Genomic DNA, 52843 nt, shown 5'->3' on the forward strand with positions numbered 1-52843 from the left:
ATGCGCACCAGGGTCTGCAGGTGGCCCTGCGGCTGCATGTTCCCGCCCATCACGCCGAAGCTCATGACCGGCTGGCCGTCCTTGGTCAGGAAGGCGGGAATGATGGTGTGGAAGGGCCGCTTGCCCGGCTCGACCTGGTTGGCCCCGGCCTCCAGGCTGAAGCCGTGGCCGCGGTTCTGCAGGCTCACGCCGAAGCTGGGCTCCACGCAACCCGAGCCGAAGCCCATGTAGTTGCTCTGGATGAAGCTGATCATCATCCCGCTCTCGTCGGCCGCCGTCAGGTAGATCGTGCCGCCCTTGACCGGGTTGCCGGCCTTGAAGTCCTGGGCCCGCTTCATGTCGATCAGCTTCGCGCGCGAGGCCAGGTAGGCGTCGTCGAGCATCTGCTCGGTGCTCAGCTCCATGGCGGAACGCTCGGCGACGTAGCGATAGACATCTGCGAAGGCGAGCTTCATCGCCTCAATCTGCAGGTGCTGCGAATCGGCGCCGTCCACCTTGTGCGAGGCGAGGTCGAAGTTCTTCAGGATGCCCAACGCGATCAGCGCGGCGATGCCCTGCCCGTTGGGCGGGATCTCGTGCAGCGTGTAGCCGCCGTACTCCTTGGCGATGGGCTCGACCCATTCCGGCCGGTAGGCGGCGAAGTCCTGCACCGTGTGCGCGCCGCCGCTCTCGCGCGAGAAGCGGGCCAGCGCCTGGGCGATCTCGCCCTCGTAGAAGGCGGCGCCGCGCGTCTCCGCGATCGCGCGCAGCGCCCGCGCCGCGGCCGGGAAGCGGAACAGCTCGCCCACCTGGGGCGCGCGGCCCCAGGGCAGGAAGCTCTGGGCGAAGCCGGGCAGGCTGCCCAGCTCCGGCGTCGCGGCCTCCCACTTCTGCTGCACCACGATGGGCAGCAGGTAGCCCCGCTCGGCGATCTCGATGGCGGGCTGCAGCAGGTCGGCAAAGGGCAGCTTGCCGTAACGCTCGCTCAGTGCCACCCAGGTGGCGACCGCGCCGGGCACGGTGACGGAGTCGATCCCGCGCTTGGGCGGCGTCTTCGCATCGGCGCCGTACTTGCCGCGGAAGTACTCGGGCGTCCAGCCGGCGGGCGCGCGGCCGGAACCGTTGATGCCCTGGAGCTGCTTGCCGTCCCACAGGATGGCGAAGGCGTCGCTGCCCAGGCCGTTGCTCACCGGCTCCACGATGGTCATGGCGGCGGCCGCGGCGATCGCCGCATCGACGGCATTGCCGCCCTTCCACAGGATGCGCAGGCCGGCCTGCGCAGCCAGCGGATGCGAGGTGGAAACGGCATTGCGCGCGAACACCGGCACGCGCGTGGTCGGATAGGGATTGTGGAAATCGAAGGCGTGCATGGTCATTGTTCCGCCGTGATGTGGCGCTCGGTGATGATCTTCTTCCACTTCGCGCGGTCCTTCTCCAGCATGGCGGCGAACTGCTGCGGCGTGCCGCCCACCGGCTCGATGCCCAGGCGCGCGAGGCGGTCCTTGACCTCCGGATCCTGCAGCGCCTGGTTCAGGGCCGCATTGACCTTCGTCGTGATGTCGGCAGGAAGGCCCTTCGGGCCGTAGAAGCCGAACCACGTCAGCGACTCGAAGCCGGGCACGGTCTCAGCCACCGCCGGCAGGTTGGGCAGCAGCGGCGAGCGCTTCGCGCTGGTGATGCCCAGTGCGCGCAGGCGGCCCTCCTTCACGTGCGGCAGCCCGCTGGGCAGCGAGTCGAACAGGACGTCGACCTTGCCGCTCACCAGGTCGGGAATCGCCAGGGCCGTGCCCTTGTACGGGATGTGCACCAGGAACAGGTTGGCCTGCGCCTTGAAGTACTCCGCCGTCAGGTGGACGATCGTGCCGTTGCCGCTGCTGGCGAAATTGAGCTTGCCCGGGTTCTTGCGGGCGTAGTCCACCCATTCGGCGACCGTCTTGGCCGGCGCGCTGTTCGGCACCAGCATGATGTTGGGCGCATCGCCCGCGTGCCCGATCGGCGTGAAGTCGTGCACTGCGTCGTACGGAAGCTTCGGCGTGAGCAGCGGGCCGATGCTGTGCGTGCTGGTCGTGGCCAGCAGCAGCGTGTAGCCGTCCGGTGCGGCCTTGGCCGCCTGGTCGGAGCCGATGGCCCCGCCGGCGCCCGGCTTGTTGTCGACGACGAGCGGCTGGCCGAGCCGTTCGCCCATCTTCTGCGACAGCGCACGGGCGAAGATGTCGGTGGCACCGCCGGCCGGGAACGGCACGACGAGGCGGATCGGACGGTTGGGATAGCCCTGCGCATGGGCGGCGGGCATGGCCAGCGCGGTGGCGGCCAGGAGAAGGGTCGCGAGCAGCTTCATGCCCCGATGATAAGACCGCCACAGCAAAGCAAAGTCGAATAATGCTTTAGCAAAGCTAAAGCCATGCTTTAGCATGGCGGCATGAGCAGCATCCGCGTCCTGAGGACTTTCGCCGCCGTCGCGGCTGAGGGTTCGTTCGCCGCCGCGGCCGCGCGCGTGGCGCTGACGCAGGCGGCCGTCGGCCAGCAGATGCGCGCGCTGGAAGCCGACCTGCGGCGGCCCCTGTTCGAGCGCCAGGGCAAGACCGTGGTCCTCAACGAAGCGGGGCGCGAACTGGTGCCGCAGGTGCGGCGGCTGCTGGCGGCGTACGAGCAGATGCTCGCGCCGGCCGATGCGGCGGACGCCATGGCGGGCACGGTGCATCTCGGGGCCATTGTGTCGGCGGTGCGGCCGCTGATCCAGGCCACGCTGGCGCTCAAGGCGCGGCATGCGGCACTGGACCTGCACGTCTCGGCTGCCAAGTCGATCGATCTCATGGCCAGCGTGCAGGCCGGCGCGCTGGATGCCGCCGTGCTGGTGCGCGAGCCCGGCGCGCCCGGCGAGGTCGCCTGGACGCCGCTGTATGCCGAGCCCATGGTGCTGCTCGCGCCGAGGCGGCTGGAGGAAGCGGATCCGCGCGCCATCCTGCAGTCGCAGCCCTTCATCCGCTTCGATCCGGCGCAGCACACCGGGCTGCTGGTGGAGCGCACGCTGGCACGGTTGCGCGTGCAGCCGCGCGAGCTGCTGCAGCTCAATGCGCTGGAAAGCATCGTGGAACTGGTGCGGTCGGGCCTCGGCGTGAGCGTCGTGCCGCTGCTGCGCGATGCGCGCTGGCAGGCGGATGCGAAGCTGCGGGTGGTGGAGATCCCGCGGGCCGAGGAACGCAGGATCGCAGTGGCGCAGCGCAGGGATTCGGCCAAGGCGGGGGCGGTGGCGGCGCTGGTGCGGGAGTTGCGCAAGGCGGGGTGAAGCGCTCTGGGGTTGGAGCGCTGGGGTTCGGCCTTCGGCGCTCACCGCCAGCCTACACTCGGGCCATGAAAGACGAGGACGTCGAACCCTTCTTCGCGACGCTGAAGGCGGCCAACCCCATGCCGCGGAGCGAGCTCGAATACAGCACCGTGTTCGAGTTGCTGGTGGCGGTGCTGCTGTCGGCGCAGGCGACCGATGCGGGCGTGAACAAGGCCACGCGGCGCCTGTTCCATGTCGCCAACACGCCGCAGCGGATCCTGGCGCTGGGACTGGCGGGCGTGGAGGACTACATCAAGACCATCGGCCTGTACCGCACGAAGGCGAAGCACCTGATGGAGACCTGCCGCATCCTGGTGGAGCAGCACGGCGGCCAGGTCCCGCGCGACCGCGCCGCGCTGGAGGCGCTGCCGGGCGTCGGGCGCAAGACGGCCAACGTGGTCCTGAACGTGGCCTTCGGCGAAGACGCGATGGCGGTGGACACGCACATCTTCCGCGTCAGCAACCGCACCGGGCTGGCGCCCGGACGCAATCCGCTCGAAGTGGAGCAGCGCCTGATGGAGCGCGTGCCGCCGGCGTATCGCACCGATGCGCACCACTGGCTGATCCTGCACGGGCGCTATGTCTGCGTGGCGCGGCTGCCGAAGTGCTGGCAGTGCGCCGTCGCGCCGTTCTGCGACTACCAGCCGAAGACGCCGCCGCCGGCCTTGCGCGCCTGAGCAGGGCTGCGGGTGTCACAATGGGCCGAGCACGTATCGAGGCCGGCATGGAACAGGACAATCAGGACAAGGAACTCAGGGAAACCGTCGAGATCCACACGCAGAGCATCCAGGGACTGGTGGACAACCAGCTGATGCTGGCGGCGCAGGTGCAGGTGCTGCAGGCAGCGCTCGCGACGGTGCTGCTGCACCACGGCGACCGCGCCACGCTGCTGCGCACCTTCAAGGGCTACATGAAGATCTCCAAGGAATCGACGCCGCAGCTGTCGCGGCATATGGAGGCGCTGGAGGGCGGGATGCTCGCCTTGCTGGGGCAAGGGACGGAGCCCGAACGTACGTAGCGCGACAATCGCCAAACCCAACCCGTCATTCCGGCGAAGCCACCCGTCATTCCCCCGCGAAGCCACACCCGGCATTCCCCCGCGAAGCCACACCCGTCATTCCCGCGAAGGCGGGATTCCAGGGCTCCCGATGCTCGCCGCGCGCGGCGAGTTCCCTGGAAGCTCTGGGTCCCGCCTCCGCGGGGATGACGGCCTTCTCGAGTTGCGCTGCCGGATCCACACCGTCAGTCCCACGTCGACGGCCTTCTCAAGTCGCGCTGCCGGAATCCATGGTGCCGGTCCCCCGTCGACCGCCGCCTCAACGCGCTGGCGGAACCCACACATCGTCATTCCCGCGAAGGCGGGAATCCAGGGCTCCCGATGCTCGCCGCGCGCGGCGAGTTCCCTGGAAGCTCTGGTCCCCGCCTCCGCGGGGATGACGGCTGGCGCCGATCCAGCCCCGCAGGTCCTGGCCCCTCACGGCGAGGTCGCCGCCATCGACCCGAACCCACCCCAACCTCCCCCCAGCGCCTGGATCAGCGACACCGCTGCCAGCTGGTGGTCGATCTGCGCCTGCACCAGCGCGCGCCGCGCCGCGGCGGCGTTCTGCTGCGCGGTGATCACCTCCGTGTAGCCGACCTGCCCCGCCTCGTAGCGGTTCAGGACCTGCTGCTCCACCAGGCCCGACGCGCGGCTGGCCTGCGCCCGCAGGCCCTGCTGCTGGGTGAGCACGCGCAGCCCCACCAGCTGGTCCTCCACGTCCTGGAACGCGGTGAGCACCGTCTGCCGGTAGCGCGCCGCGGACTCGTCGAGCGCGAAGCGCGCCTGCTCCACCCGGGCGTTGCGCGCGCCGGCGTCGAACAGCGTCTGCGCCACCGAGGAGCCGAGCGCCCACACCAGCGTGGAGACCTTGAACAGGTCGCCGATGCTGGCGGCGCTGGAGCCGATCGAGCCGGTCAGGTTCAGGCTGGGGAACAAGGCGGCACGCTCGATGCCGATCTGCGCATTGGCGCGCGCGACGCTGCGTTCGGCCGCCGCGATGTCGGGCCGGCGCTGCAACAGCGTCGAGGGCACTTCCACCGGGATCGCCGGCACCTTCACGCTCCACTTCGGATCGACGGGGATGCTGAAGTTGGCCGGCGCCTTGCCCACCAGCACCGCGACGGCGTGCTCGAAGTTGGCGCGCTGCCGCTCCAGCGTCAACAGATCGGCCTGGCTGTTGGCCAGCTGGCTTTCGGCCTGCAGGACGTCCGTGCGCGCCACCACGCCGGCCTCGTAGCGGTTGCGCGTGATCTGCAGGCTGCGCGTGTAGCCGGCCGTCGTCTCCGACTGCAGCCGGTACAGCACGTCGGTCTCGCGCAGGCCGAAGTAGTTGGCCGCCAGTTCGCCCTGCGCCGCGAGCCGCGCCGCGGCCAGGTCGGCCTCGGCGACCTGCTCGCCGCTGCGTGCGCTGTCGACCGCCAGCCGCAGGCGGCCGAACACGTCGGGCTCCCAGCTCGCACCGATGTTCCACGAATAGGTGCTGCGCGAAGGCGTGTCCGGGCCACCGGTGCGGTTGCTGCGCACGTCCAGGTCCACGCGCGGGAACAGGCTCGCGCGCTGCTCGCGCGTCAGCGCCCGCGCCTGGGCATAGGCGGCGACGGCGGCGGCCACGTTCTGGTTGGAGACCGCCACCTGCTGGGCCAGGTCGTTCAGGTAGGGATCGTCGAACAGCTCCCACCAGGCACCGCGCTCCAGCGCGTCGGCCGGCGCCGCCCGCACCCAGGCGCCCTGGCCTTCCTTGAATTCCATGGGCGTGTCGATCGCCGGCACCTCGTAGGCGGGCGCGAGCGGCAGCGGGGCGCAGCCGGCCAGCGCCAGGCTGGAGGCGAGGAGGGCAAGGAGGGGGCGGGATGACGGTGGAAGCTGCATGCGTTGGGGTGTTCAGGCGCCCTGAGGTTCGGCGTGGCGCGCGAGCTGGTTTTCGATCGGGCTGCGGCGGCGCAGCTTGTCCAGCAGCAGGTAGACGACCGGCGTCGTCAGGAGCGTGATCACCTGGCTGGCCACCAGGCCGCCGATGATCGCGATGCCGAGCGGCCGGCGCAGCTCCGCGCCTTCGCCGAAGCCGACGGCCAGCGGCAGCGCGCCGAGGATGGCCGCGAGCGTGGTCATCAGGATCGGGCGGAAGCGCAGCAGGCAGGCCTCGCGCACCGCCTCCTCGGGCGAGAGCCCGCGCGAGCGTTCGGCATCGAGCGCGAAGTCGATGATCAGGATGGCGTTCTTCTTCACGATGCCGATCAGCAGGAACAGGCCGATCAGCGCCATGATGGAGAACTCCATCTTGAACAGCAGCAGCGCCAGCACCGCGCCGATGCCGGCCGAGGGCAGCGTGGAGAGCACGGTGAGCGGATGCACCAGGCTCTCGTACAGAACGCCCAGCACGATGTAGATCACCACCAGCGCGGCGAAGATCAGCAGCGGCTGCTGCTTGTTGGTTTCGTCCGCCGCCCGCGCCGTGCCCTGGAAGCTGCCGCGCACGTTGATCGGCAGCCGGATCTCGTCCTGCGCCCGGGCCACGGCGGCCTTCGCCTGCTCCAGCGTGAAGCCTTCGGCGGTGTTGAAGGAGATCGTGGTGGCGAGCTCCGCGTCCTGGTGGCTCACCGAGGTGGCCGTGGGGCGCTCGTAGAAGCGCGCGATGGCCGACAGCGGCACCATGCTCGTCGCCGCGGTGCTGAGCGCCTGGCCGCTGGAGGGATCGCGCAATGCCGGGTTCACGCTGCCGGCGCTCACGGTGGCCGTGGCGGTGGTCGTGGTCGACGTGGAGGCATCGGCGCCGGTCGTGGCCGGCCCGGTATTGCGTGCGGGCACATAGACGTCCTTCAGCGCCTCGGGGCTGCGGATGTAGCGCGGTGCCAGCTGCATGATCACGCGGTACTGGTTCACCTCCTCGTAGATCGTGGCGACCTGGCGCTGGCCGAAGGCGTTGTACAGCGCGTTGTCGATGTCGCGCGAACTGATGCCCATGCGGGCCGCGGTTTCCTTGTCGACTTCGACGTACGTTTCGACGCCGTTCTCCTGCTGGTCGGTGTCGACGTCGGTCAGCGCCTCCTGCCGCTTCATGGCTTCGGCCAGGCGCGTGGCCCACAGCCGCAGGTCCGCCACGTTGTCGCTCTTGAGCGTGAACTGGTAGGTGCTGTTGCTCTGGCGCCCGCCCATGCGCAGGTCCTGCACCGGGTTGAGGAACAGGCTCACGCCGGTGACGCGCGCCAGCTGCGGCCGCAGGCGGGCGATCACCGCCTGGCCGCGTTCGGCGTTGCCGCCGCGCTTGAGGTTCACGAACATGAAGCCGCCGCCGGCGCGCGAGCCGCCGGTGAAGGCGACCACCGTGTCCACGGCCGGATCGTTGCGCACGATGTCGACCAGCTGGCGCAGCTTGTCCTGCATCTGCTGGAAGGAGATGCTCTGGTCGGCCCGGATGCCGCCGTTGATCTGGCCGGTGTCCTGCTGCGGGAAGAAGCCCTTGGGGATGCGCGTGAACAGGAAGCCGTTCAGGCCGATCACGAGCACCAGGATCAGCAGCACCAGCCAGCGCGCGGCCAGCGCCCACTCGAGGCTCACCGCGTAGGTGTGCTGCACCCAGCCGAAGCCGCGCTCGGCCCAGCGCCCCAGCCGGCCCTGCTTGCGCTCGTGGGCCTCGGGGTGCAGCAGCCAAGCGCACATCATCGGCGTGGTGGTCAGCGAGATCACGAGCGAGATCATCACGGCCGCCGACAGCGTCACCGCGAATTCGCGGAACAGCCGGCCGGCCTGGCCGCCCATGAACAGCAGCGGGATGAACACGGCGATGAGCGAGACGCTGATCGACAGCACGGTGAAGCCGACCTCGCGCGCGCCGCGCAGCGCCGCCTGGAAGCGGTCCATGCCGGCCTCGATGTGGCGCGAGGTGTTTTCCAGCACCACGATCGCATCGTCCACCACGAAGCCGGTGGCCACCGTCAGCGCCATCAGCGACAGGTTGTTGAGCGAGAACCCGAGCAGGTGCATCACGCCGAAGGTCCCGAGCAGCGAGACGATGGTCGCCACGGCGGGAATGAAGGTCGCGCGCGCACTGCGCAGGAACAGGCTCACCACCAGCACCACGAGGATGATGGAGATGCCCAGCGTGAGCTCCACCTCGTGCAGCGAGGCGCGGATGGAGTGGGTGCGGTCGGAGGCCACCTCCAGCGAGATGTCCTTGGGGAGCGCCGACTGCAGAGTCGGCAGCAGTCCCCGCACCGCGTCGACCGTCTGGATGACGTTGGCGCCGGCCTGCAGCGTGATCAGCACGATCACCGCGGGCCGGCCGTTGAACAGGCCCATCGTGTTGATGTTCTCGACCCCGTCGCTCACCTCGGCGACGTCGGCCAGCCGCACGGCGGCACCATTGCGCCAGGCCACCACCATGCCGCGGTAGTCGGAGGCCGACTTGCCGTTGTTGGCCATGCCGGTGCCGGTGTAGATCTGCAGCCGCTCGCCTTCGACGACCAGGTCGCCCTTGGGACGGTTGGCCGTCGTGGCCTGCAGCGCGGCGCGGACATCCTCCATCGCGATGCCGTAGCGGTTCAGGGCGAACGGGATCAGCTCCACGCGGATCGCCGGCTGCGAGCCGCCACCGAGCTCGACGTCGCCCACGCCCGGGATCTGCGCGATCTTCTGCTGCACGATGTTGGACACCGCGTCGTAGATCTGGCCCGGCGAGCGCGAGGGCGAGGTCAGGGCAAGGATCAGCACCGGCGCCGCGGAGGGGTTCGCCTTGCGGTAGGTCGGGTTGCTGCGCAGCGTGGACGGCAGGTCGCTGCGCGATGCGTTGATCGCGGCCTGCACCTCGCGCGCCGCCGCGTCGATGTTGCGGTTCAGGTCGAACTGCAGGGTGACGCGCGCACTGCCCGTGTTGCTGCTGGAGGTGACCTCGTTGACGCCGGCAATCGTCGCCAGCCGCCGCTCCAGCGGCGTGGCGACGCTGGTGGCCATCGTCTGCGGGCTGGCGCCGGGCAGGCTGGCCGAGACTGAGATCACCGGGAAGTCGACCTGCGGCAGCGAAGCCACCGGCAGCCGGAAGAAGGCCGCGATGCCGGCCAGCGCGATCCAGACCGTGAGCAGCACGGTGCCGACCGGGCGGCGGACGAAGGGGGAGGAGAGGTTCATCGTGCCCCTTCGGGAGCGCCCCCACCCCTACCCTCCCCCAGAGGGGGAGGGAGTTGTCTTGCTCCTTCCCCCTCTGGGGGAAGGTTGGGATGGGGGCGCTTCCGCCACCGCCGCCCCAGCCGATCGAACCCCAGATAGATCACCGGCGTCGTGAACAGCGTCAGCAGCTGGCTCACGATCAGCCCGCCGAAGATCGCCAGGCCGAGCGGCCGGCGCAGCTCCGCGCCGGCGCCGAAACCGAGCATCAGCGGCACGGCGGCGAACAGGGCTGCCAGCGTCGTCATGAGGATCGGCCGGAAGCGCAGCAGCGCCGCCTGGTGGATCGCCTCGCGCGGCGGCCGGCCCTCCTCGCGCTCCGCATCGAGCGCGAAGTCGATCATCATGATCGCGTTCTTCTTCACGATGCCGATCAGCAGGATGATGCCGATGATGCCGATCACGCCGAGGTCGTTGCCGGTGAGCATCAGCGCCAGCAGCGCGCCGACGCCGGCCGAAGGCAGCGTGGACAGGATCGTCAGCGGGTGCACGTAGCTTTCGTACAGCACGCCCAGCACGATGTAGACGCAGACCACCGCCGCGAGGATCAGCCACAGCTGGTTGCTCAGGGACGACTCGTACGCTCCCGCGGCGCCCAGGAAGGTCATGGTCACGGTGGGCGGCAGGTCGACGTCCTTCATCGCGGTGCGGATCACGTCGACGGCGGTGCCCAGCGCCACGCCGGGTGCGGCGTCGAAACCGACCGTCGCCGCCGGGTACTGCGCCACGTGCGTGATCTGCAGCGGCGCGCGGCGCTCGCTGATCCGGGCGACGGCGCTCAGCGGCGTCGGCTCGCCCGAGCTGCTGCGCAGCTGGATCGCGTTGAGCGTGTTCGCCTGCGCCTCGGTGTCGGCACGCGCCTCCAGCACCACCCGGTACTGGTTGGTCTCGGTGAAGATGGTCGAGACGATGCGCTGGCCGAACGCGCTGTACAGGGCCTCGTTGATGGTCGACGCGTTGATGCCGATGCGGGCCGCGGTGTCGCGGTCCACGTCGACGAACATGGCCGCGCCGCTGGCGTTGGCGTCGGTCGTGACGTTGGCCAGCCGCCGCTCCCGGCCCAGCCGCTCCACGACGCGACGGGCCGCTTCGCTCACCGTGGTGGCGTCGGCGCCCTCCAGCGAGAGCCGATACTGCGTCGGGCCGCCTTCCGATTCGATCGTCAGGTCCTGCACCGGCTGCAGGAACAGGCGGGTGCCCGCCACCTTCTGGCCGCGATCGCGCAAGCGCTCCATCACCGTCTGCAGACCGCTGCGAGATTCCTTCAGGTTCACCAGCATGCGGCCGGTGTGCACCATGGTGTTGTTGGCCGCGTCCACGCCGACGAAGCTGGCGATCGACTCCACCGCCGGGTCTTCCAGCAGGGCGCGGGCCACGTCCTGCTGCAGCGTGGCCATGGCGGGATACGAGATCGACTGCGCCGCCTCCACCCGCACCTGCAGCTGGCCCGTGTCCTGCACCGGGAACAGGCCCTTGGGGATCGCGATGTAGAGGATCACCGTGAACACCAGCGTGGCCAGCGCCACCAGCAGCGTCGCCTTCTCGCGGTTCAACACCCAGACCAGCGCCGTGTCGTAGCGCGCGATCACGCGGTCGAAGCCGCGCTGGATCCGGCCGCCGAGACCCTTCTCCGGTTCGTGGTGCGGCTTGAGCCAGCGGCCCGACATCATGGGCACCAGCGTCAGCGAGACCACCGCGGAGATCAGGATCGTGATGGCCAGCGTGACCGCGAATTCGCGGAACAGCCGGCCGATCACGTCGCCCATGAACAGCAGCGGGATCAGCACCGCGATGAGCGAAACGGTCAGCGAAATGATGGTGAAGCCGATCTCGGTCGCGCCCTGCAGCGCCGCCTCCATCGGGCCCATGCCGTCCTCGATGTGGCGCGAGATGTTCTCGATCATCACGATCGCGTCGTCCACCACGAAGCCGGTCGCGATGGTCAATGCCATCAGCGACAGGTTGTTGAGGCTGTATCCCAGCAGGTACATCACGCCGCAGGTGCCGATCAGGGAGATCGGCACCGACAGGCTCGCGATCAGCGTCGCCCGCGGGCTGTGCAGGAAGAAGAAGATCACCAGCACCACCAGCACCACCGCCAGCACCAGCTCGAACTGCACGTGGTGCACCGAGGAACGGATGCCGGTGGTGCGGTCGGACAGCACGTCGACGCGGACCGATTCCGGCATGCCGGCGGTGAGTTCGGGCAGGCGTTCCTTGATGGCGTCGACCGTCGCGATCACGTTCGCGCCCGGCTGCCGCTGCACGTTGAGGATGATCGCCGGCTGCAGGTTGGCCCAGGCGCCGAGCTTGACGTTCTCGGCGCTCTCCACCACCTGCGCCACGTCCGTCAGGCGCACCGGAGCGCCGTTGCGGAAGGCCACCACCAGGTTGCCGTAGTCCTTGGCGGTGAGCAGCTGGTCGTTCGAGTTGATCGTGTAGGAGCGGGTCGGACCGTCGATGCTGCCCTTGGCCGCATTGGCGTTGGCCTGCGAGATCGTGGTGCGCACGTTGTCCAGCGTGAGGCCCACCGCCGCCAGCGCGCGGTTGTCGGCCTGGATCCGCACGGCCGGCCGCTGGCCGCCCGAGAGCGTGACCAGGCCGACGCCGCTGACCTGGCTGATCTTCAGCGCCAGCCGCGTGTCGGCGATGTTGCGCACGTCCGTCAGCGGCAGCGTGCTGGAGGTGAGGGCCAGCGTGAGCACCGGCGCATCGGCCGGATTGACCTTGGCGTAGACCGGGGGCGCCGGCAGGTCGGCGGGCAGCAGCGACGCGCCGGCGTTGATCGCCGCCTGCACCTGCTGCTCGGCGACGTCGAGCGCCAGGCCCAGGCCGAACTGCAGGGTGACGATGGACACGCCGGCCGCACTCGTGGAACTCATGCGCGAAAGCCCCGGCATCTGCCCGAACTGCCGTTCCAGCGGCGCGCTGACGGTCTGCGCCATCACTTCGGGGCTGGCGCCGGGATAGAGCGTCTGCACCTGGATGGTCGGGTAGTCCACCTGCGGCAGCGCCGACAGCGGCAGGAACCTGAGCCCGACCAGGCCGGCCAGCACGATGGCCAGCATCAGCAGCGAGGTCGCGACCGGCCGCAGGATGAACGGACGGGAGGGACTCATTGGGGAGTCTGCGCCCCTGCCCCGGTGCCGCCGCGCGCTTCACGCCGCTGCCGGCGCCGCTCCTCGCGTTCTTCCGGCGTGAGCTTCTCGAACTCCGCCAAGCGGGCGGCGCGTTCCTCGGGGCTCAGGTTCTGGAAGCGTCGGCCCCCCGGACCCGAAGCAGCCGCGGTGGCGGAGGACGCTGCCGGCGCCGGCGCGGCACCGGCGCTGCGCGCGCTCTCCGGCGCCGACGCGCCGGCGAACGGGTCGGTCGCTTCGCGCCGCGCACTGGCGCCGGGGCGCGCCGCCGGGGGTGCGGCCTGCGCCGCGGAGGCGCCGGTGAAAGGCTGCGATGCGCCCTGCTGCGCGGCTGGCGCCGCGCCGTCCGGCGGCACGGCGCCATCGCGCCGGCGCCGGCCACCCGGCCCGGCCGCGCCGCCCTGCCCCGGCGTATCGCCGGGCAGCAGCACGCGCGAGCCGTCGCGCAGGCGGTCCGCGCCCTCGGTGATCACCTTCTCGCCGATCTGCAGACCGCTGACGATCTGCACGCGGTCGCCGAGCGGCTGGCCGCGCACCACCGGGCGCTGCTTGACCGTGCGGTCCTGCTGCAGCACGAACACGAACTCGCCGCTGCCGCCCTGCCGCACCGCGGTCACGGGCACGACCACCGCGTTCTGGATCGTGCGCACCTGCAGCTGCACGTTCACGAACTGGCTCGGGAACAGCTGCTGCCGCGCGTTGTTGAAGCGCGCCTTGGCGCGCACGGTGCCGGTCTGCGTGTCGATCTGGTTGTCCAGCGAGGCGAACACGCCGGAATCGAGCAGGGTCGTGCGGGTGCGGTCGAAGGCGCGCACTTCCATGAACGCGCCGCCGTTGTGCTGCAGCCAGGAAGCGTGGTCCTGCGGCACCGCGAATTCGACGTCGATCGGCGTGAGCTTGGTGATCGTCGCGATGCCGTTCGCATCGCCGGTGCTGACCTGGTTGCCGACGTCGACGCTGCGCAGGCCGACGCGGCCCTCGATCGGCGCCGTGATGCGGGCGTAGGAAAGATTGAGCCGTGCAGTGCCCTCGGCGGCCTTGTCCGACACCACCGAAGCCTCGAGCTGGTGGACGGTGGCGCGCTGCGTGTCGACTTCCTGGCGGGCGATGGAGTCCTGCTTCAGCAGGGTTTCGAATCGCGCCAGCGTGACGCGCGCGGCGGCGAGCAGCGCCTCGTCGCGCATGCGCTGGCCGACCGCCTGCTGCAGCGCCATCTCGAACGGGCGCGGATCGATGGTGGCCAGCAACTGCCCCTTGCGCACGGCCTGGCCTTCCTTGAACAGCACCTGCGTGAGCACCCCGTTGACCTGCGGCCGCACGCGCACGGTGGCCTGCGAGACCACGGTGCCGAGCGCTTCGAGGTTGACCGGAATGTCGGCGGCTTCGGCCGTGGCCACCCCCACCGTCGTGGCGCTGCGGCCGCTGCCACCACCGCCACCGCCACCGCCGCGACCGCCGCCGCCTCCACCGCCGGGGCCGCGCTGCATGGCCGCGGTCTGTTCGGGCCGGGTCAGGTCCCAGGCCAGCCAGGCGAGTCCGGCGGCGATCACCAGCGCGAGGACGGTGCCGATCACCGAGGCCCGCCGGCTCAGCTTGCGGCGCGGCGCAGGAGAGGTCTGCGGCGGCAGGGCGCTGTCTTCCGGGGAGCTCGCCGGTGAGGGAGGCGGTGTAGGCATCGGCATCCTTGTAGTTATGTCGCGGCGCGGGCAAGTTCAGCAGGCGCTGAGGGTGCCTCCAGCTGACTCAACCGGCCGACAGCCCCCGTCGCCAGCCTGTGTAGGCGCGCTTCTGCTGTGCTTCGCCGCTTCGCGCAGCGACCAGCATGGGTGCGCCGCGTAACGCCGGCGTGTGATTCCTGTTGCGGGTGCGTGAAGTATGCCGCGTCCGCGGCCGAGCACGCCGGGACGCCGCCGAACGAAGACTAGACGCGGCCGCAGGCGATGTAGTAGCCGCCGACCGGCGGCGTGTGCACCTGGGCATCGCGCAGCCTCGCCGTCAGCAGCCGCCAGGGCCGCTCGAGGCCCGCCAGGCAGGTCACCGAATAGAGCGCGGCCCCCAGCACGAACAGGTTCACCGGCAGGCTCCACGCCGGCCCCCACTGCAGGCCGGCGGCGGCGACCCGGGCACCGGACTTCAGGTGGGCCAGCACGTTGTCCAGCGCCGCTTCGTCCTGCAGCACGTCGTGCGTGAAGTGGAACAGGGCAGCGTCCGCGCGGCCGTGCAGCACGGCGGACTGCGCGGTGGCTTCGACCAGTTCGATCCCGCTCCACCGGTGACGCTGCATGCGCCGGCGCGCCTGCGCCAGCATCTCCGGCGAGGGGTCGATGCCGACGATGCGGCCGGCCGGGCCGATGCGCTCCTTCAGCGGCGCGAAGCTCAGGCCCGTGCCGCAGCCGACATCGATCACTGCGGCACCCTGCCGCAGCTCCAGGCGCGCAATGGCGGCCCGCCGCACGGGCTCGAACGCGATCAGTTCCAGGTCGTAGTGCTCGGCGCGGCGCCGGTACTGCGCCACGGCGAGCCCCGCGTCCGGACGCCGGCCCCGGCCTGGAGGCACCTGCATGACGGCCGCCACGGCGCCTAGCGCACGATCACGACGAACACGCTGCAGGGCGCGTGCTCGATCAGCGCACCGGAGATCGAGCCGCGCCACCAGCGCGCCGCCCAGCTGTCCAGGTGCTTGTGGCCGACGACGATCAGGTCCGCGCCGATCTTGCGCGCGTACTTGCAGATCTCGTCGATGGCCTCGCCGGTCACCACTTCGCCGCGCGCCGTGAAGCCGCATTCGGCCAGGCGCCGCAGGCCGTCCTCGAGCACGGCGCGGTACTTCTTCTTCTCGCGCTCCTCGAGCTCGACGTCGTAGACACCGCCTTCCAGGCCCACGAAGCTCATGGCCGACGGCATCACCGCCACCAGGTGCAGTTCCGAATTCGACCACTGCGCGAGTTCGCGGCATTCCAGCAGCGCCTTCTGCCCCGCGTCGGAGCCGTCGTAAGCGAGCAGGATCTTCTTGTACATGTAGCAACGCCCCCAAGACGTGCCCCGGCCCCATGCCCGGGCTGAGCTAGTATGGACCGGGACGTAGGGGTTGGATACCCCGCGGCATTCCGGCGTTTCCCTTAGAAAGCTGCCGCAGGTCAATCAGCATGCGATCAGGCCCGGCAGCACGCCGGCGTCGAAATGCGCGTCGACGACATCGGCGAGCCGGTCGAACACGGCGTCCAGCGTGGGGGCGCCGGCGCCGAACAGCGCCTGCAGCACGCCGGCGTCCTCGAACAGGCCATGCAGGACGACGCCCAGCACGTTGCCCTGCGCGTTGGCCCAGCCCAGTCCCTGCGGCAGCGCGACACGCCCGGCGGCCATGCCCGCGTGCTGCGCGGTGTGGCCGGTGTGGATCTCGTAGCCCTGCACGCACAGGCCCGACAGCGCAGCCCACGCACCCTCCAGCGGCTCGAAGCGCACGCTGGTGCGGCGCACGGTCTTGGTCGCGGCGAACTGGGTGACGAGCGGCAGCAGGCCGAGCCCGGGCCCATTGCCGGCAAGGTCGTCGAGGTCGACCAGCGCCTCGCCGAGCACCTGCAAGCCGCCGCAGATGCCCAGCACGGGACGGCCCGCATTGGCGTGGTCCACCACGGCGCGCGCGAGTCCCTGGGCCCGCAGCCACTGCAGGTCGGCGGCGGTGTTCTTGGAGCCGGGCAGGATGATCCAGTCGGCGTCGGCCAGTTCGGCCGCGGTGCGCGCCCAGCGCAGGCGCAGCCCGGGGATGTTTTTCAGCGGCTGGAACTCGTCGAGGTTGCTGATGCGCGGCCACGCCACGACGGCGACGCGCAGGCGCACGGCACCCGGTGCCGTGGCGCGATCATCGAACACCCCGTCTTCTTCCGGCAGGCCGTGCTGCCACACCATCGGCAGGGTGGCGACCGTGGGCACGCCCGTCAGGCCCTGCAGCTGCGCCGGGCCGGGCTGCAACAGCGCGGGGTCGCCGCGAAAACGGTTCAGGACGAAGCCGCGCAGCAGCGAGCGCTGCTCCTGCGGCAGCAGCGCCCAGGTCCCGTACAGGTGGGCGAAGGCGCCGCCGCGGTCGATGTCGGCCACCAGCAGGCAGGCCGCCTGCGCGTGCGCGGCGACGCGCAGGTTCGCGATGTCGCTGTCCTGCAGGTTGATCTCGGCCGGGGAGCCTGCGCCCTCGATCACCACCACGTCGTTCTCGGCCCGCAGCGCATCGAGGGCGTCGCGCACCACCGGCCACACCAGCGCGCCGCGTTCCCGCCAGGGCATCGCCGTGAGTTGCGCATGCACCTGCCCGAGCAGGACCAGCTGGCTGTGGTCGTCGCGTTCCGGCTTGAGCAGCACCGGATTCATTCGTACTTCCGGCACCGCGCGCGCGGCGAGCGCCTGGAAGTACTGCGCGCTGCCGATCTCGCCGAAGCCGCCCTCGGGCGTGGCGACCACGCGGGCGTTGTTGCTCATGTTCTGCGCCTTGAACGGTGCCACGCGCAGGCCCTGGCGCGCGTACCAGCGGCACAGCGCCGTCGCCAGCCAGCTCTTGCCGGCGCCGCTGCTGGTGCCCAGCACCATCACGCAGCGCGCGGTCATTGAACTTCCTCCACCGGCAGCGCCACCCAGCGCCCCGCCACCGCATGCACCTGCAGGCGGTGCGCGAACACCGCTTCCAGGGCGCGGTGCGTGGCCGGGTCCGCCGCGGCGCCATGGTGCGCGATGCGCCCGGCCTGCAGCAGCACGATGTCGTCGGCCTGCAGGGCCAGACCGATCTCGTGCAGCACGCTCACCGCGGTGCCGCCGCGGGCGACGTGCCGCCGCACGATCGCCAGCCAGTCGGCCTGGTGCGGCGGATCCAGGTGCGACAGCGGTTCGTCCATCAGCAGGATGGGCGCCTGCACGGCGAGCGCGCGCGCCAGCAGCACCCGCTGGCGCTCGCCCCCGGACAGGCTGCCGAGCGCGCGCGTGCGCCATTCCCAGCATTGCGTCTCCTGCATCGCCGCCTCCACCGCCGCGTGGTCGGCGGGGCTGGCGCCGCCCAGCCAGTCCTGGTGCGGCAGGCGACCCAGCATCACGACGTCGCGCGCCAGCAGGTCCTCGGCGCCGGCATCACCCTGCCCCAGCCAGGCGATGGCACGGGCGCGCTCGCGCACCGGCCAGCGCGCCGCCGGCCGGCCCAGGATGTCGATGCGGCCGTGGGCCGGCAACAGCTGCGCCAGCGCCTTGAGCAAGGTGGTCTTGCCGGCGCCGTTCGGCCCCGCCATGGCGGTCCAGCGCCCGGCGGGAAGGGCCAGGTCGATGTCGTGCAGCACCTCGCGCTCGCCCAGGCGCACGCGCAGGCCGCTGCACTGGAGGGCCGGCGCGCTCACCACGTCCTCCGCTGCATCAGCGCGAGCAGGTACGCGCCACCGAGCACCGCGGTCACCACGCCCACCGGCAGTTCGCGGGGCGCGAGCAGCCAGCGCGCCAGCACATCGGCCCCGAGCAGGAGCACGCCGCCCGCCAACCCCGACAAGGGCAACAGCCAGCGGTGCGTCGGCTTGGCCAGCGCCCGCACCAGGTGGGGTGCCATCAGGCCGATGAAGGCGACGAGGCCGACGTGGGCCACCGCGGCACCCGTGCCGAGCGCCACCACGCCCACCAGCGCGAGCCGCACCTGCGTGAGCGGCACGCCGAGGCTGGCCGCCGTCGTCTCGCCCAGCGCCAGTGCGTCGAGGGCGCGGCTGCTCGCCAGGGCAACGGCCGCACACGCGGCGAGCACCAGCGCCAGCACGCCCGCGCTGGCCCAGCCCAGGAATCCCGTGCTTCCGAGCAGGAAGGACTGCATGCTGCGCAGCAGCTCGGGCGCGAGGAAGATGACCAGCGAAGCGAGGGCGCCGAACACCATGCCGACGATCACGCCCGCCAGCAGCAGGCGCAGCGTGTGCTGCACCCCGCGCGCCAGCACCAGCGTGAGCAGGACCGCGGCCAGCGCGCCAGCGAAGGCCGCGCCCGTCAGTCCCAGCGAGGTGGCCCAGGCGGCGGAGGCCGCCGGCGCCGCGCCCAGCAGCATCAGCAGCAGCGCCACGCCCAGCGCCGCCCCGGTGGAGCTTCCGAGCAGGTAGGGATCGGCCAGCGGATTGCGGAACAGCCCCTGCGCCACCGCGCCCGCCAGCCCCAGCAGCGCGCCCGCCGTCCACGCACCCAGCGTGCGCGGCAAGCGGATCTCCCACAGGATGGTCAGGCCGGCGCCGGTCTCGTCCAGCAGCGGCTCCCAACCCATGCTGCCCACGGCCACGCCCAGTGCCAGCAGTCCCGCGCTGGCGGCCAGCAGCCACGCGGCCAGGCCTGCCGCCGCGCGCGGCTCCTGCGTCATCGGCCGCGGCCCCCGTCGCCGAGCCGGCCCTCGATGCAGTCCACCAGCAGGTGCGCGGCTTCGCCCAGCCGCGGCCCGGCGCGCATCAGCACGTTCATCTGGTCGGCGTCGATGGCGCAGACGCGGCCGCGGCGCAGCGCGTCGATGTGCTGCCAGCCGGGGCGCGTGCCCAGGCCCGGGGCGTCGCCGCGCCCGACGATGATCACCTGCGGGTCCGCGCGCACGACGAATTCGGGATTGAGCTTGGGAAAGGGGCCGAGCCCGCCGGGCACGATGTTCTCCGCCCCGAGCCGCACCAGCAGCTCGCCGATGAACGAGCTTTCGCTGGCGGCGTAGGGCGTGCTGCCCACTTCGACGTAGACGCGCGTGCCGCGCAGCGCGGGCGGCATCTTCCGGGCCGCGACCTGCACTTCGCGGTTGATGGCCTGCCACACGGCATCCGGATCGCCGGCCTCCAGGACCGGCCCGAGCACCTGCAGCACGCGACGCACGTCGCGCAGCATGCGCGGCTCGAGCGCCAGCACCGGCAGGCCCAGCGTCTGCAGGCGCGGCAGCACGCGCGAGGACGTCGGCGCCAGCACGAGGTCCGGCTGCAAGGCCACGATGCTCTCGACGCGCGCATCCTCCAGGCCGCCCACGTGCGGCAGCGCATTGACCGAGGGCGGCCAGTTGGAATAGTCGTCCACGCCCACCAGCCGCCGGCAGGCACCGAGCGCACACACCGTTTCGGTCAGCGAGGGCATCAGCGAGACGATGCGCTGCGGCGGCCGCGTGATCTCGATCCGCCGGCCGCGGTCGTCGACCACCTCGACGGCATGCGCCGCCGCCGCCAGCCACAGCAGCACCAGCAGCAGCACGGCGCGGCAGGCCGCGAGCCTCGGTCCTTCATGCATGGCGTTGCCCCCAGTCCATCACGATGCGATGCAATTGTTCCACCCCGTCGGTCAGGGCGGCCGGCCCCGGCTGCAGGATGTCGGCCGACTTGATCTCGAACAGCTGGCCCTCCTTCACCGCGGCGAGCTCGCCCCAGCCGGCCCGCGCCGCGACCTTCCCGGCCTGGAACTTCTTGCCGCACCAGGAGCCGATGACGATGTCGGGCTGGCGCCGCAGGATCTCGGCGCCGTCCGCAATGATGCGGTCCTTGCCGAGCGGCTGCAGCGCGAGCTCGGGAAAGACGTCGTCGCCGCCGGCGATGCCCACCAGCTCGGACACCCAGCGGATCGCGCTGATGTGCGGCTCGTCCCATTCCTCGAAGTACACCCGCGGGCGGCGCGGCAGGCGGCCGGCCGCCGCGGCGATCTGCAGCAGCCGCTCGCGCATGCGCTCCAGCAGGGCCAGGCCGTCCTCCGCCCGGCCGACCATCGCCGCCACCTGGTACAGCATGGCGAAGATCTCCTCCACGCTGCGCTGGTTGAAGATCGTGACCTGCACGCCGCGCCGGATCAGCGCGGCGGCGATGTCGGCCTGCAGGTCGGAAAAGCCGAACACGCAGTCCGGCCGCAGCTCCAGGATGCGATCGATCTTCGCCGACAGGAAGGCGCTGACCTTCGGCTTTTCCTCCCGCGCGCGGCGTGGCCGCACCGTGTAGCCGGAGATGCCGACGATGCGGTCCTGCTCGCCGAGCAGGTACAGCCATTCGGTCGCCTCCTCGGTGAGGCAGACGATGCGGCGGGGGCCGCGCGGAATCGCGAAGGTGTTCAAGCCAGGATCTCCTCGCCGCGCAGGATGGCGGCCGCCGCCTGCGGACACGAGGGGAACCAGGCGTGGAAATAGGTCGCCAGCAGCGGCCCGCGCCGCCACACCGGCTCGCCGGCGCGGCCATCCGGTGCACTCGCATGCAGCGCGGGCGCCAGCGCCGTCTCGCAGCGCGAGAAGTGGAAGCTGTGGCCGCGCAGCGTGCCTTGCGCCAGCGCGAGCTGTTGCGGGCCGACCGCGGCGGGACGCTGCTGCATGCGCACGGTGCCGGGCAGCAGCCCCCACAGCGCGTGCACCGCGCCCTCTGCCGTGGCGATGCGCTCGAACAGCGCCATCATGCCGCCGCACTCGGCCGACAGGGGCTTGCCGGCTTGCACATGGCGCGCCAGCGCGTCCCGGAGCGCCCTCGCCTGCCCCAGCGCATGCACGTGCAGCTCGGGGTAGCCGCCCGGCAGCCACACCGCGTCGCAGGCCGGCAGCGCGTCGCCGGCGATGGGGGAGAAGAAGACCAGCCGCGCGCCGAGGACCGTCAGGCAGTCGAGGTTGGCGGCGTACACGAACTGGAAGGCCGCATCGCGCGCGATCGCGATCGTGCGGCCCGCCAGCAGCGCGGGCGGCGGGGAGGATGCCGCCGGCGCCTCGAAGCTCGTGCGCCACGGCCCCAAATCGGCGGGCGCCATGCGACCCAGAGGGGTGGCGGCGAGCCGGTCCGCCATCGCATCGAGCCGCTGCAGCGCGTCGGCCGTCTCGCCCGCCGACGCGAGGCCGAGGTGGCGCTCGGGCCAGGACAACTCCGGCGCCCACTGCAGCGCGCCGAGCCAATGCGCCTCGTCGCGCAGCGAGGTCCGCAGCAGCGCCGCATGGCCCTCGCCCGCCACCCGGTTGGCCAGCACGCCGGCCCAGCGCAGGCCTTCGCGGTAGGCCTGCAGGCCGTGCGCCAGGGCGCCGAAGGTCTGCGCCATGGCCCACGCGTCGATCACGGCCAGCACCGGCAGGCCGAAGCGCAGCGCGATGTCGGCAGCACTGGGCGTGCCGTCGTACAGGCCCATCACGCCTTCCACCAGCAGCAGGCCCGCTTCGCGGGCCGCGGCATGCAGGCGCCCGGCGCAGTCCTGCGCCCCCGTCATCCAGAGATCCAGCGGATGCACGGGATGGCCGCTCGCCAGTTCCAGCCAGTGCGGATCGAGGAAGTCCGGGCCGCACTTGAACACCCGCACCTGCCGGCCCTGCCGCGCGTGCAGCCGCGCGAGCGCGGCCGTCACGGTGGTCTTGCCCTGGCCGGAAGCTGGCGCGGCCACCAGCAGTGCGGGACAGGCAGGGGTTTCGTTCCTCATGGGGTCAGAGTTCCCGGCTGCCAGCGTACGCCGACGAAAGCGCCCCGGCCGGCCTGGCGGTAGCCGAACGCCGTCTCGTACCCGTGGTCGAACACGTTCTCGATGCGGCCGAACACCTTCACCTGCGGCGACACGGTGTACGCCGCCGTGAGATCCAGCACGCCGTAGCCGCCGAGCCGCACGGGCGTGCCCTGGAAGCGGTCCTCGCGGTCGCCGCTGAAGCGCAGGTTGCCGCCCCACTGCCAGGGACCGCGCTCGCGCGTGACGCCCACGTGGCCGAAGACGCGCGCGCGGCGCACCAGCCGGGTGTCGTCGTCCAGGTCGCGCGGGTCCTGCGCCGTCACGCCGGCGCGCAGCGCGTACTCCAGCACGCGCCCGGCATACGCCAGCTCCAGGCCGCGGTTGCGCGCCCGCCCGACGTTGATGGTGTGGAAGGCGGAATCGGAGCCGATCAGGTCGTGGAAGCGGTTCTGGAACAGCGTGGCGCGCACTTCCTGCCCGCCCACCACGTACTGCAGTGCCAGTTCCGTGGAGCGCACGCGTTCCGGCCGCAGGTCGGGGTTGCCGATGCCGAAGGGGAAGAACAGGTCGTTGAAGCTCGGGGCGCGGAACCCCGTCGACGCCGAGACGCTGGCGCGCCACGCCGGCGTGAGCTGGTAGCCGTACGCCGCTAGCCAGGTGTTGGCGCTGCCGAAGTCGCTGTAGCGGTCGTGCCGCGCATTGAGCTGCAACTGGTGCTTGCCGGCGTCCAGCGCGTAACCGATGCGGGCGCCGTCGACGGTGCGGCGGTCGCGTTCGTAGGCGGTGTCGCTGGTGATGTGCTGGCGCGTGTGCTCCAGGCCGGCGGTCACGCGCTGGCCGGGGGCGGCCTGCCACTCCGCCCCGACCTGCGCGCCGTCGGAGCGCGAATCGACGAAGAAGGGGAAGGCCGCCTCGTCGGCATCGAGCTTGTCGACCGCGCGCGTGAACGCCGCATCGACGCGCAGCGTGGGCGTGAGGCGGAAACGCCCGTCCAGCGTGGCCACCTGCTCGACGAAGCGTGAGGAATCGCGCTGCGTCGCCGGCCCGAACTCGTTGTCGAAGTCGACCCGGCCGCGCGCATCCCGCAGCTTCAGGCCGATGCTGTGCGCCCCGAGGTCCTGCGTGACGGCCAGCGAGGCCGCATGCCGCCGGTAGCCGTCGCGGTCGGGGTTGGTGCCCGGGCGCTCCTCCTGCCGGATGGCGTTGAAGCCGCGGTCACGCAGGCCTTCCGCGGAGGCCCGCAGCCCGGTGCCGGAAGCGAGCTTCACGGAGCCGGTGGCGTCCACCTGCACCAGCCCGCGCGAGCCTCCCTGCACGGTGAGGGCGGCAAACGGGGTGGCCGTGGGCTGCCGGGTGAAGATCTGGATCACGCCGCCGATGGCGGCACTCCCGTACAGGCTGGAGACGTTGCCGCGCACGACCTCGATGCGTTCGACGTCCGCCAGCGGGATGTGCTCGATGGCGGGCAGGCCGAAGTTGAGGTTGTTGATCGGCACGCCGTCCACCAGCACGAGGGTGTGGCGCGGCTCGGCGCCGCGCAGGAACACGCCGGCCACGCTGCCCTGCTGGCCGGTCTGCGCCAGCTCGCCGCCGGTGAGGCGCCTCAGCAGCGTGGGCAGGTCGGGCGTCTGCGCCTGTTCGATCTCGCGCCGCGTGATCAGCGTCGTGGCCGGCAGCGCGTCCTGCACGGCCTGTTCGGTGCGCGCGGCGGAAACGACGACCTCGCGCAAGGTGGTCTGGGCGGCGGCGCCGCAGGCGGAAAGGGCAAGGGCCAGCGGCAGGCCGGCACGGGAAACCAGATTGTTGGGAACCATGGATGAAGGACAGGAACGCATGCCCGCGCCGGCTTCCCCGCCTGCGCACTGGGCGTCACGGCCCGTGCGCTTCGCAGGCGCGGGCCACCGTCGTTGGCCGGTATCCGGGCTGGCGGAAGAACTCCCGTCGCCTTCCCAGGGCCGCTGTATCGGGCGGTTCCCAGTGGCTTGCGAGGACGTGAGTGATGACGCTGCGCGAGGCGCGCGCGCCATCTCCGCTTACCGTTGCGGGGGCAGCGCAGGTTGGCCTCGCGCGTGCGGCGCGGCAGGCCCCCTGCTTCCCGTTGAACTGCGGCATGCGAACCACACCGCGAGCACCAACCCCGTGATTCTAGAGCGGCAGCGAAAAACAAACCCTACAATTCGCGCCATGGCCAATGGCTCCCAGATCGACCAGCTCGTCGACCGCGTCGAACGTCTGCTCGTTCGCTACGAGGAGCTTCAGCGCACCAACGCGCTGCTCGCCGAACAGGTGGAACTCCTCACGACGGAGCGCGACTCGCTCAGGTCGCGCCTGTCCGCAGCGCGCGCCCGCGTCGACGCCCTGCTCGAACGCCTGCCCGATCTCAACACCCCCGCATGAAGCAGCTCGAAGTCCAGATCATGGGCCAGAGCTACCTGCTCGGATGCCCGGAAGGCGGCGAGCAGCGCCTGCTGGAAGCGGTGGAAAAAGTCGACACGGCGATGTGCCGCATCCGCGACGCCGGCAAGGTGAAGGCGCGCGACCGCATCGCGGTGCTCGCAGCCCTGAACCTCGCCTTCGACGTGGCCGGCAAGGTCTCGCAGCAGCCCCTGCACGCGGCCAGCTTCGCCAACAGCGACGGCACCGTGACCAGCATGCGCAACCTGGCGGACGACGTGAAGCTGGCGCAGTTGCTGGTGCGCGTGGACATGGCGCTGGGCGACGACGGTCGGCTGCTCTGAGCGCGTAACCGGACCCAATCGTAGGCTGGTGGTGACGCGCGCAACGCGCGCCGGAACCCCAGCGCTTCGCGCATCGCTGGGGTTTCGCTTCGCTCCACCACCAGCCTACGCATCGCCGGGGTTTCGCCTCGATGCACCCCGGGCGCGGACAGGCAAAGCAGTTGAGCTTAGCCGCTTGCATGTCAAGTCCGAAATTCCTTGATGGCTTCACGCTGGCATTGCCCAAAGCGCCGATTTGCGACCTAGAATGGCTTCGTCTGCAGTGCGTATCGGGCTTTATATTTCCTTGAACCAATGCTCATTGAGCACGGGCTTGGAACATCGCCTGGTGAGCGTGAACATCTCGCGTCAGATGATCCCAACACCAAGGCTGACCTCGCCCACCTGAACCCCGGTTCAGGATGCGGTCCGGTGGCACTACAGACACCTTCTTCCAGCCGGCCGCCTCGCGCGGCCGGTTCCATTTCGGGCCCCGGTTCACGGCTGAGACACAATGGCGGCATGCCCGCCGCGGAATGCGTGCGGGCCGGCGCGCAGCGCGCGCCACAAGAACAATGCTGCTGCAACCCGACCTCATCTTCGAACTCCTGCTGGCCGGCGTCGGTGCCGGCCTGCTGTCCGGCCTCCTGGGCATCGGCGGCGCCATGGTCCTCGTGCCGGTGCTCACCTTCGTGCTGGGACACACCGGCATCGCCCCGGAGTCCACGGTCAAGATGGCCGTGGCGACCTCGCTGGCGACCATCATGTTCACGTCGATGTCCTCCGTGCGCGCGCACCACCGGCGCGGCGCCGTGCGCTGGGAGATCGCGCGCGTGCTGGCGCCGGGCATCGTCGTCGGCTCGATCGCCGGCGCCCAGGTGGCGGTGGCGTTGCCGGCGAAGTTGCTGGGCATCCTGTTCGCGATCTTCATCGCCTTCTCGGCGACGCAGATGCTGCTGGATCGCAAGCCCGCGGCGGGGCGCACCATTCCCGGCCCGGTCGGCACCTTCGGCGTGGGCCTGGTGATCGGCGTGCTGTCGGCGCTGGTCGGCGCCGGCGGCGCCTTCGTCTCGGTGCCCTTCATGACCTGGTGCAACGTGAAGATCCACGAGGCGGTGGCGACCTCCGCCGCACTGGGCTTCCCGATCGCGCTGGCCGGCACCGCCGGCTACATCTGGGCCGGCCGCGGCCTGGTGCAGGCGCCGCCCGGCTCCGTCGGCTACATCTTCATCCCCGGGCTGGTGATCATCTCGCTGGCCAGCATGACGCTGGCGCCGCTGGGCGCCCGCATCGCGCACGGCATGGAGATCCGCCCGCTCAAGCGGATCTTCGCCGTGGGCCTGTACTTCATCTCGGCCTACTTCCTCCTGCGCTGAACGACCTCCCAAGGAGCCCGCCATCGCCCGCATCGCCTTCATCGGACAACAGGAATTCGGCAAGGCCGTCCTGGAAGCCTTCCTCGCCCGCGGCGACACCATCGCCGGCGTGTTCTGCGCGCCGGACAAGCCCGGTGCCAAGCCCGACGCACTGCGCCTGGACGCGCTCGAGCGCGGCCTGCCGGTGTTCACCTTCGCGAGCCTGCGCAGCCCCGAGGCGGAGGCCGCCATGCGATCGCTGGCCGCCGACATCGGCATCATGGCCTACGTGCTGCAGTTCGCGCCGCAGTCCTTCGTGAACATCCCGCGCCACGGCACGATCCAGTTCCATCCCTCGCTGCTGCCGCTGCACCGCGGCCCCTCGTCCATCAGCTGGCCGATCGCGCTCGGCGCCACGCAGACCGGCCTGACGATCTTCCGTCCCACCGATGGCCTCGACGAAGGTCCGGTGATCCTGCAGAAGACCTGCGACATCGGCCCGGAGGAAACGCTGGGCGAGGTCTACTTCAACAAGCTGTTCCCGCTCGGCATCGCGGCGCTGCTCGAGGCGACCGACGTGGTGATGGCCGGCCGGCACGAGGAGCGGCCGCAGGACGAAACGCAGGCCACCTACGAAGGCTGGCTGCAGGACGCCGAGGCCGAGATCCACTGGTGGGGCCACGTCGACACCATCTACAACCTGATCCGCGCCTGCAACCCGGCGCCAGGCGCCTGGATGATGCTGGAGGGCACGAAGGTGCGCGTCTACGACTGCCGCAAGCACGTGGTGGGTCGCTTCGTCGCCCGCGGCCACAAGCCGGGCGACGTGGCGGGCGTGAGCGACAGCTCGATCGTGATCTGGGCCCAGGGCGGGCTGATCGAGATCCTGAAGCTGCGGCCCGAAGGCGGCGGCAAGATGAGCGCCGGCGAATTCGCGCGCCAGCGCGGCCTGGCTATCTCGGACGCGTGGCAGTCCTGGGTGCGCCCAGCCGCGACGACTTGATGCCCAACGCCTGGTCGATGAGCGCAGCGCCGTCGGCCAGCAGGAAGTTCTTGAAGGCCTGCGCCACCGGCGGCAGCCGCTTGGTGCGCCGGTGCACCACGAACCAGTTCAGCATCAGCGGGAAGCCCTGCACGTCCAGGATGCACAGGCTGCCGGACTGAAGCTCGCGGCTGACGGTGTGCGCGGACAGGAAGCTCACGCCCATGCCCGCCATCACCGCCTGCTTGATGGTCTCCGTGCTGCGGATCTCCATCGCGATGTTCACGCCCCCCAGTTGCGGGCCGAAGCCGTCGACCATCGAGTTCCAGGTGTCCGAGCCCTTCTCGCGCACCACGAAGGGTTCGCGGATCACGCGCGAGACCGAGATGCGCGGCGTCCGGGCCAGCGGATGCGTGGGCGCCGCAACGATCACGTAGGGGTGCGGCGCGAAGGGCTCGGCCACCGTGTCCTCGTCCTCCGGCGGGCGCACCATCACCGCCAGGTCGGTCACGTTTGCCTTCATCTGCGCCAGCAATTCTTCACGGTTGCAGACGCCGAAGTTGAGCGTCACGCCCTCGTGCCGCTGCGCGAATTCGACCAGCAGGCGGGGGAAGAAATAGTCGCCGGCGCTGATCACCGAGACGTTCAGCCGCCCACCGGAGACGCCCTTGTACTGGGCCATCGCCTCTTCGGCTTCCTGGAATTTCTGGATGATCTCGCGGCTGGACTGCAGCATCTGCGCGCCGGCGGGGGTGAGGTGGATCTTCTTGCCCAGCTGCTCGAACAGGGGCAGCCCGGCGTGTTCCTCGAGCTTGCGCACCTGCGTCGACACGGCCGGTTGCGTCAGGTGCAGTTCCTCGGCCGCGCGCGAGAAGCTGCGGTGGCGCGCCACCGCTTCGAAGACCTTGAGCTGGCGCAGGGTGGCGTTCTTCATGGCGTCCAGATCATAACTCCGGGATGATGGAGACGATCAAATACTTTCACTGTCATTAATCGTCGGCGGCACCTAAAGTGACTTCATCGACAGGCACCCACAGGAGATCGCCATGCGCCAGCAGACCCCTTCCACCCCGGCCACGAACCGCCCGCACAGCTACACCGCCGACGAGGAACTGGACCTGTCGTGCGCATGGGAACCGGCGCGCCACGGCGCGGGCCGCGAAGCGCTGCGTGCGTACGTCGAGAAGGAGATGCCGCACCTGCTGCGCTCCTACGATTCCGAGTTCCTGGTGAACGCCGTCGAGAGCACGCGCGAGCGCCTGCAGCGCCGCTGAAGCGCCTTTCTTGCGGGCCCTGCGGCCCGCCTTGAACATGCTGCGACACGATCCCGCGCGAGGCGGGTCCGCACCCCATCGTCTCCTTCGCGGCGCCTCGTGCGCCGCGTTTTCATTGGTGCGTGCGCAGGCCGTGGCCAGCGACGAAAACACGCGACATGCACCCGCATGGGGACCGCTGGGCCGCCCTGCACGACCTTGTAGTCCTTCCTCCTTCACTGCCCACCTGCAAAGCCCCGGACTTTCCCTAGACGCATGAACTCCTTTTTGAAAAATTGACCGCAGTCAAGAGAATTCGGGGGTTCATCGCCCGACCATCCGCCGCAGCCCCGCGATGAACGTCTTTCACAAGAGAGAGGGCGCGGGCGGGGCCAAACACACTGGAGACAACGCGTGAAGACAAGCAAGGTCATGTTCCGCATGGCGGTGAGCGTCGCAGCCGCCGCTTCCGCCGCCCTTTTCGCGGCTCCCGCCTCCGCGGCCTGGGAGCCCAGCAAGCCGGTCGAATTCATCGTCCCGGCCGGCACCGGCGGCGGCGCCGACCAGATGGCCCGCCTGATCCAGGGCGTGGTCGTCAAGCACAACCTGATGAAGCAGCCGCTGATCGTCGTGAACAAGTCCGGCGGTGCGGGCGCCGAGGGCTTCCTCGACGTGAAGAATGCCAAGGGCGACGCGAACAAGATCGTCGTCACGCTGTCGAACCTGTTCACCACCCCCATGGCGACCGGCGTGCCCTTCAACTGGCGCGACATGACGCCCGTGTCGATGCTGGCGCTCGACAACTTCGTGCTCTGGGTCAACGCCGAGAGCCCGCACAAGACGGCCAAGGACTACCTGGCCGCCGTCAAGGCCGCGGGTCCGGGCAAGATCAAGATGGGCGGCACCGGCTCCAAGCAGGAGGACCAGATCCTCACGGTGGGCCTGGAGAAGGCGACCGGCGCCAAGTTCATCTACATCCCCTTCAAGGGGGGCGGCGAGGTCGCGGTGCAGCTGGTGGGCAACCACGTGGATTCCTCGGTCAACAACCCGATCGAGGCGGTGGCCCAGTGGCGCGCCGGCAAGCTGCGGCCGCTGTGCGTGTTCGACGACAAGCGCATGCCCTACAAGGCCAAGATCACCGACACGATGTCCTGGAGCGACATCCCGACCTGCAAGGAAGCGGGCGTGCCGACCGAGTACACGATGCTGCGCGGCATCTTCATGCCCCCGGGCGTGACGAACGACCAGAAGCAGTTCTACGTCGACCTGCTCAAGAAGGTGCGCGAGACGCCCGAGTGGAAGGACTACATGGAAAAGGGCGCGTTCAACCAGACGTACATGGATGGCGAGGCCTTCAACCAGTGGCTCGGCAAGGCGGAGCAGAACCACCGCGAGCTCATGAAGGAAGCCGGCTTCCTGGCCAAGTAAGCGGCCCACGCCCCCGCAACGCGGGGGCGTTTTTCTTCCCGCCCGTTTTTCCCCAAGAACATTCACGGAGATGCCGGCAGTATCGGCAGGAGACAAGCGCATGGACATCCAACAACGAGAGCCCATCGTGGAGGAGCGCACGGGCGTTCCCACGTTCGCGGTCGAGGCCGGGGTCGCGGCCCTGGTGCTCCTCATGGGCCTGGTCGTCACCACGGCAAGCTGGAAACTCGGCGCCGGCTGGATGAGCGACGGCCCCGGCGCCGGCTACTTCCCCTTCTACATCGGCGTGATCCTCTGCATCTCCGGCGCGGGCACGCTGTACCAGTCGCTGTTCGGCAAGAAGCGCAACCATGAGATCTTCGTCGACGGCGAGCAGATCAAGCGCGTGCTGATGGTGCTGGTGCCGGCGGCCATCTACGTCGGCGCGATCCAGCTGCTGGGCATGTACGTCGCCTCGGCGATCTACATCGCCGCGTTCATGATCGTGCTGGGCAAGTTCTCGCGCATCAAGAGCGTGCTGCTGGGCGTCGCCATCGCCGTCCTCTTCTTCGCGATGTTCGAAGTCTGGTTCAAGGTACCGCTGGAAAAAGGCCTGCTGAACCCCACGGGCTTCCTCGGCTACTGAGCCCCCTCCTCACGAACCAGGCCGCATTCTCGTCATGACCGAACTCAGCGCACTCTTCCATGGCTTCAGCGTCATCCTGACGCCGATGAACATGCTCCTCATGCTGGTGGGCATCACCCTCGGGGTGCTCATCGGCGTGCTGCCGGGCCTCGGCGGCGCCAACGGCGTTGCCATCCTGCTGCCCCTGACCTTCACGATGTCGCCGACCTCGGCGATCATCATGCTGTCCTGCATCTACTGGGGCGCCCTCTTCGGCGGCGCCATCACCTCGGTGCTCTTCAACATCCCCGGCGAGCCGTGGTCCGTCGCGACCACCTTCGACGGCTATCCGATGGCGCAGAAGGGACAGGCGGGGCAGGCCCTCACGGCAGCCTTCACGTCCTCCTTCGTCGGCGCCTTCGTCGCGGTGCTGATGATCACCTTCCTGGCCCCGCTGGTCGCCAAGTTCGCGCTCGAATTCGGCCCGCCGGAGTTCTTCGCCGTCTACCTGCTCACCTTCTGCAGCTTCGTCGGGATGGGCAAGGGCTCCCCGTTCAAGATCCTCGGCTCCATGGCGATCGGTTTCGCCCTCGCCGCCGTCGGGATGGACACCGTGACCGGGCAGCTGCGCCTGACCTTCGGCTTCGAGGAGCTGATGCGCGGCTTCGACTTCCTGATCGCGGTGATCGGCCTGTTCGGCATCGGCGAGATCCTGCTGTCGATGGAGGAAGGCCTCGCCTTCTCCGGCAAGTCGGCCAAGATCAACCCCAAGGTGGTGCTGGAAACCTGGAAGCAGCTGCCGAAGTACTGGGCGACCTCGCTGCGCAGCTCGGTGGTCGGCATGTGGATGGGCATCACCCCCGGTGGCGCCACTCCCGCCTCCTTCATGAGCTATGGCCTGGCCAAGAAGATGTCGAAGGACGGCGCCAAGTTCGGCACCGGCCAGCTCGAAGGCGTGGTCGCCCCCGAGACGGCCGCGCACGCCGCCGGCACCAGCGCCCTGCTGCCGATGTTGGCGCTGGGCATCCCGGGCTCGCCGACGGCGGCCGTGCTGCTGGGCGGCCTGCTGATCTGGGGCCTGCAGCCCGGACCGCTGCTTTTCGTCGAGCAGAAGGACTTCGTCTGGGGCCTGATCGCCTCGATGTACCTGGGCAACCTGGCCGGCCTGATCGTGGTGCTGACCACCGTGCCGCTGTTCGCGTCCATCCTGCGCATCCCCTTCTCGATCATCGCCCCGGTGATCGTGGTGATCTGCGCAATCGGCGCCTTCACCGTGCACAACGCGATGATGGACGTGTGGCTGATGCTGGTCTTCGGCGCCATCGGCTACGTGTTCAAGAAGCTCGATTACCCGCTCGCGCCGCTGGTGCTGGCGCTGGTGCTGGGCGACAAGGCCGAGGACTCGTTCCGCCAGGCCATGCTGGTGTCGCAGGGCGACCTGTCGATCATGGTCTCCAACCCGCTGGTCGGCACGATCACCGGCCTGGCGCTGCTGCTGCTGGTGTGGCCGATCATCTCCAAGATCGTGCATAAGCTGCGCCCGCCCAAGGGCAGCGACTTCGCGGCCGAACAGCCGGTCGATTGAGTGACCCAGAGGAAGGGGACCTGACATGCCCGTCATCGCACTGACCCAGGAAATGGGCTCGCTGGCCAAGGACGTCGCCGAGCGCGTCGCCCAGGAAGCCGGCCTGACCGTGATGCGCAACGAGGTGATGGAGAACGTGGCGGAGCGCATGAACGTCCCGCCCAGCCTCGTGCGCCGCGTGCGCGAGGGCAAGGCCGGCCTGGTGGAGCGCCTCACCACCGACAAGCAGCAGTTCGCGCTGTACACCGAGGAGGAGATCCTGCACCAGGCCGCGCGCGGCAACGTGGTGCTGCGCGGCTGGGGCGCCACGCGCGTGCTGCACGACGTGCCGCACGTGGTGCGCGTGCGCGTCACGCGCTCCTTCGATGCGCGCGTGAAGTGGGTGATGGAGGACCTGGAGACCGACAACCAGGCCCAGGCCGAGGCGGAAGTGCGCCGCAGCGACAACGCGCATGCCGCGCGCATGAACGCGACCTACGGCGTCACCTGGGGCGATCCGCTGCTGTACGACCTGGTGATCAACACCGATCGCGTGTCGGTGGAGAGCGCCGCGCGGACCATCCTGCAACTCGCGGCCTGCCCGGAATTCGAGGAAACGCCGCAGTCGCGCGCCGTCCTCGCGGGGCTGGCGCTGGCGGCACGCGTGCGCGCCGCACTCAAGGCCAACGATTCGACGCGTCACACCGACGTGCAGATCGAATCGCGCGAAGGCGGCGTGGTGCTCAGTGGCATCGTGGTGAACGAAGAGGAACGCACGGAAGCCGAGCGCATCGCGAGCACGATCGTGGGCGTGGGCAAGGTGGAGAACCGGCTGCACCTGATGGCGATCACGCGCAAGTTCACGTACGCGAAGACGTGAATATTCGATAGCGGCAATACGCAAGAGCGTCACCCCCGCGAAGGCGGGGGCAGAGGGAGGCGGCCTTCGGGCCGCCATTTCTTTTGCCGTTCTGTCGAGAGCATGCCCCCCGCTGGGGACCGGGAGGGGTCGGCGGTCCGGGGACCCGCTCTCCGGTCCACCTCGCTAGAGAGTGCCCGTTTCGCGCTGACGCCGTGCGTACCGAACACGGCCAGCGTCATGCGCTCGCCCGGCCCACCGCGAATGGGACCTGCGATCGGGTCCCCGAACCACCGACCCCTTTGCGGGCGTCGCACCCCCTCAGGAGATCGGCCTCGGCCTCGGGCCTCGCTGATGAAGCAGTTCGCTCGCGGAGGCCGGTGAGCGGGTGTCCGATCGCAGGCTCCATTCGCGGTGGGCCGGGCTGACGCATGGCGCTGGCCGTGTTCGGTACGCACGGCGTCAGCGCGAAACGGCGACTCTCTAGCGAGGTGAGCCGGAGAGCGGATACCCGCTCACCGGCCTGGGGCGCAGCGGTCGATCCCACTGCTTCGCAGTGCACTGGATCCCCGCGTGCGCGGGGATGACGGCGAGGCGGATCCTATGTTTGCTTATGGTTTTCCAAAGCCATCCGTGATGACGCATTTCATTGCAGAACTGACCGCATCCTGACCTCGCGCGGACATCTTTTCCGCTTGGCAGTTCGCCTCCTAAGTGGTTACCCGAGTTCATGACCGCGGTCAATTTTTCGCCGCGGCACGCGCTCCGAGAATGCGTCGCCGACACGCGAAAAGCGACGCGAGCAAATCCACACTTCATCGGCGGCAGACCAGGAAACAGGAGACATCGGATGGAAAAGACAGTAGACGCGGCAGTGGCCGTGTCCGGCGCGAAGGTCGGCGGCGCACATGCGACCGCGACGCACGGCGCGGGCTTCCGCTGGGCCCAGCTCGTCATGGGCATCATCTGCATGGCGATGATCGCCAACCTGCAGTACGGCTGGACCCTCTTCGTCAATCCGATCGCGGACAAGTACCACTGGACCCGGGCAGCCATCCAGGTCGCTTTCACCATCTTCGTGCTGACCGAGACGTGGCTCGTGCCCATCGAGGGCTGGCTCGTCGACAAGTACGGCCCGCGCGTCGTCGTCATGGGCGGCGGCATCCTGGCGGGCATCGGCTGGATCATCAATGCACACGCCGACACGCTGACGATGCTGTACATCGGCGCGGCAGTGGGCGGCATCGGCGCAGGTGCCGTGTACGGCACCTGCGTGGGCAACGCGCTCAAGTGGTTCCCGGACCGCCGCGGCCTCGCCGCCGGCCTCACCGCGGCGGGCTTCGGCGCCGGCTCGGCGCTGACGGTGGTGCCGATCTCCATGTACATCCAGTCGCACGGCTACGAAGCGGCGTTCCTGTACTTCGGCATCGGCCAGGGCCTGATCATCTTCGTGCTGTCGTGGTTCCTGGCGCGCGCGCCGGAACACAGGAAGATGTCCGTCTCCACCAACACCCGCGTGCAGCAGACCCGCAAGGAATATTCCACGGGCGAGATGGTGCGCCAGCCCGTGTTCTGGGTCATGTACCTGATGTTCGTGATGGTCGCCGCCGGCGGCCTGATGGCCACCGCGCAGCTCGCGCCGATCGCCAAGGACTTCCAGATCGACGGCGTGCCGGTGAACATCATGGGCCTCGTGCTGCCGGCTCTGACCTTCGCGCTGGCCATCGACCGCGTGCTCAACGGCCTGACGCGTCCCTTCTTCGGCTGGGTGTCGGACCAGATCGGCCGCGAGATGACGATGTTCATCGCCTTCGGGCTCGAGGCCGTCGGCATCCTGGCGCTGTACAAGTTCGGCAGCAACCCGGTGCTGTTCGTGATCCTGACGGGCATGGTGTTCTTCGCCTGGGGCGAGATCTACAGCCTGTTCCCCTCGACGTGCGCCGACACCTTCGGCTCGAAGTACGCCGCCGCCAACGCCGGCCTGCTGTACACGGCCAAGGGCACGGCCTCGCTGCTGGTGCCGCTGTCGAGCGTGCTGACCGCCGCCACCGGCAGCTGGCATGCGGTGTTCATCTGCGCGAGCGTGATGAACGCGATCGCCGCCGCCCTGGCCTGGTTCGCGCTGCGGCCGATGCGCCGCAAGCACATCGAGCAGTCCGCGCGCGCCGCCTGAACCCAGGCTCGACTAATGGAAACGGGCGCCTCGGCGCCCGTTTTTCATTGGGCCGCTTCTATATCTTTCCGCGCGACTTCAGGCGGCTGAGCGTCTCCGCCGAGAGGTTCAGGTACGAAGCAAGTTCCTTCTTCGGCAGGCGCTCTTCCAGTTCGGGATGCTTGCGCAGGAAACGCTTCACCCGCCCAGGCGCATCGAGCAGGTGCAGCGTGATGGTGTGCGCCATGATGTCGCTCATGTGGTGCATCACTTCGTATTCGAAAGTCTGCTTCACGCCCGGGTGGCGCTCGATGAAGGCGACCCATTCGCGCAGCGGCAGCTTGGCCACCCGCGCCTTGGTGACGCACACGATGCTGTACGGTGCCGAGGTGCCGAGCCGCCACGCCGCATAGCTCGTCTCCATCTGGCCTTCGTCGGCGAAGCGCAGGATCATTTCCTTGGCCTCGCGGTTGCTCACCACGCGCTTGAGGATGCCCTCGAGGATGAAGTACTGCTCCATCTCGTGCACGCCCTGGTTCAGCAGCGCTTCGCCCTTCTGGCAATCCACCACCACAAGCAGGGGCTCCAGCTCCGCCATCTGCCCCGCCGTCATTCCCTTGAGCACCACGTTATGCGCGAGCTGCACGCGGATCACGTTGCGTTCGGGATGCTGTTCTATCGACGACATGGCTTCTTCTGGGACCGAGGGATTCCCCTCAATGCATTTTTTCGAAACTTGACCGCAGTCAAGTGGGATTCCGAGGGGCGACTTCTACCATTCTCGCACTCCCAAAACCCGGACCTTCACTGGACGCCTTGACCATGACCACCGAAACGCAGGATCGCGAAACGACCGACGGCTTCCACCTCGTCATCGACGCGCTGAAGCTCAACGACATCGACACGATCTTCGCCCTTCCCGGCATCCCGATCACGGACTTCCTGCGCATCGCGCAGGCCGACGGCATGAAGGTGATCTCCTTCCGCCACGAGCAGCACGCCGGCAACGCCGCCGCCGCCGCCGGCTTTATCACGGGCAAGCCCGGCATCTGCTTCACGGTCTCGGCCCCCGGCTTCCTGAACGGCCTCACGGCCCTGGCCAACGCCACGACCAACTGCTTCCCGATGATCCTGATCTCGGGCTCCAGCGAGCGCGAGGTCGTCGACCTGCAGCAGGGCGACTACGAGGAGATGGACCAGCTGGCCATCGCCAAGCCGCTGTGCAAGGCGGCCTTCCGCGTGCTGCACGCCGAAGACATCGGCGTGGGCATCGCGCGCGCCATCCGCGCGGCCGTCTCGGGCCGCCCCGGTGGCGTGTACCTGGACCTGCCGGCCAAGGTGTTCGCGCAGAGCGTCGCCAAGGACGTGGCCGAGCGTTCGCTGATCAAGGTCGTCGATCCCGCACCGAAGCAGATCCCCGCTCCGGAAGCGATCCAGCGCGCGGTGGACCTGCTCAAGGGCGCGAAGAAGCCGCTGATCATCCTGGGCAAGGGCGCTGCCTACGCGCAGGCCGACGCCGAGATCCGCAGCTTCATCGAGAAGACCGGCATCCCCTACCTGCCGATGTCCATGGCCAAGGGCCTGCTGCCCGACAACCACCCGCAGGCCGCCTCTGCCGCGCGCTCCTACGTGCTGGCCGAAGCCGACGTGGTGATGCTGGTCGGCGCGCGCCTGAACTGGCTGCTGTCGCACGGCAAGGGCAAGACCTGGGGCGCCGGCGATTCCAAGGGCTGGGGCAAGCAGCAGTTCATCCAGATCGACATCTCGCCGACCGAAGCGGACAGCAACGTGGCCGTCGCCGCACCGCTGGTGGGTGACATCGGCTCCGCCATCGGCGCGCTGAACCAGGCCATCGGCTCGGGCCTGGGCAAGGTGCCGGCCGAGTGGACCGGCGCGATTGCCGAGCGCAAGGACAAGAACCTCACCAAGATGGCCGAGACGCTGGCGAAGAACCCGCCGGTGATGAACTTCCACAGCGCCCTGAACGTGGTCCGCGAGACGGTCAAGGCGAACCCGAAGGCCTACCTGGTGAACGAAGGCGCCAACGCGCTCGACTTCACGCGTTCCATCGTCGACATGTACGAGCCGCGCCGCCGCCTCGACGTGGGCACCTGGGGCATCATGGGCATCGGCATGGGCTTCGCCGTCGCGGCTGCGGCCGTCACCGGCGAGCAGGTGATCGCGGTCGAAGGCGACAGCGCGTTCGGCTTCAGCGGCATGGAAGTGGAAACGATCTGCCGCTACAACCTGCCGATCTGCATCGTGGTGATGAACAACAACGGCATCTACAAGGGCACGGACGTCAATCCGCGCGGCGATGCGATGGCGGTCACGCAGTTCGTCAAGAACGCGCGCTACGACATGATGATGGAGGCCTTCGGCGGCGTGGGCGTCACGGCGAAGAACCCCGAGGAACTGGACAAGGCCCTCAAGGAAGCCATCGCTTCGCGCAAGCCGACGCTGATCAACGCACTGATCGACGAGTCGGCCGGCACCGAGTCCGGTCGCATCACCAGCCTGAATCCGGCGGCCGCCAAGAAGAAGACGGCCTGAGCGCGTGCCGTCGCCCCCGCGCAGGCGGGGACCCAGGGCTTGCATGGCTCGCCGCGCGCGGCGAGTCGCCTCGAAAGCCCTGGATTCCCGCCTCCGCGGGAATGACGGCAACATGACGACGGAATTGAATCCAAAACTCGATAGGAACGAAGACATGGGTAAAGCTCTCGACGGCGTCAAGATCCTCGATTTCACGCACGTGCAATCCGGCCCCACCTGCACCCAGCTGCTGGCGTGGTTCGGCGCCGACGTGATCAAGGTGGAAAAGGCCGGTGAAGGCGATGCGACGCGCGGCCAGCTGCGCGACATCGACGGCGTGGACAGCCTCTACTTCACGATGCTGAACCACAACAAGCGCTCCATCACCCTGGACACCAAGAATCCCAAGGGCAAGGAAGTGCTGATCGAGCTGATCAAGCAGTGCGACGTGCTGGTCGAGAACTTCGCCCCCGGCGCGCTGGACCGGATGGGCTTCAGCTGGGAACGCATCCAGCAGATCAACCCGCGCATGATCATGGCCTCGATCAAGGGTTTCGGCCCCGGCCCGTACGAGGACTGCAAGGTGTACGAGAACGTCGCCCAGTGCGCGGGCGGCGCCGCCTCCACCACCGGCTTCGACGACGGCCCCCCGCTGGTCACCGGTGCGCAGATCGGTGACTCCGGCACCGGCCTGCACCTGTGCCTGGGCATCGTGACGGCCCTGTTCCAGCGCGAGAAGACCGGCCGCGGCCAGAAGGTGATGGCAGCCATGCAGGACGCCGTGCTGAACCTGTGCCGCGTGAAGCTGCGCGACCAGCAGCGCCTGGCGCGCAAGGGCGTGATGGAAGAGTACCCGCAGTACCCCGAGGGCGAGTTCGGCGACGCCGTGCCGCGCGCCGGCAACGCCTCGGGCGGCGGCCAGCCGGGCTGGATCCTGAAGTGCAAGGGCTGGCAGCACGACCCCAACGCCTACATCTACTTCATCACGCAGGCGCCCGTGTGGGCCTCCATCTGCAAGGTGATCGGCGAGGAAAGCTGGATCACCGATCCGAGCTACTCCACGCCCAAGGCGCGCCTGCCGCACCTGAAGACGATCTTCAGCCGCATCGAGGAGTGGACCAAGACCAAGACCAAGTTCGAGGCGATGGAGATCCTGAACAAGTACGACATCCCCTGCGGCCCGATCCTGTCGATGAAGGAAATCGCCGAGGAGCCGGCACTGCGTGCCACCGGCACCGTGGTGGAAGTCGACCACCCGACGCGCGGCAAGTACCTGTCGGTGGGCAACCCGATCAAGCTGTCCGACAGCGAAACCGAAGTGAAGCGCTCGCCGCTGCTGGGCGAACACAACGACGAAGTGCTGGCGATGCTCGGGTACAGCAAGGACCAGATCGAAGAACTGCGCGCGGCCAAGGTCATCTGACCGAAGCCTGGATCCGAAGAGACAAACCGAAATTTTTCAAGGGGCACACAACATGGCCAACTTCCAAGGCGACAAGCAGAAGGTCCGCGCGATCCTGGACGCGGTGAAGAAGGAGGGACGCGATTCCCTGACCGCCCCCGAAGGCAAGCTGATCTGCGATGCCTACGGCATCAACGTGCCCAAGGAAGCCGTCGTTTCCAGCGCCAAGGACGCGATGAGCACCGCTTCGTCCATGGGCTTCCCGGTCGTGATGAAGATCGTGTCGCCCGACATCCTGCACAAGACGGAAGCCGGCGGCGTGGTGGTGGGCGTCAAGAGCGGCGACGAGGCCGCCAGCGCCTACGAGCAGATCATCGCCAACGCGAAGAAGTACAAGGCCGACGCCAAGATCGTGGGCGTGCAGGTCCAGCAGATGATCAAGGGCGGCCAGGAAACCATCATCGGCGCGATGACGGACGGCAGCTTCGGCAAGCTGGTCGCCTTCGGCATGGGCGGCGTGCTGGTCGAGGTGCTGAAGGACGTGACCTTCCGCCTGGCCCCCGCCACGCAGGAAGACGCCGCCTCCATGCTCGACGGCATCCAGGCCGCCGAGATCCTCAAGGGCGTGCGCGGCGCCAAGCCGGTCAACCGCGAAGCCCTGCAGAACACCATCGTCCAGGTGTCGCAGCTGGTCTCCGACTTCCCCGAAATCTCCGAGATGGACCTGAACCCGGTGTTCGCCTCGGACGAAGGTGCGATCGCCGCCGACGTGCGCATCGTGGTGAACTTCGACCAGAAGCCCGCCCGCTTCCGCCCCGAGGAAAAGGACGTCGTCACGTCCATGAAGCGCATCATGCAGCCCAAGGCGGTGGCCGTGATCGGCGCCTCCAACGAGGCCGGCAAGATCGGCAACTCGGTGATGAAGAACCTGATCAACGGCGGCTACAAGGGCAAGATCTTCCCGGTCACGCCCAAGGGCGGCGAGGTGATGGGCCTCACGGCGTACAAGAGCGTGAAGGACATCCCGGAAGACGTCGACACCGCGGTGTTCGCGATCCCCGCGGCGCTCGTCGCCGGCGCGCTGAAGGAATGCGGCGAGAAGAAGATCGCCGGCGCGGTGCTGATCCCCTCGGGCTTCGGCGAGACCGGCAACGTGGAAGGCCAGGAGGAACTGCAGCGCATCGGGCGCGAGTACAACATCCGCCTGATGGGCCCGAACATCTACGGCTTCTACTACACGCCGTCCAACCTGTGCGCCACCTTCTGCACGGCCTACGACGTCAAGGGCTCCACCGCCCTGTCCTCGCAGTCCGGCGGCATCGGCATGGCCATCATCGGCTTCTCGCGCTCCGCCAAGATGGGCGTCTCCGCCATCGTCGGCCTGGGCAACAAGTCGGACATCGACGAAGACGACCTGCTGCTGTTCTTCGAGCAGGACGACAACACCAAGGTGATCGCCCAGCACTGCGAAGACCTGAAGGACGGCCGCGCCTTCGCCGAAGTCGCCAAGCGCGTCTCGAAGAAGAAGCCCGTGATCGTGCTCAAGGCCGGCCGCACCGAGATGGGCGCCGCCGCCGCCGCGTCGCACACCGGCGCCGTCGCCGGCACCGACAAGATCTACGACGACATCCTGCGCAGCGCCGGCGTGATCCGCGCCAACAGCCTGCGCCAGATGCTGGAGCTGTCGCGCGGCGTGCCGATCCTGCCGACGCCCAAGGGCGAGAACGTGGTGATCATCACCGGCGCCGGCGGCTCCGGCGTGCTGCTGTCGGATGCCTGCGTGGACAACGGCCTGACGCTGCTCAAGCCGATGCCCGACGACCTGGACGCCGCCTTCCGCAAGTTCATCCCGCCGTTCGGCGCGGCCGGCAACCCGGTGGACATCACCGGCGGCGAGCCCCCGATCACCTACGTGAACACGGTGCGCCTGGGCCTGGAGGACGACCGCATCCACGCGCTGATCCTGGGCTACTGGCACACCATCGTGACGCCGCCGATGGTCTTCGCCCGCAACATGGTGCAGATCGTCAACGAGATGAAGGAGAAGGGCAAGACCAAGCCCGTCGTCGCTTCGCTCGCCGGCGACGTGGAAGTCGAGGAAGCCGCCCAGTACCTGTACGAGAACGGCATCCCGGCGTACGCCTACTCCACCGAACTGCCGGTGGAAGTGCTGGGCGCCAAGTACAAGTGGGCCCGCGCCGCCGGCCTGCTGAAGAAGTAAGGAAAGACGATGGCGGGTCATCGCGTCATCCCGATCGCAGCGACCAGCGCGCTCCCCCTGCGGGAGCGCAAGCGCCAGGGTCCCAAGGGCCGCAAGCCCACGGACTCGGCCCTGGCCGAAGTGCGGCAGCTGCTCGGAGACGCGTCGCGCCAGAGCGACCTGCTGATCGAGCACCTGCACAAGCTGCAGGACCACTTCGGCCACCTCTCGGCGGCCCATCTCAGCGCCCTGGCGCAGGAGATGCGGCTGGCCCAGTCGGAGGTGTACGAGGTGGCCTCCTTCTACCACCACTTCGACATCGTCAAGGAAGGCGAAGACGCGCCGCAGGCCCTCACGGTCCGCGTGTGCGACTCGCTGTCCTGCGAGCTGGCCGGAGCGCAGCAGCTACTCGCGAAGCTGCCGGCCATCCTCGGGCGCGACGTGCGCGTGATTCCTGCACCTTGCATCGGCCGCTGCGAACAGGCACCGGCCGTGGCGGTGGGCCAGAAGCCCGTCGCCTGCGCCACGACCCAGAAGGTCGCGGAGTGCGTCAAGGAATCGCGCAAGGACGGCAGCGCCAGGCACGAGCCGGAAGGCTACATGGGCCTGTCGCAGTACAAGGCCGCCGGCGGCTACAAGCTGCTGGAAGCCTGCCTGTCGGGCCAGCGCGACGTCGAATCGGTGATCAAAGTGATGGAAGCCTCGGGCCTGCGCGGCCTGGGCGGCGCCGGCTTCCCGGCCGGGCGCAAGTGGCGCATCGTGCGCAACGAGGCCGCACCGCGCCTGATGGCCGTGAACATCGACGAGGGCGAGCCCGGCACCTTCAAGGACCGCGTCTACCTCGAACGCGACCCGCACCGCTTCCTCGAAGGCATGCTGATCGCCGCCTGGGCGGTGGGCATCGCCGGCATCTACATCTACCTGCGCGACGAGTACCACGGCTGCCGGCAACTGCTGGAGCAGGAACTCGCGCGCCTGAAGGCCGACCCGATCGCCAGGCACCTGCCGCCGATCGAGCTGCGGCGCGGCGCCGGCGCCTACATCTGCGGCGAGGAGTCCGCGATGATCGAGTCGATCGAAGGCAAGCGCGGCATGCCGCGGCTGCGCCCGCCTTATGTGGCGCAGGTTGGCCTGTTCGGGCGGCCCACGCTGGAACACAACTTCGAGACGCTGTACTGGGTGCGCGACCTGGTCGAGCGCGGCCCGGAATGGTTCGCCTCCAAGGGCGCCAACGGGCGCAAGGGCCTGCGCTCCTTCTCCGTCTCCGGCCGCGTGCGCGAGCCGGGCGTGAAGCTGGCGCCGGCCGGCGTGACGATCCAGGAGCTGATCGACGAGCATTGCGGCGGCATGGCCGACGGCCACAAGTTCTATGCGTACCTGCCGGGTGGCGCCTCGGGCGGCATCCTGCCGGCGAGCATGAACGACATCCCGCTGGACTTCGACACGCTGCAGCCGTATGGCTGCTTCATCGGGTCCGCCGCGGTGGTGGTGCTGTCGGACCGGGATTCAGCGGTGGGTGCGGCGCGCAACCTGATGCGCTTCTTCCGCGACGAATCCTGCGGCCAGTGCACGCCCTGCCGCGCCGGCACGGCCAAGGCGCTGGCGTTGATCAACGCCCCGAAATGGGACCTGCCGCTGCTGGCCGAGCTCTCGCAGGTGATGCGCGACGCCTCGATCTGCGGCCTGGGACAGGCAGCCCCGAACCCGGTAGATTGCGTGATCAAGTATTTCCCGCACGAGCTGGCGTAGATGAGAACAGCCTTAACGCAGAAGCCGCAAAAGTGACGCAAAGACCGCAAAAGGATCCTTCGAAGGTCTTCCTTTGCGGCTTTTGCGTACTTCTGCGGTTTTTGCGTTAATGGATTTCGGATTTCAGGAACACACAACATGAACGCCGTCACCCGCGCCGAGCTGGCGCAGATCGAAGCCCCCACCGTCAAGTTCTCCTTGAACGGCAAGCAGGTCGAGGCGCGCGCCAACGAGACGGTGCTGCAGGTCGCCGACCGCGAGGGCGTCGAGATCCCGCGCCTTTGCTACAAGGATGGCCTGGACACCGCCGGCAACTGCCGCTGCTGCATGGTGGAGATCAAGGGTGAACGCACCCTCGCCCCGAGCTGCTGCCGCACGCCCACGCCCGGCATGGAAGTCACCACCGACAGTGCGCGTGCCGTCGCCTCGCAGAAGATGGTGCTGGAACTGCTGCAGTCCGACATGCCCGAGGCGGAGTACACCCGCAACAACGAACTGGACCAGTGGTCCGCGAAGTTGAACGTCGGCAAGCCGCGCTTTCCCTCGCGCGGCAACGTGGGCCCCGACCTTTCGCATCCCGCCATCGCCGTCAACCTCGACGCCTGCATCCAGTGCACGCGCTGCCTGCGCGCCTGCCGCGACGAGCAGGTCAACGACGTGATCGGCCTGGCCTTCCGCGGCGAGCACGCCAAGATCGTGTTCGACATGGACGACCCGATGGGCGTCTCCACCTGCGTGGCCTGCGGCGAGTGCGTGCAGGCCTGCCCCACCGGGGCGCTGATGCCGGCGCGCGGCGCCGCCCTGCCCGTCCCCGACAAGAAGGTCGATTCGGTCTGCCCGTACTGCGGCGTCGGCTGCCAGCTCACCTACAACGTCAAGGACAACAAGATCCTCTACGTGGAAGGCCGCGACGGCCCGGCCAACCATGGCCGCCTGTGCGTGAAGGGCCGCTACGGCTTCGACTACGCGCACCACCCGCATCGCCTGACCACGCCGCTGATCCGCCGCGCCGACGCGCCCAAGGATCCGAAGCTGGTGCTGGACCCCGACCGCGTGCACGAAGTCTTCCGCGAAGCCACCTGGGAAGAGGCGCTGGCCCTGGCCGCCGGCAAGCTGAAGGACATCCGCGATACCAAGGGCCCGAAGACGCTGGTCGGCTTCGGCTCCGCCAAGGGCAGCAACGAAGAGGCCTACCTGTTCCAGAAGCTGGTGCGCACCGGCTTCGGCAGCAACAACGTGGACCACTGCACGCGCCTGTGCCATGCGTCGTCGGTCGCCGCGCTGCTGGAAGGCATCGGCTCCGGCGCCGTGTCCAACCCCGTGATGGACGTGACGCAGGCCGAGGTGATCGTCGTGATCGGCTCCAATCCGACCGTCAACCACCCGGTGGCCGCCACCTGGATGAAGAACGCGGCCAAGAACGGCGCCAAGCTGGTGATCATGGATCCGCGCCAGGGCGAACTCACGCGCCTGGCCTGGCGCCACATGCAGTTCAAGCCGGACACCGACGTCGCGATGCTCAACGCGATGATGCACGTGATCGTGCACGAGGGCCTGGTGGACCAGGCCTTCATCGAGTCGCGCACCATCGGCTACGACGAGCTGAAGAAGAACCTGGTGGGCTACAGCCCCGAGGAAATGGCGCCCGTGTGCGGCGTGCCCGCAGAGACTTTGCGCGAAGTGGCGCGCACCTTCGCGACCTCGCGCGCCTCCATGATCCTGTGGGGCATGGGCGTATCGCAGCACGTGCACGGCACCGACAACGCGCGCTGCCTGATCGCGCTGTCGCTGATGACGGGCCAGATCGGCCGTCCCGGCACCGGCCTGCATCCGCTGCGCGGCCAGAACAACGTGCAGGGTGCGTCCGACGCCGGCCTGATCCCGATGATGTACCCCGACTACCAGAAGGTGGCGGACCCCGAGGTGCGTGCGCGCTTCGAGCAGCACTGGAAGCTGCAGCCCGGCACGCTGGACGACCAGCCCGGCCTGACCGTGATCGAGGTGATGCACGCGATCACGGCCGGCAAGGTGAGCGGCATGTACATCATGGGCGAGAACCCTGCGATGTCCGACCCGGATGCCGACCACGCCCGCGAGGCGCTGGCCAAGCTGGACCACCTGGTGGTGCAGGACATCTTCCTGACCGAGACGGCCGTCCTGGCGGACGTGGTGCTGCCCGCCAGCGCCTTCCCCGAGAAGACCGGCACCTTCACCAACACCGACCGGCTGGTGCAGCTCGGTCGCCAGGCGATCGACCCGCCCGGCCAGGCGAAGCAGGACCTCTGGATCATCCAGGAGATCGCGCGCCGCATCGGGCTGGACTGGAACTACCGCCATGTCTCCGAGGCCTTCGACGAGATGCGGCACACGATGCCCAGCATCGCCGGCATCACCTGGGATCGGCTGGAGCGCGAGCATGCGGTGACGTATCCGTGCACCAAGGAAGGCGACCCGGGCGACCCGGTCGTCTTCATCGAGGACTTCCCGCGCGAGGGTGGCAAGGCGCGCTTCGTGCCGGCCGACATCGTCCCGGCGGCGGAGCGCCCCGATGCGCAGTACCCGATGGTGCTGATCACGGGCCGGCAGCTCGAACACTGGCACACCGGCAGCATGACGCGCCGCGCGACGGTGCTCGACGCCATCGAGCCGGATCCCACGGTGCTGGTGCACCCGCTCGACATCGCGGCGCTGGGCGTGAAGCCCGGCGAGCTGGTGACGATCGAGTCGCGCCGCGGCAAGGTCTCGCTCTATGCGCGCGTCGACGAAGGCACTCCGCGCGGCTCGGTGTTCGTGCCCTTCTGCTACTACGAGGCCGCCATCAACAAGGTGACGAACGACAAGTTCGACCCGGTGGCGAAGATCCCGGAGTTGAAGTACTGCGCAGTGCGCGTCACCGCGGGCGGCACGGCGCCCGAGCAGGTGAGCTTCGGGGGTGGGCAGATCCTGCGGAAGGTGCAGGAGCAGGCGGATTCGGAGACGTTCGCGGCGGCGAAGTAGGGGTCAGTCGTCGCCCCGCCCTCCTCCGTGGTTCGAGCGGAGGAGGGCCCCGCAAGTTCTTCTACCGGGTGGCCAGGACCAGCCATCACCCCGTGTAGATTGTGTCCAAGGGACTTTTCGTCGTGCCAGCGGAAACCTTGAGCACGTGCGTATAGATCATCGTGGTGCTCACGTCGCTATGGCCTAGCAACTCCTGAACGGTGCGGATGTCCGTTCCCGACTGCAGCAGGTGGGTAGCGAAGCTGTGGCGCAGCGTATGCGCAGAGACGCGCTTGTAGATCTCGGCTGCCGCGACTGCCCTCTTCATCGCCCGCTGCAGACGGTCCTCGTTGAGATGATGCCTGCGGAGCTCACCGGTGCGGGGGTCTGTCGCCAGAACAGGTGAGGGAAACATCCAGAACCACCCCCAGGTCTGGTCCACCTTCGGGTACTTCTTCACCAGCGCGTGCGGCACATCCACACCGGCGTGCCCACGGCGCCGGTCCACGTGCCACAGAGACCGGGCGTCCGCAAGCTGGCGGCGGAAGTCCTCTTCCAGGGACCGAGGCAGCATGACGACGCGGTCCTTGTTGCCCTTGGCCTCTCTCACCACGATGACCTGCTTGTCGAACTCGACGTCCTTGATTCGCAGCCGAAGGGCCTCCATCAGCCTCATCCCGGTGCCATACAGCAGTCGCGCGACGATTCGAACCGCGCCTTCCATGTGCAGGATCAGCCTGCTCACTTCCTCGGGACTGAGCACCGTGGGAATGCGGCGTGTGTACCGCGGGCGGTTCAAGTCCTGCATCCAGGGCAAATCGACGCCGATGACCTCGCGGTAAAGAAAGAGGATCGCGCTCAGCGCCTGATTGTGCGTCGATGACGAGACATGCCGCTCGCAGGCGAGCATCGTGAGGAAGGATTGCACCTCGGCAGGCCCCATGTCGCGCGGATGCTTCAGCCCCTGCCATCGAATGAAGAAGCGCACCCAGTAGACGTAGGCGTCTTCCGTGCGAAGGCTATAGTGCAAATAGCGTGCTCGCTCACGGACTTGGTCCAACAGGCGCGTTGACTGCAAGCCCGGGCGAGTGGGAGGTGGCATGGAAGCGAGTCTGTATTTACATACAGTATGTCGCGGGTTGTCCCGGAGATCAAGCGTGCCCGTAGTCAGATCGATGAGGGGAAACGTGGCGATGGCAGTTCCCTTGAACGACGGTTGGCACCATCTGGAGAGGTTGCTAGCTCGCGCTCGTTCAGGTCGGAATCCATGAGACCTGTGATCCCGTACTCCGACGCAAATTTGTTTGGGGATCAAGAACTTGCCCTACCCCATCGGGCGCTTTTATCCCGCACCCGAGGGATTTCAGGTCGCGACGCGCGGCCGACATTACGTTAGACCTCACATACGCCATCTGGTGCGACTTGGAGAGCCGAAGTGAAGTCCTTCAATCCCTTTCGGTGTGAAAGCGAACAAACACGCCAACTGAGCATAGCGTTGGCAGCCCTCGCACTGATTGCATGGGTTGTGTGGGTAGGTACCACGTCGAACGGCTTCGACCAAATTAAACCCATGGGGTGGCTGGTCTTCGCTGCTGCTCCAGCAGTAGCGTACCTCCTGCTGCTGGTAGTGCTGCCCCTTGTGCGAGGCACTTTGAAAGACGTTCGGCTTCTGCTGAGCGCCACGGTCATGTGGTCGTTTCTCTTGGCAGCCTGGGGCTATATCTGGGATTGGGAGAGCCACCTTGCTTCAGAACGCTACATCGCGCTCTTTGTTCTTCCTCCCACCGGGCTGTGCCTCGGCCTCTTGCTTTGGCGCTGGTCCAAGGCCGGGTATGTTGGGGAACATTCCGATCCGCCGCATAAGTTGACCATGCCAGAGCGAGGGGGTACGAACCGAGTACAGGATGTCGATTCTGTTGATCTAAACTCGGTTTCCGACGGAGTTGCGGCATTGTTCCGGAGACGAGGCAAGAACCGAAATGGACAGAACTAGAACAGGCGCGATGAGGTCTAACAGGTCGTTCGACGCGGACACGCAGCGGCAAGGCGCCGCGAGCCGCGTGCTTGATTCTGCTTCTCGCGGCGCCTTGCCGCTGCGTGCCGGTCAACTCCGACGTTAGACCGCACGGAAGCATCGTGACGAACGAGTAGATCATCCTGAACTGCGACGTGTGCGGCCGGCCTTACCAGCACGGCCCGCACCGGCACGAAGGTCACAAACTTGATCTCTACGGCGGAATCATGTGTTGCGACACGTGCTGGACGTCGAACCGGGATGGGTGGGCACCCCATCTCGAGTCAAAATTGCTTGAGCAGCTTCAGTCGAAGGGCTTACCTGTGCCTCCTCGCAACTCAAAGGGTTGGCTGCCGAGAAGCTAAGGAGAGTTTATGGCGTCGAGAACCGAACTTCAGGAATGGGTGATCCAAGCGCTGAAGGCCAAAGGCGGTGCAGCGAGCATCGTTGACGTGGCCAAGCACATTTGGGAACACCACGAGTCTGAGCTCAAGGCGTCAGGTGATCTTTTCTATACGTGGCAGTACGACATGCGCTGGGCGTGTACGAAGCTGCGCGAACGAAAGATCGTTCAGGCGGCGGAAACCTCCGATCGCGGCGAATGGCGTCTTCAGCCTCAGCTCGCCTAGACACCGAGAAGAGTCCGTATGGCGCCGGTGCGGTCTAACAGGTCGTTCGACACGGACGCCCAGCGGCGGTCCTTCGCTTCGCTCCGGTCCTCTCCACCGGTCGCCGGTCAACTCCGACGTTAGACCGCAAGTTATGAAACGTTCTCCCATGAGCCTCGCACTTCCCGCGTTTCGTTGGGTTTGGGCGCACCAATCACGCATTGGTGTGGCGGCGGCAACCGTCGCCTTCGTCGCTGGGCTGCTGGTGCCGAACCAGAGACTTTTCGGCTCCGTCCTCGTCAATTTTTCTCGCGCTGCGGTCGTCGTCGCCCTCTTGCTATGGGTGCTTTTGCAGCTCGTGCGGAAACGGAGGCCTGGCCTCAAATTGGTTGATGTCATCTCACAGCACACTGATTGGCCTAGGTATTCCGCAGTGGAGCGGATCGTCGTTGGAACTCTCTTTGCAGGCGTAGCGTTTTTCTACAGCTCAATCGGTGCGATGCTTGGTGGCGTTGCAGGTCTCGGAGTGGGCGTCTTCTTGAGAGCTGCGCAAGCATGAGGGCGTTGCGGTCTAACATGTCGTTCGACACGGACACGCACCGGCAAGGCGCCGCAAGCCGTGCGCGGGAGCATCCGTCTTGCGGCGCCTTGCCGGTGCGTGCCGGTCAACTCCGACGTTAGACCGCACATGGAGCATTGCTGCAAGACCATGGCGTACTGGGCGAACCACACGTGCGCTCAGCATCCAGACCTGTTTGAGTGTCCAGATCATTTGGTCCACTTTGACTCAAGCAGCCGGACGTATGGCCTCATCATTCACGACGGTGGGTCCTCAGTGGTCTCCATCACCTACTGTCCATGGTGCGGCGCGAGTCTCACGGCGAGGCTGCCACATGACTAAGGTTCGGCTCATCCGCCTCCTGGCTGTCGCCGTCGGCATCGCAGCGCTCGTGGCCGTCGGAGTCCGCGAACTGCGCATCGACCGGTGCTTGGACGCAGGTGGACGCTGGAATTACGATCGCGGAGTATGCGAAACGTGACTATGCGGTCTAACAGGTCGTTCGACACGGACACGCACCGGCAAGGCGCCGCGAGCCGTGGGCGGGAGCGTACGACTCGCGGCGCCTTGCCGCTGCGCGCCAGTCAACTCCGACGTTAGACCGCAATGTCAGGCAGTGCTGAATTGAACATCGCCGAATTCCCATACGAGTCGGGCACCATCCGCTATCGGTACTCTCGGGTTATGGCGCCGGACGGGAAGCGCTGGTTGCGCCACGGGCTGTTCGTCGAATACTCTGAGGCCGGCGCAGTGCTCTCGGAAGGGACGTACGTGGACGGTAAGGAGCACGGTCTTTGGCGTGACTTTCATCCTAACGGCGTCCTGGCATGCGAGGGAAAGTACGAGCACGGCCTTGAGCACGGTGAATGGTGTTTCTGGGACGAGCGCGGGAATGAGGAGCGCCGCGTCATCTCCGAAAAGGGGGAGGCGCGTGCCTAGAGCTAGCGGAGAGACCTCCTCGCACCTCGGACCGTTGCGGTCTAACAGGTCGTTCGACGCGGACACGCAGCGGCAAGGCGCCGCAAGCCGCGTGGCCGATCATGCGTCTTGCGGCGCCTTCCCGCTGCGTGCCGGTCAACTTCGACGTTAGATGGCATACCAACCGCTCTATGGTGACGGAAACTCCATGCGCGAAGGCGATTGGATTCGCATGGACGGCGGGAAGGTGCTGGGACGCATCGCTGAGGTGATCGCAAGCCGCGAACTTGCATCAAGCAGGCAACTGCAGGGGCTGGGCGTTATCGTCGACGCGCAACCCAAGGGATTCGTTTTTCTTTCCGAGCAAAGCTTGACTGAGGACCGCTTGCAGCTGGTGCGTCGCGGTCCCCGCGAAGCTTTCCGCGGCACCCTTGCGGTGTCGATAGGCTTTGGAGCTCTTGTCGTGCTCCCTGCCTTGTATTCCTTCGCCAGCGCGCTGTACAGTGCTTGTACTACTGGGTATGTTTTGGCGATAAGCCTAGGGCGCTATGAAGCTGCTCGGGAACTCGTTACCTGGCAGGCGGGGTGGGCCAGGTTCGCCGGACCCATGGTCCTAGTGGCGTCGCTTCTCGCATTCGATGGGTCTCGAGGAGTTACGCTGAGGTGGTGGCTTGCCGGAGCTGGATCTGTCCTTGCGCTGGTCCTTCTCGCGTTTTCTCTCTGGTTTACGACGGTGGGTCGATCTTTAGCGTTCGCCGGGCTTGTTGCGTTTGTCGCGATCGCCTCTTTCATAGACAACAGACTCGGAAGGGCTGCGGCATCCTTGTTCATCGCGACTTGCGCGGGCTTCCTGGTGTGGCAGGTGTCCAATGCCATCTAACAGGTCGTTCGACGCGGACACGCACCGGCAAGGCGCCGCAAGCCGTGCGCGGGAGCATACGTCTTGCGGCGCCTTGCCGGTGCGTGCCGGTCAACTCCGACGTTAGACCTCACGAAACGCCGTGGACCTACAAGCGACCGTCAGTGCCTCTTGTCGTGAGCTGGAGACGACGGCTGCGATGATGGGCGTGGAATTGAAGGTCCATCCAGCTTCCGTCCCGGCGCTGGAACAAGTGGTTCTTGCGCTCCGTGAGATGCAGGTCGACGACAGTGCGATTGCTGGAGCGACGTTCATGCTCGGCGCGTACCTTGGGGAGATCCTCCGCTCGGTGCGAGGTGGCAATTGGTGCGGTGGCACGGACGGCGATCTTCTGTTGAAAATCGGGGCCACGACGTATGCTCCCGTGGCAAAGGTACCGAAGTTCGCTGCAAATCCAGCTGGAGGGGACGGACTTGGCTTCTATGCGTCTGCCGTTCTGGCCGGTGAGGTCTAACAGGTCGTTCGACGCGGACACGCACCGGCAGGGCGCCGCGAGCCGCGTGGGTGATCATGCGTCTCGCGGCGCCTTGCCGGTACGTGCCGGTCAACTCCGACGTTAGACCTCACATGACGTCCCCGTCCAAACAACTGCAGCAGGAAGCCGCGCGGGCAACGGAAGCACTGGCCGGAAAGATCGTTGTTCGGGTGGAGCGTTACCGCGCGTCTGAGGTCATCGTCGAATTCGCTGATGGCACGCGCCTCTTCGTAGACGGAACGGCGGAGGGCGTGGAGCTCTCGATCACTGGAGGCGATGAATGAACACAGCCGTTGGGAACGGGCGGTCACGCGCGAAGATTGTGCAGCCACCTCGGGATGCTTCGAGGCGCTTTTTCACCACGACGAAGAACACTGATCTGAATCAGCGCGATACTCTTGAGGAGGCGGTGATCAATTTGGCCACTCTGCTTGGTGCCGAGGTGGTTCACAAGCGGCAGAACACGCGGGGCACTTTCTTCTATGAGGTGCAGGGCCGTGGCTTCCCTAGTTATCAGAGTGCGTCGAACACCATCCTTGAACTCTCGCGGCTTCTCTGCGCCCGAGGGACTACGGAGGGAACGGCCGGCGAGGTCTAACAGGTCGTTCGACGCGGACACGCACCGGCAAGGCGCCGCGAGCCGTGCGCGGGAGCATACGTCTCGCGGCGCCTTGCCGGTGCGTGCCGGTCAACTCCGACGTTATACGGCGAGTGCAACGGTCAGTTTGGAGCATTAGGCCCCCCCTGCTATCCTTTCGCCATGAAGGTTGCCGAGGTGCTCCGTCTGCTACATGAAGATGGCTGGTACCTCGTCGCCACTCGTGGGAGCCATCGCCAGTTCAAGCATCCGATCAAGCCTGGCCGTGTGACCGTGCCAGGAAAGCCGAGCGACGACGTGGCCCTTGGAACTCTGAACAGCATCCGGAAGCAGGCCGGGCTGAAGTGAGGCTTTGTATGCGGTATGCGATCGTGATCGAAAAGGCGGAGGCCAACTACTCCGCATATGTGCCTGATCTTCCGGGGTGCATCGCCACGGGCGCCACCGTCGAAGAAGTCGAGTCCGAGATTCGCGAGGCCATCATCTTCCACCTTGAAGGCCTGCGGGAAGACGGTCTTCCTGTGCCTCCTGGCGAGAGCACGGTCGACTACGTGGATGTCGCCGTATAACAGGTCGTTCGACGCGGACACGCAGCGGCATTGCGCCGCAAGCCGTGCGCGGGAGCATACGACTGCGGCGCAATGCCACTGTGTGCCGGTCAACTCCGACGTTATGCCGCAGCCCGGGACAGCCATCGAGCCTCCGGCGCAGCCCTTGCGCTTCCAGGCGCTGCGTCCGCCATGAACGTTGGCTGCCGCAGCGAAGTCGTAGCCGTGTGCCCTAAAGCGCGGCGTGACGGTCGGCCGTTCGGGAGTGTCACCGACCGCCGTAATGAAGCCACCCATGTTCGGCATATTGAAGCCAGCAACAGCGTGGTAAACGGGCATCCCGAGGGTGGTTACGCAGTGGCCGATTTTGCAGGCTTTTGGAGGCCGTT

The 52843-nt window shown here is 68.1% G+C and carries 46 protein-coding genes and 1 riboswitch (1 of these 47 cut by a window edge); of the genes, 28 read left to right on the forward strand and 18 right to left on the reverse strand.

Annotated elements, in window-relative coordinates; all coding sequences use genetic code 11:
• Both JI746_RS25270 and JI746_RS25275 read right to left on the reverse strand, forming a co-directional pair.
• On the reverse strand, nt 1-1349 hold the 5' portion of the coding sequence (locus JI746_RS25270) for a gamma-glutamyltransferase family protein (protein WP_201693073.1). Its footprint begins 265 nt before the window's first position; 1349 of the gene's 1614 nt are visible here — the first part of the coding sequence; its start codon is at nt 1347-1349; its stop codon lies off the left edge, out of view.
• Nucleotides 1350-1351: 2 nt separating this feature from the next.
• Nucleotides 1352-2317 carry a Bug family tripartite tricarboxylate transporter substrate binding protein gene (locus JI746_RS25275; RefSeq protein ID WP_201693074.1) on the reverse strand — a complete coding sequence of 322 codons (966 nt, stop codon included), beginning with the start codon at nt 2315-2317 and terminating at the stop codon, nt 1352-1354.
• Between the two features lie 81 nt (nt 2318-2398).
• Here JI746_RS25275 and JI746_RS25280 point away from each other — a divergent pair, with 81 nt between their 5' ends.
• From JI746_RS25280 to JI746_RS25290, 3 genes are all read left to right on the forward strand, one after another.
• Complete coding sequence (locus JI746_RS25280; protein ID WP_201693075.1) at nt 2399-3265, forward strand: LysR substrate-binding domain-containing protein; 867 nt, start codon at nt 2399-2401, stop codon at nt 3263-3265.
• Between the two features lie 65 nt (nt 3266-3330).
• Nucleotides 3331-3981 carry an endonuclease III gene (nth, locus tag JI746_RS25285; protein ID WP_201693077.1) on the forward strand — a complete coding sequence of 217 codons (651 nt, stop codon included), beginning with the start codon at nt 3331-3333 and terminating at the stop codon, nt 3979-3981.
• 47 nt (nt 3982-4028) lie between these two features.
• Nucleotides 4029-4322, forward strand: coding sequence for a hypothetical protein (locus tag JI746_RS25290; protein WP_201693079.1), 294 nt, complete (start codon nt 4029-4031; stop codon nt 4320-4322).
• Nucleotides 4323-4778: 456 nt separating this feature from the next.
• Here the strand turns inward: JI746_RS25290 and JI746_RS25295 are convergent, their stop codons facing one another.
• The 13 genes from JI746_RS25295 to JI746_RS25355 form a co-directional block, all read right to left on the reverse strand.
• Nucleotides 4779-6212, reverse strand: coding sequence for an efflux transporter outer membrane subunit (locus tag JI746_RS25295; RefSeq protein WP_201693081.1), 1434 nt, complete (start codon nt 6210-6212; stop codon nt 4779-4781).
• Between the two features lie 12 nt (nt 6213-6224).
• Complete coding sequence (locus tag JI746_RS25300; protein WP_201693083.1) at nt 6225-9464, reverse strand: efflux RND transporter permease subunit; 3240 nt, start codon at nt 9462-9464, stop codon at nt 6225-6227.
• On the reverse strand, nt 9461-12619 hold the full coding sequence (locus JI746_RS25305) for an efflux RND transporter permease subunit (protein WP_201693084.1): 3159 nt from the start codon (nt 12617-12619) through the stop codon (nt 9461-9463). Before JI746_RS25305 ends, JI746_RS25300 begins: the two co-directional genes overlap by 4 nt.
• The gene (locus tag JI746_RS25310; RefSeq protein WP_201693086.1) at nt 12616-14313 is read right to left on the reverse strand and encodes an efflux RND transporter periplasmic adaptor subunit; all 1698 of its coding nucleotides are present in this window, start codon (nt 14311-14313) and stop codon (nt 12616-12618) included. The genes JI746_RS25305 and JI746_RS25310 overlap by 4 nt, the downstream gene beginning before the upstream one ends.
• Before the next feature lie 245 nt (nt 14314-14558).
• Nucleotides 14559-15200, reverse strand: a complete 642-nt coding sequence (locus JI746_RS25315) for a class I SAM-dependent DNA methyltransferase (protein WP_201693088.1) — start codon at nt 15198-15200, stop codon at nt 14559-14561.
• A 17-nt stretch (nt 15201-15217) separates the two neighbouring features.
• On the reverse strand, nt 15218-15655 hold the full coding sequence (locus JI746_RS25320; RefSeq protein ID WP_201693089.1) for a universal stress protein: 438 nt from the start codon (nt 15653-15655) through the stop codon (nt 15218-15220).
• A gap of 123 nt (nt 15656-15778) precedes the next feature.
• Nucleotides 15779-17233, reverse strand: coding sequence for a cobyric acid synthase (locus JI746_RS25325; protein ID WP_201693090.1), 1455 nt, complete (start codon nt 17231-17233; stop codon nt 15779-15781).
• Nucleotides 17230-18006 (reverse strand): ABC transporter ATP-binding protein, encoded by a 777-nt coding sequence (locus tag JI746_RS25330; RefSeq protein ID WP_201693091.1) that lies wholly within the window; start codon nt 18004-18006, stop codon nt 17230-17232. The genes JI746_RS25325 and JI746_RS25330 overlap by 4 nt, the downstream gene beginning before the upstream one ends.
• Nucleotides 18003-18992 carry a FecCD family ABC transporter permease gene (locus JI746_RS25335; protein ID WP_201693092.1) on the reverse strand — a complete coding sequence of 330 codons (990 nt, stop codon included), beginning with the start codon at nt 18990-18992 and terminating at the stop codon, nt 18003-18005. Before JI746_RS25335 ends, JI746_RS25330 begins: the two co-directional genes overlap by 4 nt.
• Nucleotides 18989-19885 (reverse strand): ABC transporter substrate-binding protein, encoded by an 897-nt coding sequence (locus JI746_RS25340; protein WP_201693093.1) that lies wholly within the window; start codon nt 19883-19885, stop codon nt 18989-18991. Before JI746_RS25340 ends, JI746_RS25335 begins: the two co-directional genes overlap by 4 nt.
• Nucleotides 19878-20693, reverse strand: a complete 816-nt coding sequence (locus JI746_RS25345) for an ABC transporter substrate-binding protein (protein ID WP_236600125.1) — start codon at nt 20691-20693, stop codon at nt 19878-19880. The genes JI746_RS25340 and JI746_RS25345 overlap by 8 nt, the downstream gene beginning before the upstream one ends.
• On the reverse strand, nt 20690-22021 hold the full coding sequence (locus JI746_RS25350) for a cobyrinate a,c-diamide synthase (RefSeq protein ID WP_201693094.1): 1332 nt from the start codon (nt 22019-22021) through the stop codon (nt 20690-20692). The genes JI746_RS25345 and JI746_RS25350 overlap by 4 nt, the downstream gene beginning before the upstream one ends.
• Nucleotides 22018-23856, reverse strand: a complete 1839-nt coding sequence (locus tag JI746_RS25355) for a TonB-dependent receptor domain-containing protein (RefSeq protein ID WP_201693095.1) — start codon at nt 23854-23856, stop codon at nt 22018-22020. The genes JI746_RS25350 and JI746_RS25355 overlap by 4 nt, the downstream gene beginning before the upstream one ends.
• Nucleotides 23857-23934: 78 nt before the next feature.
• Nucleotides 23935-24193: riboswitch (cobalamin riboswitch) on the reverse strand.
• A 33-nt stretch (nt 24194-24226) separates the two neighbouring features.
• Between JI746_RS25355 and JI746_RS25360 the strand changes: the two genes are divergently transcribed.
• The 4 genes from JI746_RS25360 to JI746_RS28290 all read left to right on the forward strand — a co-directional run bounded on the left by JI746_RS25360 (nt 24227) and on the right by JI746_RS28290 (nt 27117).
• Nucleotides 24227-24439 (forward strand): cell division protein ZapB, encoded by a 213-nt coding sequence (locus tag JI746_RS25360; protein ID WP_201693096.1) that lies wholly within the window; start codon nt 24227-24229, stop codon nt 24437-24439.
• Nucleotides 24436-24780 carry a cell division protein ZapA gene (locus JI746_RS25365; protein ID WP_201693097.1) on the forward strand — a complete coding sequence of 115 codons (345 nt, stop codon included), beginning with the start codon at nt 24436-24438 and terminating at the stop codon, nt 24778-24780. Before JI746_RS25360 ends, JI746_RS25365 begins: the two co-directional genes overlap by 4 nt.
• Nucleotides 24781-25334: 554 nt before the next feature.
• A complete protein-coding gene (locus JI746_RS25370; protein ID WP_201693098.1) occupies nt 25335-26135 on the forward strand; it encodes a sulfite exporter TauE/SafE family protein in 801 nt (266 codons plus the stop codon).
• 40 nt (nt 26136-26175) lie between these two features.
• Nucleotides 26176-27117 carry a methionyl-tRNA formyltransferase gene (locus JI746_RS28290; RefSeq protein ID WP_330893078.1) on the forward strand — a complete coding sequence of 314 codons (942 nt, stop codon included), beginning with the start codon at nt 26176-26178 and terminating at the stop codon, nt 27115-27117.
• On the opposite strand, the gene JI746_RS25380 is transcribed toward JI746_RS28290, so the two are convergent.
• Nucleotides 27068-28030, reverse strand: a complete 963-nt coding sequence (locus JI746_RS25380) for a LysR family transcriptional regulator (RefSeq protein WP_201693099.1) — start codon at nt 28028-28030, stop codon at nt 27068-27070. The genes JI746_RS28290 and JI746_RS25380 overlap by 50 nt on opposite strands.
• Nucleotides 28031-28142: 112 nt before the next feature.
• Between JI746_RS25380 and JI746_RS25385 the strand changes: the two genes are divergently transcribed.
• The 6 genes from JI746_RS25385 (at nt 28143) to oxlT (ending at nt 34977) form a co-directional block, all read left to right on the forward strand.
• Nucleotides 28143-28370 carry a hypothetical protein gene (locus tag JI746_RS25385; protein ID WP_201693100.1) on the forward strand — a complete coding sequence of 76 codons (228 nt, stop codon included), beginning with the start codon at nt 28143-28145 and terminating at the stop codon, nt 28368-28370.
• Between the two features lie 420 nt (nt 28371-28790).
• Complete coding sequence (locus JI746_RS25390) at nt 28791-29777, forward strand: Bug family tripartite tricarboxylate transporter substrate binding protein (protein WP_201693132.1); 987 nt, start codon at nt 28791-28793, stop codon at nt 29775-29777.
• A gap of 100 nt (nt 29778-29877) precedes the next feature.
• Nucleotides 29878-30402: a tripartite tricarboxylate transporter TctB family protein gene (locus tag JI746_RS25395; RefSeq protein WP_201693101.1), complete on the forward strand. Its 525-nt coding sequence runs from the start codon at nt 29878-29880 to the stop codon at nt 30400-30402.
• Between the two features lie 34 nt (nt 30403-30436).
• Complete coding sequence (locus tag JI746_RS25400) at nt 30437-31966, forward strand: tripartite tricarboxylate transporter permease (RefSeq protein ID WP_201693102.1); 1530 nt, start codon at nt 30437-30439, stop codon at nt 31964-31966.
• A 25-nt stretch (nt 31967-31991) separates the two neighbouring features.
• Nucleotides 31992-32825 carry a cytidylate kinase family protein gene (locus JI746_RS25405; protein WP_201693103.1) on the forward strand — a complete coding sequence of 278 codons (834 nt, stop codon included), beginning with the start codon at nt 31992-31994 and terminating at the stop codon, nt 32823-32825.
• 934 nt (nt 32826-33759) lie between these two features.
• Nucleotides 33760-34977: an oxalate/formate MFS antiporter gene (gene oxlT / locus JI746_RS25410; protein WP_236600135.1), complete on the forward strand. Its 1218-nt coding sequence runs from the start codon at nt 33760-33762 to the stop codon at nt 34975-34977.
• A gap of 58 nt (nt 34978-35035) precedes the next feature.
• On the opposite strand, the gene JI746_RS25415 is transcribed toward oxlT, so the two are convergent.
• Nucleotides 35036-35644 (reverse strand): Crp/Fnr family transcriptional regulator, encoded by a 609-nt coding sequence (locus JI746_RS25415; protein WP_201693105.1) that lies wholly within the window; start codon nt 35642-35644, stop codon nt 35036-35038.
• 134 nt (nt 35645-35778) lie between these two features.
• Between JI746_RS25415 and oxc the strand changes: the two genes are divergently transcribed.
• The 5 genes from oxc to fdhF all read left to right on the forward strand — a co-directional run bounded on the left by oxc (nt 35779) and on the right by fdhF (nt 45836).
• A complete protein-coding gene (gene oxc / locus JI746_RS25420; RefSeq protein ID WP_201693106.1) occupies nt 35779-37509 on the forward strand; it encodes an oxalyl-CoA decarboxylase in 1731 nt (576 codons plus the stop codon).
• Nucleotides 37510-37663: 154 nt separating this feature from the next.
• Entirely contained in the window at nt 37664-38911 is a 1248-nt protein-coding gene (gene frc / locus JI746_RS25425; protein ID WP_201693107.1) for a formyl-CoA transferase, read from the forward strand.
• Between the two features lie 52 nt (nt 38912-38963).
• Nucleotides 38964-41111 carry an acetate--CoA ligase family protein gene (locus JI746_RS25430; RefSeq protein ID WP_201693108.1) on the forward strand — a complete coding sequence of 716 codons (2148 nt, stop codon included), beginning with the start codon at nt 38964-38966 and terminating at the stop codon, nt 41109-41111.
• A 9-nt stretch (nt 41112-41120) separates the two neighbouring features.
• Nucleotides 41121-42839, forward strand: a complete 1719-nt coding sequence (locus tag JI746_RS25435; protein WP_201693109.1) for an NAD(P)H-dependent oxidoreductase subunit E — start codon at nt 41121-41123, stop codon at nt 42837-42839.
• A gap of 138 nt (nt 42840-42977) precedes the next feature.
• Entirely contained in the window at nt 42978-45836 is a 2859-nt protein-coding gene (fdhF, locus tag JI746_RS25440; protein ID WP_201693110.1) for a formate dehydrogenase subunit alpha, read from the forward strand.
• An 85-nt stretch (nt 45837-45921) separates the two neighbouring features.
• On the opposite strand, the gene JI746_RS25445 is transcribed toward fdhF, so the two are convergent.
• Entirely contained in the window at nt 45922-46875 is a 954-nt protein-coding gene (locus JI746_RS25445) for an integron integrase (RefSeq protein WP_456239080.1), read from the reverse strand.
• A 375-nt stretch (nt 46876-47250) separates the two neighbouring features.
• On the opposite strand from JI746_RS25445, the gene JI746_RS25450 reads away from it, so the two are divergent.
• The 10 genes from JI746_RS25450 (at nt 47251) to JI746_RS25490 (ending at nt 52475) form a co-directional block, all read left to right on the forward strand.
• Complete coding sequence (locus JI746_RS25450) at nt 47251-47808, forward strand: hypothetical protein (protein ID WP_201693112.1); 558 nt, start codon at nt 47251-47253, stop codon at nt 47806-47808.
• 395 nt (nt 47809-48203) lie between these two features.
• Nucleotides 48204-48458: a hypothetical protein gene (locus tag JI746_RS25455; protein WP_201693113.1), complete on the forward strand. Its 255-nt coding sequence runs from the start codon at nt 48204-48206 to the stop codon at nt 48456-48458.
• Between the two features lie 148 nt (nt 48459-48606).
• On the forward strand, nt 48607-48996 hold the full coding sequence (locus tag JI746_RS25460) for a hypothetical protein (RefSeq protein WP_201693114.1): 390 nt from the start codon (nt 48607-48609) through the stop codon (nt 48994-48996).
• Nucleotides 48997-49125: 129 nt separating this feature from the next.
• Complete coding sequence (locus JI746_RS28390; RefSeq protein ID WP_408004127.1) at nt 49126-49338, forward strand: DUF6980 family protein; 213 nt, start codon at nt 49126-49128, stop codon at nt 49336-49338.
• A 282-nt stretch (nt 49339-49620) separates the two neighbouring features.
• Nucleotides 49621-49935: a toxin-antitoxin system YwqK family antitoxin gene (locus tag JI746_RS25465; RefSeq protein WP_330893076.1), complete on the forward strand. Its 315-nt coding sequence runs from the start codon at nt 49621-49623 to the stop codon at nt 49933-49935.
• Between the two features lie 187 nt (nt 49936-50122).
• The gene (locus JI746_RS25470) at nt 50123-50794 is read left to right on the forward strand and encodes a hypothetical protein (RefSeq protein WP_201693116.1); all 672 of its coding nucleotides are present in this window, start codon (nt 50123-50125) and stop codon (nt 50792-50794) included.
• Between the two features lie 121 nt (nt 50795-50915).
• A complete protein-coding gene (locus JI746_RS25475; RefSeq protein ID WP_201693117.1) occupies nt 50916-51287 on the forward strand; it encodes a DUF6278 family protein in 372 nt (123 codons plus the stop codon).
• Between the two features lie 113 nt (nt 51288-51400).
• Entirely contained in the window at nt 51401-51592 is a 192-nt protein-coding gene (locus JI746_RS25480) for a hypothetical protein (protein WP_201693118.1), read from the forward strand.
• 476 nt (nt 51593-52068) lie between these two features.
• On the forward strand, nt 52069-52254 hold the full coding sequence (locus JI746_RS25485; RefSeq protein ID WP_201693119.1) for a type II toxin-antitoxin system HicA family toxin: 186 nt from the start codon (nt 52069-52071) through the stop codon (nt 52252-52254).
• Nucleotides 52255-52262: 8 nt separating this feature from the next.
• Nucleotides 52263-52475, forward strand: coding sequence for a type II toxin-antitoxin system HicB family antitoxin (locus tag JI746_RS25490; RefSeq protein WP_201693120.1), 213 nt, complete (start codon nt 52263-52265; stop codon nt 52473-52475).
• Nucleotides 52476-52843 lie beyond the last annotated feature (368 nt).

It is taken from the genome of Ramlibacter alkalitolerans (genome assembly GCF_016722765.1).
GTDB classification, from domain to species: Bacteria; Pseudomonadota; Gammaproteobacteria; order Burkholderiales; family Burkholderiaceae_C; genus Ramlibacter; species Ramlibacter alkalitolerans.

What these genes read in the sequence shown, in the direction of transcription:
- JI746_RS25275 (WP_201693074.1), bottom strand. Translation starts at nt 2,317, where the DNA reads ATGAAGCTGCTCGCGACCCTTCTCCTGGCCGCCACCGCGCTGGCCATG.
- JI746_RS25280 (WP_201693075.1), top strand. Translation starts at nt 2,399, where the DNA reads ATGAGCAGCATCCGCGTCCTGAGGACTTTCGCCGCCGTCGCGGCTGAG.
- nth (WP_201693077.1), top strand. Translation starts at nt 3,331, where the DNA reads ATGAAAGACGAGGACGTCGAACCCTTCTTCGCGACGCTGAAGGCGGCC.
- JI746_RS25290 (WP_201693079.1), top strand. Translation starts at nt 4,029, where the DNA reads ATGGAACAGGACAATCAGGACAAGGAACTCAGGGAAACCGTCGAGATC.
- JI746_RS25295 (WP_201693081.1), bottom strand. Translation starts at nt 6,212, where the DNA reads ATGCAGCTTCCACCGTCATCCCGCCCCCTCCTTGCCCTCCTCGCCTCC.
- JI746_RS25300 (WP_201693083.1), bottom strand. Translation starts at nt 9,464, where the DNA reads ATGAACCTCTCCTCCCCCTTCGTCCGCCGCCCGGTCGGCACCGTGCTG.
- JI746_RS25305 (WP_201693084.1), bottom strand. Translation starts at nt 12,619, where the DNA reads ATGAGTCCCTCCCGTCCGTTCATCCTGCGGCCGGTCGCGACCTCGCTG.
- JI746_RS25310 (WP_201693086.1), bottom strand. Translation starts at nt 14,313, where the DNA reads ATGCCTACACCGCCTCCCTCACCGGCGAGCTCCCCGGAAGACAGCGCC.
- JI746_RS25315 (WP_201693088.1), bottom strand. Translation starts at nt 15,200, where the DNA reads ATGCAGGTGCCTCCAGGCCGGGGCCGGCGTCCGGACGCGGGGCTCGCC.
- JI746_RS25320 (WP_201693089.1), bottom strand. Translation starts at nt 15,655, where the DNA reads ATGTACAAGAAGATCCTGCTCGCTTACGACGGCTCCGACGCGGGGCAG.
- JI746_RS25325 (WP_201693090.1), bottom strand. Translation starts at nt 17,233, where the DNA reads ATGACCGCGCGCTGCGTGATGGTGCTGGGCACCAGCAGCGGCGCCGGC.
- JI746_RS25335 (WP_201693092.1), bottom strand. Translation starts at nt 18,992, where the DNA reads ATGACGCAGGAGCCGCGCGCGGCGGCAGGCCTGGCCGCGTGGCTGCTG.
- JI746_RS25340 (WP_201693093.1), bottom strand. Translation starts at nt 19,885, where the DNA reads ATGCATGAAGGACCGAGGCTCGCGGCCTGCCGCGCCGTGCTGCTGCTG.
- JI746_RS25350 (WP_201693094.1), bottom strand. Translation starts at nt 22,021, where the DNA reads ATGAGGAACGAAACCCCTGCCTGTCCCGCACTGCTGGTGGCCGCGCCA.
- JI746_RS25355 (WP_201693095.1), bottom strand. Translation starts at nt 23,856, where the DNA reads ATGGTTCCCAACAATCTGGTTTCCCGTGCCGGCCTGCCGCTGGCCCTT.
- JI746_RS25360 (WP_201693096.1), top strand. Translation starts at nt 24,227, where the DNA reads ATGGCCAATGGCTCCCAGATCGACCAGCTCGTCGACCGCGTCGAACGT.
- JI746_RS25365 (WP_201693097.1), top strand. Translation starts at nt 24,436, where the DNA reads ATGAAGCAGCTCGAAGTCCAGATCATGGGCCAGAGCTACCTGCTCGGA.
- JI746_RS25370 (WP_201693098.1), top strand. Translation starts at nt 25,335, where the DNA reads ATGCTGCTGCAACCCGACCTCATCTTCGAACTCCTGCTGGCCGGCGTC.
- JI746_RS25380 (WP_201693099.1), bottom strand. Translation starts at nt 28,030, where the DNA reads ATGAAGAACGCCACCCTGCGCCAGCTCAAGGTCTTCGAAGCGGTGGCG.
- JI746_RS25385 (WP_201693100.1), top strand. Translation starts at nt 28,143, where the DNA reads ATGCGCCAGCAGACCCCTTCCACCCCGGCCACGAACCGCCCGCACAGC.
- JI746_RS25390 (WP_201693132.1), top strand. Translation starts at nt 28,791, where the DNA reads ATGGCGGTGAGCGTCGCAGCCGCCGCTTCCGCCGCCCTTTTCGCGGCT.
- JI746_RS25395 (WP_201693101.1), top strand. Translation starts at nt 29,878, where the DNA reads ATGGACATCCAACAACGAGAGCCCATCGTGGAGGAGCGCACGGGCGTT.
- JI746_RS25400 (WP_201693102.1), top strand. Translation starts at nt 30,437, where the DNA reads ATGACCGAACTCAGCGCACTCTTCCATGGCTTCAGCGTCATCCTGACG.
- JI746_RS25405 (WP_201693103.1), top strand. Translation starts at nt 31,992, where the DNA reads ATGCCCGTCATCGCACTGACCCAGGAAATGGGCTCGCTGGCCAAGGAC.
- oxlT (WP_236600135.1), top strand. Translation starts at nt 33,760, where the DNA reads ATGGGCATCATCTGCATGGCGATGATCGCCAACCTGCAGTACGGCTGG.
- JI746_RS25415 (WP_201693105.1), bottom strand. Translation starts at nt 35,644, where the DNA reads ATGTCGTCGATAGAACAGCATCCCGAACGCAACGTGATCCGCGTGCAG.
- oxc (WP_201693106.1), top strand. Translation starts at nt 35,779, where the DNA reads ATGACCACCGAAACGCAGGATCGCGAAACGACCGACGGCTTCCACCTC.
- frc (WP_201693107.1), top strand. Translation starts at nt 37,664, where the DNA reads ATGGGTAAAGCTCTCGACGGCGTCAAGATCCTCGATTTCACGCACGTG.
- JI746_RS25430 (WP_201693108.1), top strand. Translation starts at nt 38,964, where the DNA reads ATGGCCAACTTCCAAGGCGACAAGCAGAAGGTCCGCGCGATCCTGGAC.
- JI746_RS25435 (WP_201693109.1), top strand. Translation starts at nt 41,121, where the DNA reads ATGGCGGGTCATCGCGTCATCCCGATCGCAGCGACCAGCGCGCTCCCC.
- fdhF (WP_201693110.1), top strand. Translation starts at nt 42,978, where the DNA reads ATGAACGCCGTCACCCGCGCCGAGCTGGCGCAGATCGAAGCCCCCACC.
- JI746_RS25455 (WP_201693113.1), top strand. Translation starts at nt 48,204, where the DNA reads ATGGCGTCGAGAACCGAACTTCAGGAATGGGTGATCCAAGCGCTGAAG.
- JI746_RS25460 (WP_201693114.1), top strand. Translation starts at nt 48,607, where the DNA reads ATGAGCCTCGCACTTCCCGCGTTTCGTTGGGTTTGGGCGCACCAATCA.
- JI746_RS28390 (WP_408004127.1), top strand. Translation starts at nt 49,126, where the DNA reads ATGGAGCATTGCTGCAAGACCATGGCGTACTGGGCGAACCACACGTGC.
- JI746_RS25470 (WP_201693116.1), top strand. Translation starts at nt 50,123, where the DNA reads ATGCGCGAAGGCGATTGGATTCGCATGGACGGCGGGAAGGTGCTGGGA.
- JI746_RS25480 (WP_201693118.1), top strand. Translation starts at nt 51,401, where the DNA reads ATGACGTCCCCGTCCAAACAACTGCAGCAGGAAGCCGCGCGGGCAACG.
- JI746_RS25485 (WP_201693119.1), top strand. Translation starts at nt 52,069, where the DNA reads ATGAAGGTTGCCGAGGTGCTCCGTCTGCTACATGAAGATGGCTGGTAC.
- JI746_RS25490 (WP_201693120.1), top strand. Translation starts at nt 52,263, where the DNA reads ATGCGGTATGCGATCGTGATCGAAAAGGCGGAGGCCAACTACTCCGCA.